The sequence below is a fragment of the Amycolatopsis sp. WAC 01416 genome (genome assembly GCF_003947485.1).
Classification (GTDB): domain Bacteria; phylum Actinomycetota; class Actinomycetes; order Mycobacteriales; family Pseudonocardiaceae; genus Amycolatopsis.
The window spans coordinates 461,374-504,600 of record NZ_QHHX01000009.1; the positions used below are offsets into that span (position 1 = coordinate 461,374).

Genomic DNA, 43,227 nt, shown 5'->3' on the forward strand with positions numbered 1-43,227 from the left:
GGCACGCAGCGCGTAGGAGATCGCCGCCGGGACGAAGATGTCGGCCTCCGTCGACACGATCTCGTCGCGGGGGAGCAGTTGGACGTCGGCAGGGAGCCGGCCACGGTCGATCTCGCCGTAGGAGTCGCGCAGCTCCAGCAGCGCGGGGATGTCGAGGCCTTCGGGCCGGTACAGCGTCCCGGCGGCGTCCGCGACCGCGACGACGGTCATGCCGGCTTCGTGCAGGTACCAGGCCGCGCCCCCGCCCATCGTGCCGATGCCCTGGACGGCGACCGTGGTCTTCGCGACCGGCCACTCCCACGCGTCGGCGACACCCAGACAGGCCTGTGCGACGCCGTAGCCGCCGATCACGTCGCCGAGCAGGAGTCCGCCGGGGACAGGGGTGTTCAACCCGGCCTGAACGCGGCGAAGGGTGTGCGCCGGATCGGCCGAACGACGGATCGCGGCGTGGTACGACTGCTCCAGTCCCAGTTTCGCGAACACCTCGTCGATCAGGTGCTGGGGGACACCGAGATCCTCGGCGGTCACCCAGTGGTTGTCGATCCACGGCCGCAGGAACGAGCAGAACCGTTCCAGCACACCGAAAGCGCGTTCGTCCTTCGGATCGAAGTCGATGCCGCCCTTGGCGCCGCCGACCGGCAGGCCGAAGGTCGCGGTCTTGTTCGCCATCCCCCTCGCCAGGTCCTCGACCTCGGACATCGTGCAGCCCGCGCGCATCCGGGTCCCGCCGGTCGCGATACCGGAGACCAGGGTGTGCACAACGAGGTAGCCGGTGGCACCGGTGACGGGGTCGGTCCAGATCAGCCTCATCAGCGGTTCGGCGTTCCTCGCGGCCATGCGGCCACCTCCTTCGGGGATTCGGGGTCGTCCTGCGCCACTTCCGAGGGTGCGCCCTGCCGGGCACGGGCGTCCATTTACCGAATCTGAACGATGACGTGCAGAGAAACTGGTGTAACGCGTCACCCGGCATTCGCGACCGCACCCGATTACGTTGGGCTCATGGAGCTTTCGTTGCACCGCCTGAGGATGCTCCGCGAGTTGAGCAGGCGCGGCACCGTCACGGCGGCCGCTGCTTCGCTGCATTACACCGCTTCGGCGGTGTCGCAGCAGTTGGCGCAGCTGGAGCGGGACGTGGGCGCGAAGCTGTTCGAACGGTTCGGCAGGCGGGTGCAGCTGACGGAACTGGGGTTGCTGCTCACCGAGCACGCCGAGGAGATCTTGAGTTCGGTCGAGCGGGCGACGCTGGCGCTGGAAGAGGCGCAGGAGACCGTTTCCGTCCGGCTCATGGCCGGGGTGTGGGCATCGGTCGCTTCGGGGCTGCTGCCGCATGCGCTGACCGCGCTCGCGGCCGAGCATCCGGGGATCCAGGTCCGGACCCGCGAGCTGGCGCCCGAGGACACCGCCGACGCGGTCCGGGACGGTGAGCTGGACCTGTCGTTCGTGATCGACTACTCCGACGCGCCGATGCCATGGGACGCGGGTCTGGAACGCGCGGTGATCGCGGTCGAGCGGCTGCACGCCGCGGTGCCCGCCGGCGCCGTCCCCACGGGCAGCGCGTCCCTGCTCGAACTGGCCGAACATCCCTGGATCCTCGCCAGCCCGAAGAGCCACTTCGGCCGTGCCGTGCGCACCGCCTGCCATCGCCACGGGTTCGATCCCAAGATCAACCACGAGGTCGAAGAACAGTCCACGGCGATGGCGATGGTCCGCGCCGGGCTCGGGGTGACCCTCGTTTCGGATCTCGGGCTCGGCCTCCGGCCGCCGGGGATCGACGTCGTCGCGTTGACCACACCGTTGCTCAGGACGGTTTCGATCGCGTACCGGACGACTTCGAAGCGGCGGCCCGCCTTGCAGCTGGTGATCGAGGCGGTTCGCAACGCGGCCGCGGCGCTGGGTCTGGGCACCGAGCCCGCTTTGCCCTGATTCGTCCCGTCCTGAGAGCTGGGCCGCCGATCCTGCCCGGCGAGAACCGGCCTGTTTTTGTCGGACCTCGCGTGTAGCGTCCGAAGTCAAGATTTCTCACTGATCGGACAACCGACTGGACGGCGGAAAGATGACTACTGTTCATGATTTCCCCGAGAAGTCCGGGAGCGCGTCGAACGCGACGGCGAAGGTCCTCTCGGACCGCGCCGAGGGCGAGGCGTATGTGGCTTCCGTGTGCTTCAAGCACGGGCCACCGAGACTTCTCGGCGTGGAGCTGGAATTCACCGTGCACTACGCCGACGAGCCCGCCCGGCCTCTCGACCCCGACGATCTCGCCACCGCGCTCGGCCCGCACACCCCGCGGACACTGAGCCCCGACAGCCCCGCACTCCCGCTTCCGGCAGGTTCACCGCTGAGCCTCGAGCCCGGATGTCAGGTGGAGATCTCCGCTCAACCACAGACCACGCTGCGCCACCTGGACGCCGTCGTCTCGGCCGATCTGGCCCACCTCGAAAATCTTCTCGCCGCCCGAGGCCTGCGCTTGGGTGACTCCGGGATAGACAGGCATCGCGCCCCTGTCCGCAAACTGGGCACACCGCGCTACGCCGCGATGGAACGCCGCTTCGCCCCCATGGGCACCGGGGGCGCGACGATGATGTGCAGCACCGCCGGCCTGCAGGTCTGCGTGGACACCGGTGAAGCAGGCGACCTCGCCGACCGCTGGGCCGCCGTCCACGCGCTGGGCCCGCCCTTGCTGGCCACTTTCGCCAACTCCAGGGTCCATGCCGGACGCGACACCGGCCACGCGTCCGCGCGCTGGCTGGCCGTGATGGAAACGGAAAACGCCCGCACTCGCTCGGCGGAACCGACCAGGGATCCGGCGGGGGAGTGGGCACGCAGGATCCTGGACACCCCGCTGATGGTCCTGCCCGGCGGCGACGGCCGCTGGGACGCGCCGGATTCCCTGACCTTCGCCGACTGGATCGACGGACGGGGCGAAGCGGTCCGGCTCGGCAGGCCGACCGAGGACGACCTCGCCTATCACCTGACGACCTTCTTCACGCCGGTCCGTCCACAGGGGTATCTGGAGATCCGCTACCTGGACGCCCAGCCCGCCGCCAAGTGGTTGCATCCGGTGGCGCTGCTGGCCGCACTTCTCGCGCGTCCATCCACAGTGGACAGGGTGCTCGAACTGTGCGAACCGGTCACGGGCCGATGGGAGTGCGCGGCCCGGTTCGGCCTGGCCGACCGGGCGATCGCCGCCGTGGCGAGCGAGGTGGTGGACCTCGGTTGTGCCGAACTCGGCATGACCGGTCTGCCGCCGGAGACCATCACAGAGATCAGCGAGGGCGTGCAGTCCCTCGTGCGCGGTTCGAGGAGCCACCAGTCATGAGCGTGGAAAGCACCGAGACCAACCCACTTCGCGCGCTGAGCCCACAAGACCTGCGGGCCCACGCGGCCGAGGCGCTCACCAGGGCCCGCGAGCGCAGTGTCGCGTTGACGGACGTCGATGACGAAGAGCTGGTCCGCCAGCATTCGAAACTGATGTCGCCGCTGGTCTGGGACCTCGCGCACATCGGCAGCCAGGAGGAACTCTGGCTGGTGCGCGACGTCGGCGGCCGCGAGGCGCTCCGGCCCGACATCGACGACATCTACGACGCGTTCCAGCACGCTCGCGCGGATCGTCCGGCGCTGCCGCTGCTGGGCCCGGAGGAAGCCCGCAAGTACGTCCGCGAGGTCAGGGAGAAGTCCTTCGACATCCTGGAAACCGTTCCACTGCAAGGCAGGCGGCTCACCGAGGACGCTTTCGCCTTCGGCATGATCACCCAGCACGAGCAGCAGCACGACGAGACGATGCTGGCCACGCATCAGCTTCGCAAGGGTGATCCGGTGCTGCACGCGCCCACCCCGCCGCCGTCGCGGTCCGGGCAGTTGCCCGCGGAGGTCTTCGTGCCCGGTGGCGCTTTCACCATGGGCACCTCCGCCGAGCCATGGGCGCTGGACAACGAGCGTCCCGCGCACGAGGTTGCGGTGGAGGCGTTCTTCATCGACACCACGCCGGTCACCTGCGGGGCGTACGCCGAGTTCCTCGACTCCGGGGGTTACCAAGACCCGAAGTGGTGGAGTGAACGAGGCTGGGCGTACCGCAGCGAGCACGGCATCGACGCGCCGCGCTTCTGGAAGCGGGAGCAGGACGGCTGGTGGCGGACGAGGTTCGGTGTCTACGAGAAAGTGCCCGCGGCGGAACCCGTCGTCCACGTCTCCTTCCACGAGGCCGAGGCGTTCGCCGCTTGGGCCGGACGGCGCCTGCCGACGGAACCGGAGTGGGAGAAGGCCGCCCGGTTCGACCCGGCGACCGGCCGTTCGCGCCGGTTCCCCTGGGGCGACGAGGAACCCGGCCCCGACCACGCCAACCTCGGGCAGCGGCACCTGCGGCCCGCGGAGGCAGGCGCGTATCCGGCGGGCGCCTCGCCGCTGGGTGTGCACCAGCTGATCGGCGACGTCTGGGAGTGGACCAGCAGCGGGTTCGAGGCGTATCCGGGATTCGCCGCGTTCCCGTACAAGGAGTATTCGGAGGTGTTCTTCGGCGGGGACTACCGGATCCTGCGCGGTGGCTCGTTCGGCACGGACGCGGCGGCCATCCGCGGCACGTTCCGCAACTGGGATCACCCGATCCGGCGGCAGATCTTCTCCGGGTTCCGCTGTGCCCGGGACGCGCGGCCGAGCGAGGTGGCCTGAGCGGCATGTGCCGTCACCTCGCGTATCTCGGCGAGCCGCGTTCACCCGCCGAGACGCTCTTCCACGCCCCGCATTCACTGCTCGTGCAGTCCTACGCGCCCGATGACATGCGGGGCGGTGGCTCCGTCAACGCGGACGGGTACGGCCTCGGCTGGTACGCCGAAGGTCCCGAGCCGGTGCGGCTGCGCCGATCCGCTGCCTTGTGGACGGACGGGGACCTGCCCGCGCTGGCCGGCTCGGTCCGATCGCACGCCTTCATGGCCGCGGTCCGGAACGGCACGACGGGGATGCCCGTAGTCGAGGCGGCGAACGCGCCGTTCACCGGCGGCGGCTACCTCTTCAGCCACAACGGGCTGGTGAGGGGCTGGCCGGATTCGATGGCCGAGCTCGCCGCGAAACTGCCGATCACCCGCCTGCTGACCCTGGAGGCGACCACGGATTCGGTACTGCTGTGGGCTTTGCTGCGTGAGCGGCTCGAGGCGGGTGAAGACCCGCTCGCGGCCGTCACGTGGCTGACCGGAGTCGTCGAGGAGGCGGGGCCGGGTTCGCGGCTCAACCTCCTGCTGACCGACGGCCGGACGCTCATCGGTACCGCGTGGACGCATTCACTGTCCTATCTGGACACCGGCGATGGCGTGCTCGTCGCGTCGGAACCGTGTGCCGACGATCCCGCTTGGACTCCCGTTCCCGACCACCACGCCGTCCGGGTGACCGGTGCGGGCGTGGAAATCATCGCTCTTCAAGAAAACGCCGCCCTCGAAGCCGATCGGAGCCCTGAGGCACGATGACCGAAGTCGACCTCGACGTACACCACAGCGAGTCGGACATCACCGAGCAGCTGCGCACGGACGTCCGCGCCGGCCTGGAAGCGGACCAGAAATGGCTGTCGCCCAAATGGTTCTACGACGCGCGCGGCAGCGAACTGTTCGAGAAGATCACCGCCCTTCCCGAGTACTACCCGACCCGCAGCGAACGCGAGGTCCTCGCGGCGCGCGGCGGTGAGATAGCCGAAAGCTCGGGCGCGCACACCCTGGTCGAACTCGGTTCCGGATCGAGTGAGAAGACCAGGCTCCTGCTCGACGCGCTGACGAACCACGGCACCTTGAAGGAGTTCGTCCCGCTCGACGTCTCCGAAACCGCGCTCGCCGAAGCCACGGAAGCCATCACGGCCGACTACCCGTCCCTCGAAGTCCGTGGCGTGGTCGGCGACTTCACCCGGCATCTCGACCTGCTGCCGGGTGACCGGCCGCGGCTGGTGGTCTTCCTCGGCGGCACGATCGGCAACTTCCTGCCCGCCGATCGCGCCATCTTCCTGCGCTCGGTCCGCGAAGTGCTCGACGAAGGGGAGTGGCTCCTGCTCGGGACGGACCTGGTGAAGGACAGGGAAACGCTGGAGCGTGCCTATGACGACGCGGCCGGGGTCACCGCCGAGTTCAACCGCAACATGCTCCACGTGATCAACAACGGCCTCGGCGCGAACTTCGATCCGGCCGCCTTCGACCACGTCTCGTATTGGGACGAGGAGAACGAATGGATCGAAATGCGTCTGCGTGCCAGTGAGCCACTGACCATCGACATCCCTGGTGCGGACCTGCGGGTGAAGTTCGCCGAGGGCGAGTACGTGCGCACGGAGATCTCCGCGAAGTTCCGGCGGGAGGGAATCGCCGCGGAACTGGCCGAAGCCGGGTTCTCGGTGGAGAAATGGTGGACGGACTCGGAATCGCGCTTCGGCGTGAGCCTGGCAAGATCTGTCCGTGGCTAACCCTCTCACGTCGCTCGCCCGCGTGCTCGGCACGAAACCGTGGCTGATGGGGCTCGCGGGCGGGATCATCTGGGTGGACAAGAGACTGCACCGCCTGTTCAAGGGGAAGGTGAGCCTGGTCGCGCTGGCCGGGCTTCCTTCCCTGCGGCTGACCACGACCGGCCGCAAGAGCGGGCTGTCTCGCGGTACCAACCTTCTGTACTTCCCGCACGGGGAGGATTTCGTGCTCGTCGGCTCCAATTGGGGGAGGCCGAACGATCCCGCGTGGACACACAATCTGCGGGCGCATCCGGACGCGGTCGTGGCGCTGGCGGGCAAGGAGATCCCGGTCAGGGCCAGGGAACTGCTCGGAGACGAGTACGAAGCGATGTGGAAACTGCTGCTGGACTTCTGGCCCGGTTACTCCATGGAAGCCCACGCCGCTCGCCGTGTGTTACCGATTTTCGAGTTGAAGACAACCACTCGATAGGTTCGTACCATCCTTTCGGCCGGTGACTGGGTTACCGGCTTGTGCGAGGCTCGCTTGGTGTTACGCGCCGTGACGTCGGCGGCGCATGGAGCGACGTGGTCCGTCACGTCGCCAGCCGAGGGAGGAGTCGTTTTGCCGAGATCCACAAGGAGGCCGGTGCGCGGTTTCGCACTGGTAGGGGCACTCGTGGCCGGCGCCGCGTTGACCGGTGCGTCCGGGACGGCGGTCGCCGCACCGGAAGCCGGGACGCCGGCCGCCCAGGTCGGCGCGACGGCGCCGGTGACCTGGGGTGCCTGCACGGCGGACCAGATCCGCGGTGTTCCCGCCGACCAGGTCAAGTTCTACAGCTGCGCGCGGTATCGCGTGCCGATCGACCACGACAACGCGGCGCTCGGCACCATCGACATCGCGATGCTGAAGCGGGCGGCGAAGACGCCCGACAAGAAGGTCGGTTCGCTGTTCCTCAATCCGGGCGGTCCCGGTGGCTCCGGATTCCGGATGCCGATCGGTGCGGCGAACTACTTCCAGCCGCAGGTGCTCGACCGGTTCGACCTGATCGGGTTCGACCCGCGCGGGGTCGGCGCAAGCAACCCGCTCAAGTGTTTCACCACGCAGGAGGACGCGAACGACGTCTTCGCCGCGCAGATCCCCGTGCCGTTGTCGCGGCAGGAGATCTCCGGCACGCTCGCGTCGTACCGCGACTACGGCCAGTTCTGCAAGAACAACGCCGGCGCGCTGCTGAACCACATGTCCACCAAGGACGTCGTGCGTGACCTCGACAAGATGCGGGCCGCCGTCGGCGACCAGAAGCTGACCTTCGTCGGCTTCTCGTACGGCACCTTGATCGGGTCGACGTACACGTCGATGTTCCCGAAGCAGAGCCGCGCGATCGTCATCGACGGCAACGTCGACCCGGCACTGCGTACCAGCGACGGCGTGCAGTACGACCGCGAGCGCGCTCGCGGGTTCGAGATCGCGCTGGACGCCTTCCTGCGCAAGTGCGCGCAGGTCGGGCCGAAGTGCTCCTTCAGCCCGGGCACCCCGCGGGAGAAGTTCGACGAGATCCGCGACCACCTGCGCCAGCAGCCGATCAAGCTGCCGGACGGGAGCAACTACGACATCAACGCGTTCACCAGCACGGTGGCCGGGGTGCTGTACTCGCCGACGTCGTTCCCGCCGCTGGCCGACGACCTGCAGGCGCTGTACAACGTCGTCCACCCGCCTGCGGCGCAGACGCAGACGGCGCAGGCAGTCGAGCTGAAGGTGCTGCGTTCGGGAGCGAACGGACGCGCGGACGCGAACCCGGACAGCCCGTACGTCGGCGACGACTCCTACTTCGCCGTGAACTGCTCGGACAAGAAGATCACGATCAAGCAGGAGAAGGTCCCGGAGATCGCCGCGAAGTGGGAGAAGGAATCGCCCACTTTCGGTCGCTACCAGGCGTTCTCGGACGTGGCGGGCTGCCCGGTGTGGCCGGCGAAGAAGCCGGACGTCTACCGCGGCCCGTGGCAGGCCAAGACCGACACCCCGGTCCTGGTCGTCGGCAACTACTACGACCCGGCGACCCAGTACCTGTTCTCGAAGCGGATGGCCGACCAGCTGGGGAACGCCCGGCTGCTCTCGGTCGACGCCTTCGGGCACTGCATCCTGGGCGACTCGCTCGGGGTGGACAAGGTGACGGCCGACTACCTGATCGATCTGAAGGTCCCGGCTAACGGCCAGGTGTTCCAGCCGAACGTCCAGCCGTTCGAAACCACTGCCTGATCCTGGGCTCGTGAACACGGAGGCCACCGTCTCGACGGTGGCCTTCGTGGCGTCCGGGGACCGGTCCCGAACATCCCGGCCTAGGGTTCCGGCGGGGAGGCCGGATCACCCGGACGGGATTCTCGTCCGGGTGACCCGGGTGGGTAACCAGGGCACCGGCTACGGCCAAGGTCGCGGCCGCCGGTGTGCCTGGCCGCCCACCGGCTTCAGACGTCGACGCTCGCGTAGGCGTCCAACCCGTAGTTCGTGGCGTACGCGTTCTCGACGCCGACCAGAAGGTCGACGACCTCGAAATACCGGTCCCAGAAGGGCGTCTCGCGCAGCGCCTCGATGAGCAGTTGGTACGAGTGGTGGTCCTCCGCCTCCCAGACCCACACGTCGGTCACTCGCGCGGAGTAGAACTCGGTGTCGAAGAACCGGGACCGGACTCCTTTGACCTTGCTCTCGATCGCCGGGAGCACCTCGGTCTTGAAGGCCTCCACCCGTTGCTCGACGGTGAGGCCGAGCCATTCCGGCGTGGTCCTCACCAGCATGAAAGCGGTCACTTCGGACATGGTGGTTCCTTTCGATCAGGCGTAGGCGCCGGCTTCGATGTCCTCGGCGAGGCTCGGTCCGTACGGCGTCCACTTGAGGAGTTCGCGGGTGCGATCGCTGGACGCGGACATGTCCAGCGCGAAGAACCGGCCGACGAAACCGAAATGCTCGCCCGCTTTCTCCGGTGCCACGGAAACCACCGGGACGTCGAGCATCCGTCCGACGGCCTTGGCGATTTCCCGTGTCGTGACGGCTTCCTCGGCGACGGCGTGCAGCAGCGAGCCGGTGGGCGCGCCTTCCAAGCCAAGCCGGACGAGCCGGGCCGCGTCGGTGTGGTGCACGGCAGCCCAGGAGGCGGTGCCGTCACCGAGGTAGCCGGACACGCCGTGCTTGCGGGCGGCCGCGACGATGGCGGAGACGAAACCGTGGTCGCCCACGCCGTGCACCGACGGTGCGAAGCGGACACTGATCACGCGCATGCCCTTCTCGGCGTACTCGAGCGCGAGGTTCTCGCTACCGCCCCGATGGGAGCCGGGGCCGATGGCGGGGGAGAGGTCGCTTTCGGTGGCGGGCCTGCCCTTGGCCAGGGTCGAGAGTCCGGCGGCGAGCACGAAAGCCCGGCCCGTCCCGGTCAAAGCGTCCGCGAAGGCCTGGACGGCGGACCGCTCGGCCCGGTTGGACTCGGCGGGGCTGCCCCAGTCGTGTTTGTTCGCCAGGTGGATGACGGCCTCGGCCTCTTCGGCGCCCGCACGGAGGCCGTCGAGATCGTCCAGGTCGCCGCGCCGAAACCTCGCGCCCTTCCGCTCCAGCGCGGCGGCGGAAACCTCCGACCGGGCGAGGCCGGTGACCTCGTGGCCGGCGTCGAGCAAGTCGTCCACGACGGCCGAGCCGATCCAGCCGGTCGCCCCGGTGACGAATACATGCATGGGAGTACTCCTTTTACTTGGTGTTACGGGAAAGACGGGACTGCAGGACGACGAGCGCTCCGAGGACGAGCACGCTCACGCCGATCACCCGGAGGGCCGTGCTCGCGCCGGTGACGAACGCGGAGACCACTTCGGGCGCGCGGCCGGCCGCGGTGACGGCCAGCGCCTGCGCGACGGTGTGCGGATCGTGCTCCGCGTGGATGTCCGGCGGAAGCGCGGCCACGAAGCGTCCGGTGAGAACGGTGCCGATGACGGCGACGCCGAGTGCGCTGCCGAATTCGCGGGTGGTGGCCTGAAGTCCGGCGCCGACACCGGCCTGTGCGGGCGGCAGCGAACCGGAGATCGCGGCGGACAGCGTCGGAAGGGCCAGCGTGACACCGATACCGGTCACTACGAGCCAGGCCGCGTACACCGGGTACGGCGTCGAACTGTCGCTTGTGGACAGTCCGATGAGGCCGCAACCGCAGAAGGCGAACGCGATGGCGACAGTGACGTCGACGCCGACGCGCCGGACGAGCCTGCCGACGTGCCGCGCGCCGAGGATGACCGGGACGGTCAGCGGGATGATCCCCAGCCCGGTCGGCAGGACACCGAAACCCTTGCCGTACTGGAGGAAGGACGCGTTGACGTAGAACAGCGCGAACATCCCGAAGAAGATCGTGGTCATGCCGAGACAGGCACTGCGCAGCGCGGGCACACGGAACAACCGGGGATCGAGCAGCGGGTGCTTGGCCTTCAGTTCGACGACCGTCCACAAGGCGAACAGCAGGACCGCGCGGGCGAATCCGGCCAGGACGAGCGGGCTTCCCCAACCCTCTTCGGGCCCTTCGACGATGCCGAGTAACAAGGAGACCGACGCGCCGACGAGCAGGATGGCGCCGAGGGGGCTGAGCGGCTGGTCGTGCCGAGGGGATACCGGCGCGATCCGGGCGACGAGCGCGGCGAGCACGAGGGTGAGCGGGACGACGGCCGCGAACAGCCAGCGCCACGATCCGCCCGCCAGCAGTGCGCCGCCGCCGACGTTTCCCACGACACCGCCGATCCCGGTCATCGATGCCCAGGTCGCGATCGTCACGCCCTTGCGCTCGGCGGGTACGGCGTGCAGCAGCACGGCGAGCGTGTTGGGCAGCACCGCGGCGGCGCCGATCCCGGTGACAGCCCGGCCCGCCAGCAGGATCGGCACGTTCGGCGCGATCGCCGACAGCAGCGCGCCGATCGCGAACAGCGCCAGGCCGGCGAGCAGGACGCCCTTGCGGCCGAAGCGGTCGCCCGCCGCGCCGCCGGGGATCACGAGGCAGGCGAAGAAGACGACGTAGGTGTCGACGATCCAGATCAGCGCCGACGCGGACGGGTGGAGGTCGCTCGCGGCCAGCATCGGGACGGCGAGGTTGATGGCGGCGACCATCCCGACCACGAGTACGACACAGGCGCACATGGCGGTCAGCAGGCCGCGTCGGTCCGCTGCGGCTTCGGGGGCGTCGCGGAGTTGGAGTCGGAGTGGCATGTCCGCGACGCTATGGGCCAGCGCGTTCTTCGTGCCACGCAACTTTGACAAGTAATAGTTGCGTACCATGCAACTATGGATCAGCTGGACCTCAACCTTTTGCGGGTGTTCGACGCCCTGCTGCGGGAGGGCAGCGTGACGGCGGCGGCCGAACGGCTGCACCTGTCGATCCCGGCGGCGAGCCGTGCGCTGGGCCGGTTGCGGCGGGCGATGGGGGATCCGATCCTGGTGCGAGCCGGACGCGGGATGGTGCCGACGCCGTTCGCGCTCCGGACCGCCCCGCGGGTGCGGTCGCTGCTCGACGAGGCGTCGGCCCTGATCAGCGCCGACCGTGACCTCGCGATCGCCGACCTCGAACGCACCTTCACCATCCGCATCAACGACGGCGTCGCCGCGACACTGGTGACGGCGGCCGTCGAGGCGACCGCCGCCGTCGCGCCGGGTGTGGTCCTGCGTTTCGTCGCCGAGGGCACCGAGAGCACCGAGGCGTTGAGAGACGGATCGGTGGACCTGGACATCGGCGCGGGCGACATCGCGGCGCCCGACATCCATTCGACCCTGCTGTACCACGAACGCGTGGTCGCGATCGTCCGGGCGGACGGCCCGCTCGGCGGCGTAAGTCGTCCGACGCTGGCGCAGCTGTGCCGATATCCGCACGTTTCCGCTTCACGGCGCGGCAAGGGCAGGGGCCCGCTCGACGAAGTGCTCGAGGCGGCCGGTCTCCAGCGGCGGGTCGCGGCGGTCGTCCCCACTTCCGCCGTCGCCGCGTTCCTGGTCGCTTCGAGCGACTACATCGGTCTCGCGCCCCAGCGGCTCGCCGAGCAGTACGGCCGGTCACTCGGCATCCGCTGGTTCCCGGTCCCCGCGGACCTCCCGGCGATCGAGGTCTGCCAGCTCTGGCACGCGCGGCTCGACGCCGATCCGGCCCAGCGGTGGCTGCGTGACACGATCCACGCCGCGCTCGGGCCCTCCGGTGGTAGAGTCTCGAAGGTTGATCAACACCGATCGAGTACGAAAGCGAGGTGAGCGGCACATGCCGGAAGACAGTTCTGGATCGACCGGAAGTGGTCGCCGTTCACCCGTGCGCGCGGTGCGCTGACCTTCTCCGGTCTCCTTTCCCTGTCTGGCTTTGTGTACGCACGCCAGAAAAGAGCCGGAATCATGAACACCTTCGAAATGCTGCTCAGGGTCGGCACCGGCGTCGGCCTCGGCGCCGTCATCGGCATCGAGCGCCAGTACCGCGCCCGGATGGCCGGACTCCGCACCAACGCCCTCGTCGCCGTCGGAGCGACCCTCTTCGTCCTGTTGTCCGCCCACGGTTTCGGCGGGCTGAACACCAGTGGTGACGCGGACCCGACGCGCGTCGCTGCCCAGATCGTCTCCGGTATCGGTTTCCTCGGCGCCGGGGTGATCCTGCGGGACGGGCTGAACGTGCGCGGACTCAACACCGCGGCCACCCTGTGGTGCTCGGCGGCCGTCGGATCCCTTGCAGGAGCAGGACTTTACGTCGTCGCACTCGCCGGGACGGCGGTGATCGTCGGGGTCAACGTGCTGTTGCGCCCACTCGGCCGCGTCGTCGACCGCCGGCCGGAGCACCGGGAAGACGACCTCGTGAGTGGTAAGGACGGTTAGAACGAACCCTCTCCTATTGAGGGGTAGGGCAAAGGTGGCGACCCGGGGACGGCTGTCGATGGTCCGCGACCGGAGGCCAGGCGTCACAGCCGTCCCCGTGTCACCAGGGGCACGCCGGCGGGTAGTGAAGGAGGCCTTTACGGACCGGAGAGCGCCGCGACCCATACGCAACGTTTGCCTTACCGCTCTTGGATACCTGCGCGTGGCCTGCGGCTTTGCTCGCGTGAAGTACATGAAGGCCCCCATCCTTGCGCCTTGCGCAAGGATGGGGGCCTTCATGTACTAGGGAACTCCTTGAGGGACTCATGGGTCCCTCAAGGAGTCCTTCACGGACCGGCCGCTACCCGGCTCACCCTCAGCAGGTACCTGAAACACCCTTGGCCAGAACCGTACTTACCACTCACGAGCAGGCCAGGAAATCCAGCAATATCCCCGAAAACTCGGCGGGTTTCTCCAGATTGATCATATGCGCGACCCCGGGAACGACGAGTTTCCGGGCGTCGCGTGCTTCGCATTCGATCTGGTCGGAGATGGCGAGGATGTCCGAGGAATCCAGATCGCCCGCCAACGTCAACGTGCGCGGGGTCAGCTCGCCGGTGCGCTCGATGGCGCGCAGTTCGTCCATCAGCGTGAAGCCGGAGAGCCCGTGCCGCACGACCGTCTGCGTGTACATCTCCTGACACAGCCGCCGGACGTCCTGATCGACGTCCGCGGGTGCGCGCCGGGGCCCGTCCACCCACATGCGCAGGATGCACTCGATGGCGGCGGGGAGATCACCTCGCGCGCCCGCCTCCTCGAGTTTCTTGTTCTGCTCCAGCACGAAAGGATCCTTCGTCACCATCGAACTGAGGCCGGTGGCCACGAGGACGAGGTTCTCGACGAGGTCCGGGTAGGTCAGCGCGAAGTCGACCGCGATCCGGCCGCCGCCGGACAAACCGACCAGCGACGCGCGAGGAAGTTCCAGCGCGGTCATCAGCTCGCGGAGATCCTCGTAGTGCTTGAACCGCTCAGTCGGCGTGGACGATTCGCCATGTCCGCGCGCGTCGTACCGGATGGCGGTGTGGTGCGGTGCGAGCGCCGCCATTTCGGCGTCCCACATCCGGGAGTCGAGGATCCCGCCATGGAGCAGGATCACCGGATCGCCTTCGCCGCGGACCTCGTACGCCAATTCGCCGTTCTCGACCTGAATTCTCCCCGTGGTCATACCGCACGGTACCGAAGAACGACGAAGGCCCCTTTCCCCAAAGTGCGGGGAAAGGGGCCTTCGCGTGCCGTGCTTACGCCTGGGTCATCTTCCGCAGGACGTACTGCAGGATGCCGCCGTTGCGGTAGTAGTCCGCCTCACCAGGGGTGTCGATGCGGACGTCCGCGTCGAACTCCACCTTGGTGCCGTCGGTCTTCGTCGCGGTGACATGGACCGTGCGCGGGGTTTCGCCGTCGTTCAGCTTCGTGATGCCCGAGATGTCGAACGTCTCGGTGCCGTCGAGGCCGAGCGACGAGGCCGACTCGCCCGCCGGGAACTGCAGCGGGATGACGCCCATGCCGATCAGGTTCGACCGGTGGATGCGCTCGAACGACTCGGTGATCACCGCGCGCACACCCAGCAGCGAGGTGCCCTTGGCCGCCCAGTCACGCGACGAACCGGAGCCGTACTCCTTGCCGCCAAGGACGACCAGCGGGATGTTCCGCTCCGCGTAGTTCTGCGCCGCGTCGTAGATGAACGCCTGCGGGGCGTCGTCCTGGGTGAAGTCGCGGGTGTAGCCGCCCTGCACGTCGTCCAGCAGCTGGTTGCGCAGCCGGATGTTCGCGAAGGTGCCGCGGATCATGACCTCGTGGTTACCGCGACGCGAGCCGTAGGAGTTGAAGTCCTTCTTCTCGACGCCGTGCTCGGTCAGGTACTGCGCGGCCGGGGTTCCCGGCTTGATCGCGCCGGCGGGGGAGATGTGGTCGGTGGTGACCGAGTCGCCCAGCTTCGCCAGCACGCGCGCGCCGGCGATGTCGGTGACCGGGGCCGGCTTCGCCTGCATGCCGTCGAAGTACGGGGGCTTCCGGACGTAGGTCGACTCCGCGTCCCACTCGAAGGTCTTGCCCTCGGGGGTCGGCAGCGACTTCCACCGCTCGCCACCGTCGAAGACGTCGGCGTAGTCCTTGGTGAACATCTCCTGCGTGATCGCGTAGTCGATGGTCTCCTGGATCTCCTTGGCCGAGGGCCAGATGTCCTTCAGGAAGACGTCGTTGCCGTCGGTGTCCTGGCCGAGCGGCTGGTTCTCGAAGTCGAAGTCCATCGTGCCGGCGAGCGCGTAGGCGATGACCAGCGGCGGCGACGCGAGGTAGTTCATCTTCACGTCGGGGTTGATCCGGCCTTCGAAGTTCCGGTTGCCCGAGAGCACCGAGACCGCGGTGAGGTCGTTCTCCTGGATCGCCGCGGAGATCTCGTCCGAGAGCGGGCCCGAGTTGCCGATACACGTGGTGCAGCCGTAGCCGACCAGGTGGTAGCCCAGCTTCTCCAGATACGGCCAGAGGCCGGCCTTGTTGTAGTAGTCGGTGACGACCTGTGAACCCGGCGCCATCGAGGTCTTGACCCACGGCTTGACCGCGAGGCCCTTGTCGACCGCGTTCCTGGCGAGCAGCGCCGCGCCGAGCATGACCGACGGGTTCGAGGTGTTGGTGCAGGAGGTGATCGAGGCGATCACCACGGCGCCGTGGTCGAGGACGAACTCGCCGCGGTCCGAAGTGCTGACCTTGACCGGCTTGCTCGGGCGTCCGCTGTGGCCGTTCGCCGCGGACTGGATGTCGACCGCGCCCTCGTCCTTGAACGAGAGGGCTGCCGGGTCGCTGGCCGGGAAGGACTCCTCGACGGCTTCGTCGACGTTGGTGTGCGGGGTTTCCTGCTCGCCGCCGACGTAGTCGTGGATCGACTTGCGGAACGAGTTCTTCGCGTCGGTGAGCTCGATGCGGTCCTGCGGGCGCTTCGGGCCGGCGATCGACGGGACGACCGTCGACAGGTCCAGCTCGATGTACTCGGAGTACTCCGGCTCGTGCGACGGGTCGTGCCAGAGGCCCTGCTCCTTGGCGTAGGCCTCGACGAGCGCGACCTGCTCCTCGGAGCGGCCGGTGAGCTTGAGGTAGCGGACGGTCTCCTCGTCGATCGGGAAGATCGCCGCGGTGGAGCCGAACTCCGGGCTCATGTTGCCGATGGTGGCGCGGTTGGCCAGCGGCACCGCGCCGACGCTCTCGCCGTAGAACTCGACGAACTTGCTGACCACACCGTGCTTGCGCAGCATCTCGGTGATGGTGAGCACGACGTCGGTGGCGGTCACGCCGGTCGGGATCTCGCCGGTGAGCTTGAAGCCCACGACGCGCGGGATGAGCATGGACACCGGCTGGCCCAGCATGGCGGCCTCGGCCTCGATGCCGCCGACGCCCCAGCCCAGCACGCCGAGGCCGTTGACCATGGTGGTGTGCGAGTCGGTGCCGACGCAGGAGTCGGGGTACGCCTGGCCGTTGCGGGCCATCACCGTGCGCGCGAGGTGCTCGATGTTGACCTGGTGCACGATGCCGGTGCCCGGCGGGACGACCTTGAACTCGTCGAAGGCGCCCTGGCCCCAGCGCAGGAACTGGTAGCGCTCGCGGTTGCGCTCGTACTCGATCTCGACGTTGCGCTCGAAGGCGTCCGGGCGGCCGAAGACGTCGATGATCACGGAGTGGTCGATGACCAGCTCGGCGGGGGCGAGCGGGTTGACCTTGTCCGGGTCGCCGCCGAGGTCGGTGACGGCCTCGCGCATGGTGGCGAGGTCGACGACGCAGGGCACGCCGGTGAAGTCCTGCATGATCACGCGGGCGGGCGTGAACTGGATCTCGATCGACGGGTCGGCCTTGGCGTCCCAGTTGCCGAGCGCGCGGATGTGGTCGGCGGTGATGTTCGCGCCGTCCTCGGTCCGCAGCAGGTTCTCGAGCAGGATCTTCAGGCTGTAGGGAAGGCGCTGGGAGCCCTCGACCTTGTTCAGGCGGAACACCTCGTACGAGGCGTCGCCCACCTTCAGCGTGTCTTTGGCGCCGAAGCTGTCCTTGCTGGCGGGTGCGGTCACTTCTAACTCCAGTGGCGGGTCAGTTCGGTGAGTTCTCCAGGCCGTTCGGGTCGGCCGGGAGCGAGTCTTGCGCACCCCCACCGTAGGTCCGGACGCGGGATGGCACACCTCGTTCGTCTCTTCAAACAGTACGCCCGTCCTTTTTGGCAGGCAAGCCGACACGCGGGTCATGAAGGTCTCACCGACCTGCGGCCATTCGAGTGACGAAACGTTCGTCTGTTCGTCCCCCGTTGAGGGGAAATGGTGCCTACGGTGTGTAAGTTCCTGGTGGTGCTTCTGGTAATGCTGTGACGGCAGTGGCACAGTGAGTCCATTGTTCAAGATCAGGAGGTGGGCGGATCGTGCGTGGTGAAGCCGGGTCTGGGACGAGTGCCCGCCGTGGCATGACCATCGGCGCGCTCGCCGCCGCCCTGTTGCTCGGGGTGACGGGCACGGGGCTCGCGGTCCCGCCGCCCCCGCCGAACCCCAGCGACTCCGAGATCAACTCCAGCAAGGCCGAGGCCAACGCCAAGGCGGGCGACGTCGGCAGGCTCACGAACCAGCTGGCCCAGGCCGAGTCCAAGCTCGCCCAGCTCAACGACGACGTCGAGCTGAAGATGGAAGAGGCGAACAAGGCCAGGGTCGACGCGGAGACCGCGCAGGACGAAGCCGCGCAGGCCGATCGTGAGGCGCAGTCCGCGCGCACCGAATCCGACGCCGCGCAGGCGACCATCGACAAGGCCCGGGCCGACCTCGACAAGTTCGCCGCCGCCAGCTTCCAGCAGGGCAGCACCATCGGCTCGGTGTCGGCGTACCTCACGGCCAACAGCCCGAAGGAACTCCTCGGCCGCGCCCAGATGCTCGACGCGGTCGGCGGCAGCAGGCTCAACGCGCTCGACACGATGAAGCGCGCGCAGACGGACAAGTCCAACAAGGACGCGACCGCGCGCAAGAAGCTGGAGATCGCGCAGGAGCGCAAGCGCGCGGCCGAAGCGGCCAAACACGAGGCCGACAACGCGCAGAGCGCCGCCCAGCACGCGCAGGACAACCAGGCCACGCAGAACCAGAAGCTCGAAGCCGACAAGGCGGGTGTCGAGAAGCAGCTCTTCGAAGCGCAGCAGAAGGTCAGCGGCCTGCAGGGGCAGCGGCAGCGCTACGAGGACTGGAAGGCGCAGAAGGCCCGCGAGGACGAGGAACGCGCTCGTCAGGCCGCTCTCGCCGCGTCGAGGCCCAGCCCCAGTCAGGGTGGAGGCGGCCGTCCGACGGGCAGGCCCGTCCAGTCGGCCCCAGCCGGGGCGAGCGTCGAAGCCGTCGTCCGGCGGGCGCTGGCGCAACTCGGCGTGGTCTACGCCTGGGGCGGTGGCAACACGGCCGGTCCGACACGCGGCATCCGCGACGGGGGTACGGCCGATCGTTACGGCGACTACAACAAGATCGGCTTCGACTGCTCGGGCCTGATGATCTACGCGTTCGCCGGGGTGAAGTCGCTCCCGCACTACAGCGGCTACCAGTACAACGCCGGGCGGAAAGTGCCGCTCTCGCAGATGCGCCGCGGTGACATGCTCTTCTGGGGCGGCAGCGCGCGGGGCATCCACCACGTCGCGATGTACCTCGGGAACGGGCAGATGGTCGAGGCGCCGCAGTCGGGTCTGCGGGTCCGCATCGCGCCGGTGCGCTACGGCGGCATCATGCCGTACGCGACCCGCTTGATCGGCTGAGCGTGACTCACGCGGGGATCGTGCTGGCGGGCGGCGCCGCGCGTCGCCTGTCCGGTGTGGACAAACCCGTACTCCCCGTCGGAGGGAAACCGTTGCTGGCCAGGGCGCTGGCCGCGCTCGAGGACGCGGATCCGGTGATCGTCGTCGGCCCGGAACGGCCGGGTTTCGGCGACGTCGTCTGGACCCGGGAAGTTTCGCCCGGCACGGGTCCGGTGGCCGCGCTGGCAGCCGGGCTCGCGTTGGTGCGCACGGAGATCGTCGTGGTGCTGGCCGGTGACCTCGCCGGCGTCCGGAAGTCCACAGTGGATCGCCTGGTGGCCGCACTCGGTGCCGCGTCGGGCGCGGTTCTGGTCGACGCCTCGGGGGAGCGGCAATGGCTGCTCGGCGCCTGGCGCGCGGAGGCGCTGCGCGCGGCCTTGCCGGAGACGGTGGAGAACGCCTCGCTGCGGCGGACGCTGGGTGGGCTGGACATCGTCGAGGTGCCCGAGGAGCCGGGCGAGAGTGACGACATCGACACGCCCGAGGATCTGGACCGGCTCTCCTAGAGCTTCACAGCCGTCATACCGCTGATCGGGTTGGCTACCTTCACGAACGGCTGTGTCACCGACCACTACGGTCACATTCGGACGCAAGAACGCAAGCGGGGAACACAGGAGGCACGAGTGACCGAGCCCGGCTACGCCGATGGCGCGCAGCAGCAGCCCGGAACGCCGGCGCGGGACGCCCAGTTGCTGGAGCGGACCGTGTTCGAGGTCAAGCGGATCATCGTCGGCCAGGACAGGCTGGTCGAACGGATGCTGGTCGGCCTGCTGGCCAGGGGACACCTCCTGCTCGAAGGCGTTCCCGGCGTCGCGAAGACCCTCGCCGTCGAGACCTTCGCGCGCGTGGTCGGCGGCTCGTTCTCGCGCGTGCAGTTCACCCCGGACCTGGTCCCCGCCGACATCCTCGGCACCCGGATCTACCGTCAGGGCGCAGAGCGGTTCGACGTCGAACTCGGCCCGGTGGTGGCGAACTTCGTACTCGCCGACGAGATCAACCGCGCGCCGGCCAAGGTGCAGTCGGCGATGCTCGAGGTGATGGCCGAGCGGCACGTGTCGATCGGCGGCCAGACCTTCGAGATGCCCGACCCGTTCCTCGTGCTCGCCACGCAGAACCCGATCGAGAACGAGGGCGTGTACCCGCTGCCCGAGGCGCAGCGCGACCGGTTCCTGTTCAAGATCGTCGTCGAGTACCCGACCGCCGAGGAAGAGCGGGAGATCATCTACCGGATGGGCGTCACCGCGCCCACCCCGCAAGAGGTGCTGTCCCCGGGTGAACTGGTCCGCCTGCAGGGCGTGGCCTCGCAGGTGTTCGTGCACCACGCGCTGGTCGACTACGTCGTCCGTCTCGTGCTCACCACCCGCACCCCGAACGACCACGGCCTCGCCGACGTCGCGGGCTGGGTGTCCTACGGCGCGTCGCCGCGTGCCAGCCTCGGCATCATCGCCGCCTCGCGGGCGCTGGCCCTGGTCCGCGGCCGGGACTACGTGCTGCCGCAGGACGTCGTCGACGTCGTTCCCGACGTGCTGCGCCACCGGCTCGTGCTGTCCTACGACGCGCTGGCCGACGGCGTCCCCATCGACCACATCATCACGCGGGTGCTGCAGACCGTGCCGTTGCCGCAGGTCTCGGCCCGCCCGCAGGGCGGCGCCGGGCAGAGCGGCCCGGTCCCGGCCGGCGCACCCGTCAGGTAAGGAACTCGCGTGAAGAACGAGAAGGGCGAACGTCCTTCCTGGGCTCCGCCGGTACTCCGCGGGGAGCGGATGGAGGCGGGCCTGCGCACGCTCGAACTCGACGTGCGCCGCCGTCTCGACGGTCTGCTGCAGGGAAACCATCTCGGCCTGGTGCCGGGGCCCGGTTCCGAACCGGGGGAGGCCCGGCCGTACCAGCCCGGTGACGACGTCCGCCGGATGGACTGGGCGGTCACCGCGCGCACGACGAGCCCGCACATCCGGGAGACCGTCGCCGACCGCGAACTGGAGACGTGGCTGGTGGCAGACGTGTCCGCGAGCCTCGATTTCGGCACGGCGCTGTGCGAGAAGCGAGACCTGGTCGTCTGCGCGACGGCCGCGGTCGCCCACCTGACCGGCGGTGGCGGCAACCGGATCGGCGCGCTCGTCTCCAACGGGGCGGGCAGCATCACGCGCATCCCGGCTCGCGGCGGGCTCCCGCACGCGCGGGGACTGGTCCGCAAGATCGCCGAAACCCCGCGTGCCGAGGAAGGTGTCCGCGGGGATCTCGCCGCGGCGCTGGAGAAACTGCGTCGCCCGCCCCGCCGTCGCGGGCTCGCCGTCGTGATCTCCGACTTCCTCGGCGACATGGAATGGCAGCGTCCGTTGCGCGCGCTCGGCGGGCACCACGACCTCATCGCCATCGAAGTCCTCGACCCGCGCGACATCGACCTGCCCGACGTGGGCACCGTCGTGCTGGCCGACCCGGAGACAGGGAAACAGCGCGAAGTGCACGCTTCGGCCTTGCTGCGCAAGGAATTCGGCGCCGCGGCGCACGCTCACCGGCAGGAGGTCGCGGCCGCGCTGCGCCGGGCCGGTGCCGCGCATCTGGTGCTGCGCACCGATTCGGACTGGATCGCGGATATGGTCCGGTTCGTGGTGGCCCGCAAGCGCCGCTGGTCCGGTGGTGTCGCGTGAGCCTGACCGGATTCGCGTCGCCGTGGTGGTTCCTGCTGCTGTTGGCGGTCGCCGCGGTGGCCGTCGGGTATGTGCTCTCGCAGCGCGCGCGGCGCAAGCGCACCATGCGGTTCGCCAACCTGGAACTGCTGGAGAAGGTCGCGCCGAAGAGCCAGGGATGGGTGCGGCACGTTCCCGCCATCCTGATCGTGCTTTCGCTGCTGGTGCTGACCGTCGCGCTCGCCGGGCCGACGGCCGAGCAGAAGGTGCCGCGCAACCGGGCGACCGTGATGCTGGTGATCGACACCTCGCTGTCGATGGAAGCGACCGACGTCGCCCCGACCCGGTTGAAGGCGGCCCAGGAGTCGGCGCGGTCGTTCGCGCAGAACATGACCCCCGGGGTGAACCTCGGGCTGATCTCCTTCGCGGGGACGGCGACCGTGCTGGTCGCGCCGACCACCGATCGCGGCGGCGTGGTGAAGGCGATCGACAACCTCAAGCTGGCGCAGTCGACGGCCACCGGTGAGGGGATTTTCGCCGCGTTGCAGTCGATCGAGAGCTTCTCGGCGATCGTCGGCGGCGCGGAAGGCCCGCCTCCCGCCCGGATCGTCCTGATGAGTGACGGCAAGCAGACCGTTCCGGACGATCTGTACGCCCCGCGAGGCGGCTACACGGCGGCGCAGGCGGCGAAGCAGGCTCAGGTGCCGATCTCGTCGATCGCGTTCGGGACCACGCACGGTTCGGTCGACATCGACGGCAAACCGCAGGATGTGAAGGTCGACGTCGAGTCGCTGGAGGAGATCGCCCGGCTTTCGGGCGGCGACTTCTACAAGGCGGCGAGCGCTGAAGAGCTGAAACGCGTGTACGACGACCTCGGCGAGCAGATCGGGTACGAGCTGAAGGACGCCGACGCGAGCCGGCCTTGGGTGATTCTGGGGACCCTGGTCTTGATGATCGGGGCGGCCGCTTCGCTCTTCTTGGGGCAGCGACTGCCCTAGACGCTCAGGCTCTGCAATGAAGGGGCCTTTCATAGCAAATTTTGCTATGAAAGGCCCCTTCATTGCAGTGGGGCAGGAGTCTCAGGGGGTCCCGAAGTCGTTCTGCCGCCAAGCCTCGTAGACGGCGATCGCCGCGGTGTTGGACAGGTTCAGCGACCGGCTCGTCGGCAGCATCGGCAGCCGCACCCGGTCGGTCACCTGGGCGGACTCCTGGACCTCCGCGGGCAGCCCCGCCGACTCCGGTCCGAACATCAGCACGTCTCCGGGCACGTACGCGACGTCGGTGTGCAGCCGTGTCGCCGAAGCGCTGAACGCGTAGACGCGAGAGGGGAGCAGCGCCGTCCACGCGGCGTCGAGGTCCGCGTGCACGTGGACGCGCGCGAGGTCGTGGTAGTCGAGCCCGGCACGCCGTAACTGCTTGTCCTCCAGCGTGAAACCGAGCGGCTCCACCAGGTGGAGTTCGCAGCCGGTGTTCGCGGTCAAGCGGATCGCGTTACCCGTGTTGGGCGGGATTTCCGGGCGGTAGAACAGGATGCGGAACACGAGGGTTGATCGTCTTTCGTTCACGGGCGCTTCGCCTGAGCGCGGCCGGGTGGCCATCAAGCCGGACGAGCATGAGGCCCGCCCGTGACCATCCCACCACAGGAGGGCTTCATGCCTTCGCTCCCTCACCCCCTGTCGCGGCGTCGCTTCCTCGGTTATGGCTCCGCCGGCGCGGCCGCCGTCCTGCTGGGGACCGGTGCCTGGAACGCCGCCGGTGCGATGCCGCTCGCTCGCGGTGCCGGAAACCCGTTCACCCTCGGTGTCGCGTCGGGTGATCCGTTGCCCGGCGGTGTCGTGCTCTGGACCCGGCTCGCGCCGAAGCCCTACGAGGCCGACGGCTTCGGCGGTATGCCGCGGACGCCTGTCCGCGTCGAGTACGAGGTGTCGCTCGACGAGCGCTTCCGCGCCGTGATCCGCCGCGGATCCGTGGTCGCCACGCCAGAACTCGGCCACTCCGTGCACCCCGAGATCCACGGCCTCGCACCGGATCACGAGTACTTCTACCGCTTCCGCACCGGTGACGAGGTCTCGCCGGTCGGCCGCACCAGGACGGCGCCCGTCGCTTGGTCGTCGCCGCGCGAGCTGAACTTCGCGTTCGCGTCGTGCCAGAGCTGGGAGGCCGGGCACTTCACCGCGTACGAGCACATGGCGGCCGAGGACCTCGACCTGGTCGTGCACCTGGGCGACTACCTCTACGAAAGCGGCGTCACGGGTGTCGGCCGCGGCACGCCGGTGGGGCCGCAGTTCAAGGGCGAGACCTTCGACCTGGCCCGCTACCGGCTCCAGTACGCGCTCTACAAGTCCGAAGCGCCGCTGATGGCCGCGCACGCCGCCTTCCCGTGGATCCACGTCAACGACGACCACGAGGTGGAGAACAACTGGGCGGGCGACATCTCGCAGATCGACAAGGAACCGGACCAGGACCGCGCGGTGTTCCGCCGTCGGCGCGCCGAGGCGTTCCAGGCGATGTACGAGCACCTGCCGTACCGCATCGCGCAGCTGCCGAAGGGGCCGGACGCGCGGCTTCACCGGCGGCTGAGCTACGGCACGCTGGCCGACTTCACCATGCTCGACACCCGCCAGTACCGCGACGACCAGCCGTGCGGTGACGGCCAGTCGGCGAACTGCACCGAGCGGTTCGACCAGGACCGCACGCTGCTCGGCTCGGAACAGCGGGGCTGGCTGCTCGACGGCTTCTCCCGGTCCCGCGCGCGGTGGCAGATCCTCGGCAACCAGGCCCCGATGGGCCAGACCGACACCGACGCCGGCGAGGCCACGAACGTCTACCTCGACCCGTGGGACGGCTACGTCGCCGACCGCGACCGCGTGCTCGCGGCCGCGCAGGACCGCGGTGTGCGAAACCTGGTGGTCATCACCGGCGACAGGCACCAGAACTACGCGTGGGACCTCAAACGCGACTTCGGCGACCCGGATTCGCCCACCGTCGCGAGCGAGTTCGTCGGGACGTCGATCACCAGCGGTGGCAACGGCGCCGACATGACGCCGGGCGGTGAGAACCTGCTGAAGGCCAACCCGCACATGAAGTTCTTCAACAGCCAGCGGGGATACGTCAGGGTCAACGTCAACCGGCAGCGCTGGCGGAGCGACTTCCGGGTGGTGCCGTTCGTCAACACCCCCGGCGCGCCGATCAGCACGCGGGCCAGCTACGTCGTCGAGGACCGGCGCCCCGGCGTTCAGTCCTCCTGAGCGGGCAGGAGGGCGGCGTACACCTTGCGGACCGACGCGGGTGGCGCCGCCTTCTTGAGCGTCGTCGGGTCGACGAAGACGTAGCGGGTCTTCACTTCCGTGCACAGGTCGCCGCCGCGGCTGATCTCGAAGTCGATGATCAGCGATGTCGTGCCGAGGTGGTTCAGGTACACGGCCACGACCAGTTCGTCGTCGTAGCGGCAGGGCGCGCGGTAGCGGAGGTTCGACTCGGCGACCACGACGTCGACGCCGCTGTCCAGTGCCGCTTCGTGGGAGCCGAAGAGGGCTTTCTCCACTTCGAACATGGCCATGTCGACGTAGGCGAGGTAGTTCGCGTTGAACACGATGCCCTGTCCGTCGCATTCGTGGTAGCGCACGCGCAGCGGCATTTCGACGATCGGTTTCCGTGGCTCTGTCACGGTTTCCAACTTACGTTAAGGGCTTCTTCCCTTTGTGCGAGGAAGGGCCACGACTCGCGAGGATGAGCGGGCGGTGCCGGTGGGGCGACTGAAGATCACCGAAGTCCGTGAAGGCCTCCTTGAGGGACCCAGAGTCCCTCAAGGAGGCCTTCACGGACCGACCTTTCGCAAAACGCCCGAATCGTCCCGGCTCAGTCGATGAAATCGATATTCGGGTGGCGCGGCGACTCGCCGTCGAACAGGTGCCGGTCGCGGCCCTTCAGATGCAGATCGAAGAACGCGCCGATGTACTCCCGTTGTGCCGCCAGCGATCGGCGGGGATCGATGGTGCCGATGACCGCCTCACGCTTCTCCGGCGCCACTCGCGAACCGAGCTGCGGCACGACGACCTGAAGATCGCTGTAGGCCATGTGCGTGCTGCCGCCGCGCAGCAGCAGGTCCCGCTTCCAGCCCCGCTGGTTGGCCCAGAAGTCCGCCCAGCTGCGGTCGAAATCGGGCTGCTTGTGCGTGTGCTCCAGCGGCTTCCCGTTCTCGTCGACGCCCTCGGCGCCCATCAGCATGAACGGCCGGTCCAGGCCGCGTTTCGTGACCTCGCCGGGCACATACGGACTGCCCGGCGGGTAGCCGAACGCGGTCGCCATCGCGCCGTCCAGGTTGATCCCGGCGTCGATCCGGCGGTCGTGCACCATCGCCTCGCCGGAGGTGAACCCGCCGTAGGAATGCCCGTAGGCACCGACCCGGGACAGGTCGAGTGACCAGCCGAGGCCGCGGGGGAGCTGTCGCTTCTCCGCGTCGGGATTCTCGCCGCGGGCGATCTTCGCGAGCTGGTCTAGGACGAATCGGGTGTCGCCGACCCGTGCGTCGAGCGCCTTCTTCATGAATTCTGGGCCCTCGCCCGGCGGCAGGGCCGTTTCGAGGCGCCCGCCGGGGAATTCGACCGCCGCGCTCTCGTAGGTGTGCGAGAGCGAGACGACGACGTAGCCGCGGCTGGCCAGATCGTCGACGATCGCCGAGTACGTCTCCCGAGGCCCGCCGAAACCGGGTGAGAAGAGCGCGACCGGCTTGGGCGCGCCGTGCGCCGCGGGAACGCCGAGCTCGGCCCGCCGCTTCGCCGACGCCCAGTCGATGGAGCCCGCCGGGAGATCGAGGTAGTCCTTGCTCGCCAGCGTCTGGTCGATGACGCCGCTGATGCCGGGCGTGAGCCACGGCGCGCGCGGTCCGTCGGCGAAGCGGTCCGCCGGATAGGTGACGGTGACCATGAGTTCCCGGCGCCGTTCCGGTTTCCACGGATCGGGGCGGGAGCTGTCGACGAGGTGGAGGTCGGTGGTGCCGACGTCGTAGTGCCCGGTGAGGGCCGGTGCGGTGAGTTCGGCCTGGTCGGCCGCGACGGCGGGGGCCGCCGCCGCGAGCACGTCCGCGTGGTCGAGGCCCGCGATCAGCGCCGAACCCCGCACCACCCTGGTGTGTCTCGATGACACTGTCCCAACTGGCCCATGTTGCGACGACCGCATGAATTCGCCCACTGCTGGAGTCCTTCCGGATCGGGGCGGCCCGGCGGCCGCCTGCCTCCGACCCTGGCAGCGCTCCAGGTCTGCGCGCATCCCTCTGAAGATGGAGCGCGGGTCACCCGTGCAGGGCACGGTAGGCCGACGCGGCACCAGGGTGCAGCGGGACCTTGCCGGTGCCGATCAGCGTCCGGACGTCGAGGAACTGGGTTCCGACGGCGGATGCCGGGACGAGGTCGGCGGCGTGTCCGGCCAGCACGCGCGCGACGGCGGCCGCGACCTCGTCGGGCAGCGAAGGCGCGGCCAGCAACAGGTTCGCGACGCCGATCGTCCGCAGTTCGCCGACGCCCTGGTAGGCCTGCGCCGGGACGTGGACCTGGTCGTACACCGGGCCGTAGCCCGCCCGCAGGGCCGGCAGATGGGCGTCGAGGGGGAGCAGGGTGATCGCGGTGGTCCGGTTGAGCTCGGTGAGCGCGGGAGTCGGGATCCCACCGGACCAGAGCAGCGCGTCGACCTCGTGCGCCGCCAACGCGTTGATCGCTTCACCCAGGAGCAGGTTCTTCGCCTTCACCGGCACTTGGGCGCGGGCGAACAGCCGCGAGCTGAACACCGCCACGCCGGAGCCGCTCGCGCCCATCGCCACCGGTCGTCCGGCCAGATCGGCGAGCGTCCGCACGCGACCGTCCGCGCGGACCACGAGCTGGTGGTAGTTCTCGTAGACGCGGCCGATGGCCGAGAAGGCGATCGGGACGGAGAACGGCTCCGCGCCGGTGAAGGCCGCCTCGGCGACGTCGCCGAGGACGAGCCCGAGATCGGCCCGGCCGTCCCGCAGCCGCCGCAGGTTCTCGACGCTGGCTTCGGTGGCGACGGCCGTCGCGTGCAGCCGGGGCTCCGCGCGGTTCAGCTGCTGGGCCAGCAGTTCCGCGAAGGCGAGATAGAAACCGCCGCTCTCACCCGCCGAGATGACGACCTCCCGCTCCGGTCCGCGGTAGCCCGCCGTGGAGCAGCCCGCGAGAGTGGCGAGCCCAGCGAGGATCGCCGTACGCCTGGTGACGGTCATGGTGTCCCTCCCGTCGCGAGAGGGAGTTCGACGCGGACTTCGAGCCCGCGCGGTTCGGCTTGGCGCAGTTCGAGTTTCCCGCCCCGGGCGAGCACGTGCTGGTTCGCGATCGAAAGGCCGAGTCCCGTCCCGCGCGGCGCGCCGTCGCCGCCCGCCCGCCAGAACCGTTCGGTCGCCCGTTCACGATCCTCTGTGGACAGTCCAGGACCGTTGTCGGACACGAAGACCGTGGCGGTCGTGTCACCGGTCTCGTAGCCGGTGGTGATCGTGGCGCCGCGGCCCGCGTAGTGCACCGCGTTGTCCAGCAGGACATCCAGCACTTGGGCGAGATCGCTTTCCGGACACCGCACGGGCACCGGCTCGTCGTGGCCTTCCGACGCCGCGAGGCGGACTCCCGCGTCGTCCGCCGAGGGCCGCCACGCGTCGACCCGTTCGGCCAGGACGGCCGGGAGATCGCAGGGTTCGTCGCCGGACTCACCCGCGGCGAGCCGGGTCGCGGCGCTTTCGGCGAGCGCCAGCGCGAGCAACCCGTCGAGCAGGGACTCCAGGCGCTCGACCTCGGCGACGGTCGCCAGGTAGGCCCGCTGGCCGTCCCCATCGACCTGCGCGGCCAGCGAATCCACCCGCAACCGCAAGGCGGCCATGGGATTCCGCAGCTGATGCGACGCGTCCGCGACGAGCCGCCGCTGCTGCTCGGACGCCTCGACGACGGCGTCGGACATCCGGTTGAACGACGTCGCGAGCGAACGCAGTTCGTGGGGCCCCGCCCGGTCGGGAACCTGTGCGCGATGTCCCTCGGTCACCGCCTGCACGCCGGTCTCCAATTCGTGTAGCGGCCGCACCATCCAGCGGGCCAGCAGGACCGCGAGCAGCACGAACAGCGCCGCGACCAGTGCCGCACCAGCGACGATCGTGGCCCAGCGGGTGGCGACGTCGGCCGCCGCCGCGGTCACCGACGCGCGGAGGACGACCACTCCGGCCACCCGCGTCCCGGTGCCCACCGGGCGGGCGAAATAGACCGGATCCGCAGACCACGGACTCAGCTGCTCCGGTCCCTTCGCGGGCTGGTTGCGCAGCGCGGCCTCGACGAGTGAGCGGACCACTGGTTCCGCGGCGGTCATGCCGCCGGTTTCGACCAGCGGCCCTCCGCGCGCGTCGACCACCACGACGGCCTCGCCGTATAACGACGAATACCGTGCGGCGTCGACCGTCAGCGTGGTCGCGTCGCCGGCGTCGACGGCCTGCTGGGCGAGGACGACGAACCGGTCGACGTCGGCGTTGCGGGCGATCACCAGCTGCTGGGTCCGCTGCGCGGCGGTCGACCCGAACAGCGGGATCGCGAACGCGGCGACCACGGTCAGCGCGAGCGCGACGAGGACGACCAGCAGCCGGGTGCGCACCGGTCAGTCCCGGCCGAGGCGGTAGCCGAAACCCCGGATCGTGGTGAGCAGTCCCGGCCGGTCGAGCTTCGCGCGCAGCTGGGTCAGGTGCACGTCGAGCGAACGGGAGACGGCGAGGTACGCGTCGCCCCAGACTTCGTCCATCAACTGCTGGCGGCTCACCGCGGTGCCCGGTCGGGCGGCGAGCACGGCCAGGACGGCGAATTCCTTGGCGGTGAGCCCGATGTCGGTCCCGTCGACGAGCACGCGCCGCGCGCCGAGGTCAATCTCGACGTCCTCGACGCGGACGATGCCGTCCTGCGGTGTGGCCGAGACCGCGGCGCGCCGGACGACCGCATCCATCCTCGCCAGCAGTTCCGCCAGGCGGATCGGTTTGGTCAGGTAGTCGTCGGCGCCGAGCCGCAGCCCGCGCACCACGGACCGCTCGTCCCCGCTCGCGGTGAGCACGAGCACCGGCACCGGCGAGACCTGCCGGACCTTCCTGAGCACGTCGAGCCCGTGCATGTCCGGCAGGTTGAGGTCCAGCAGGATCACGTCGGCCGCGCGATGCCGGTGCAGGGCGTCGCTGCCGCGGATCGCGTGGGAGACGGTATGGCCGCGCGATTGCAGGGCTTCGGCGAGCGCGTCGCCGTCGCCGACGTCGTCTTCGACGAGGAGCACCCGCACGGCCATACCTTCCCGCCTAGCCTTCCCGGCCGGACACGAGCTCGGGCTCGGGCTGGTTCTTCTTGTCCAGCTCCGAGGTCTTCGAGGTTTCCCGCATTGTGCCGTACACGATCAGCGACACCAGGACGCAGCCCGCGACGTAGAAGAAGAACACCGATTCGTGACCGGCCCCCTTCAACGCCTGCGCGATGAGCTCGGCCGTGCCGCCGAAGATCGCCACGGTGAGCGCGTAGGGGAGACCGACGCCGATGGCGCGGATCTTCGTCGGGAACAGCTCGGCCTTCACGATCGCGTTGATCGAGGTGTAGCCGGTGACGATCACCAGCCCGGCCAGCATCAGCAGGAACGCGAGCACCGGCTCCTTCGTCCCGCCCATCAGCGTCATGATCGGGACGGTCAGCAGCGTGCCGGCGATGCCGAAGAACATCAGCAGCGGACGGCGGCCGATGCGGTCGGAGAGTTTGCCCGCGAACGGCTGCAGGATCGCGGCCACGAGGATCGCGCAGAACAGGATCAGCGTGACCGTCCGGCGCGGGATGCCCGCGGTGTTCTCCATGAACTTCTGGCTGTAGGTGGCGAAGGTGTAGAACGACACCGTGCCGCCGAGGGTGAGACCGACGACGAGCGCGATCTCCTTGGGGTACTTGATGAGCGCGCGCAGCGTGCCCTTGTCGCCCGCCTCCTTGCCGGTGCCGGACGCCTTGGCCGCTTCGAAGCTGGCCGACTCGTCCATCCCGCGGCGCAGGAACATCACCACGACCGCGGCGAGCGCGCCGACGACGAACGCGATCCGCCAGCCCCACGACGTCAGCTGCTGTTCGGTCAGGACGGCCTGCAGCAGCAACTGGAGACCGAGCGCCAGCAACTGGCCGCCGTACAGCGTCACGTACTGGAAGCTGGAGTAGAAGCCGCGTTTGCCCGGAGTGGCCACTTCGGACAGATAGGTCGCGGAGGTCGAATACTCCCCACCGACCGAGAGCCCCTGGATGAGCCGGGCCACCAGCAGCAGGATCGGCGCGGCGATCCCGATCGAGGCGTAGGTCGGGGTGACCGCGATCATCAGCGACCCCGCCGCCATCAACGTGACGGAAAGCACGAGTGCGCTTCGTCGCCCGAAGCGGTCGGCGAACCGGCCCAGCATCCAGCCGCCGAGCGGTCGCATGAGGAAACCGACGGCGAAGACCGCCGCGGTGCCGAGGAAGGCCGCCGTCGTGTCCTTGGTGGGGAAGAAGGACTTGGCGAAGTACGTGGTGAAGGCGGCGTAGGCGTACCAGTCGTACCACTCGACCAGGTTGCCGATCGAGCCGCGCAGCACGTTGCCGACGACTCGCCTCTCGCTTACGGGCGGCGACGCTTCGCCGATCCGGGTTGTCATCTTTGACCTCCTGTGTTCCGGCTCACGGTGAACAATCCGTGACGGCCGGGCAAGGTTTCGGCGCGGTTCCTAACATCCGCTTAGGACGGTCGCGGTTACCCGGAGGTAGGGGTGGCGCGGCTCCGGCGGGCGCCGGGCGAGCCGATAACCTCAGTGCCGTCAGCGCGACACGACGAGGCGAGGAGAGCTCTGTGGGACGGTCGGTACTGGTCACCGGCGGCAACCGCGGCATCGGTTTGGCGATCGCGAAGGACCTCGCGGCGCAGGGGCACAAGGTCGCGATCACGCACCGCGGTTCCGGAGCGCCCGAAGGTCTCTTCGGCGTGCAGGCCGACGTCACCGACGCCGAACAGGTCGACGCCGCCTTCAAGCTCGTCGAGGAGCACCAGGGCCCGGTCGAGGTCCTCGTCGCGAACGCGGGCATGACCGACGACACCCTCCTCATGCGGATGAGCGAGGAGCAGTTCACCCGCGTGGTGGACGCCAACCTCACCGGCGCCTACCGGGTCGCCAAACGCGCCTCGCGCGGCATGCTGCGCGGCAAGTGGGGCCGCTACATCTTCATCTCGTCCGTCGTCGGCCTCACCGGCTCGGCGGGCCAGGTCAACTACGCGGCGAGCAAGGCGGGTCTCGTCGGTCTCGCCCGTTCGCTCGCGCGTGAGCTGGGCTCGCGCAACATCACCTCGAACGTCATCGCGCCGGGCTTCGTCGCCACGGACATGACCGACGAGCTCGGCGAGGACCGCAAGAAGGAGATCCTCGCCCAGGTTCCCTCCGGCCGGTACGCCGAGCCGTCGGAGATCGCCGCCGCCGTCCGCTACCTCGCTTCCGAAGAGGCCGGGTACGTCAACGGCGCGGTACTGCCGGTCGACGGCGGCCTCGGCATGGGCCACTGACGTCCCCGTTTTCCCGTACCGATCGAAACCACCCGGACTGGAGGTCCCGTGCCAGGACTGCTCGAAGGCAAGCGCCTGCTGATCACCGGCGTCATCACCGACGCCTCGCTCGCGTTCCACGCGGCCAAGATCGCGCAGCAGGAGGGCGCGAAGGTCGTGCTCACCGGCTTCGGCAGGCTGTCGCTCGTCGAGCGCATCGCCAAGCGTCTCCCCGAGGAGGCGCCGGTGCTGGAGCTGGACGTCACCAATCAGGAGCACCTCGACTCGCTCGCCGACCGCGTCCGTGAGCACGTCGACGGCCTCGACGGGGTGCTGCACTCGATCGGGTTCGCCCCGCAGTCCTGCCTGGGCGCGCCGTTCCTGGACGCCCCCAGCGAGGACGTGAAGGTGGCCGTCGACGTCTCGGCGTACTCCTTCAAGGCCCTCGCGGTCGCGACCCTGCCGCTGCTGTCACGCGGTTCGTCGATCGTCGGCATGGACTTCGACGCGCGCGTCGCGTGGCCGGTCTACAACTGGATGGGCGTCGCGAAGGCCGCTCTGGAATCGGTGAACCGGTATCTGGCGCGCGACCTCGGCCCGAAGGGCATCCGGGTCAACCTGGTCAGCGCCGGTCCGATGAAGACCATGGCGGCGAAGTCGATCCCCGGTTTCTCCGAGCTGGAGGAGGGCTGGGGCGACCGCGCGCCGCTCGGCTGGGACAGCTCCGACCCGGACCCGACGGCGAAGTCCGTCTGCGCCGTGCTGTCGGACTGGCTGCCCGCCACGACCGGCTCGATGATCATGGTCGACGGCGGAGTGCACGCCCTCGGCATCTAGGTCTCTTAGCGCGTGAAGGCCCCCTTCCCTCGGCTGAGCCGAGGGAAGGGGGCCTTCACGCGCATCAGGGCAGGACGGCGTTGGCGACGTGCCACGAGTCCTCGAGCAGCAGGTACTTGGTGATCAGGCCGTTGTCGTTCACCTCGAACTCGATGGTGAAGGCCGTCTCGATCACCTTGCCGGTGCCGCGGATCGTCGAGCGGAGGCGGCCGATCGCGACCGCGTGCGGTCCGTCGACGAGGACCCGTTCGACGTCGAACCGGTCCTTGATGAGCCCTTTGTCGAGCAGTTCGTAGAACTCGCGGATCTCCGCCCGGTTTCGCCGCGGGCCGATCCACGGGACGAGCTCGGTCGCACCGGGGATGTCCCACCCGACGCTGTCGGCGAACAGTTCCGTGGCTCCGTCGGTGTCCCCTGTGGACATTCGGCGGAAGAACTCGTCGAGGGTGGCTCTGGTTCGTTCGGACATGATTCTCCTTACTGGGTAACGGGTTCGCGGAGCAGGCGGGTGTCGTCGGTGCGCTGGACACCGGCGGCGAAGGTGAGCGCGACGACGGTGGCGACGCCGAGGCCGACGCTCACCCAGGCGACGCTGGGATAGCCGAGACCGGCGTCGATCGACTCGCCGCCGAGCCACGGGCCGACGGTGTTGCCGACGTTGAACGCGGCGGTCGTGCTCGCGCCGACGAGCGTGGGCGCGTTGCCCGCCACGGCGAAGGCGCGGACGTTCAAAGCGGGATTGACCCCGAATCCGGCGACGCCGAACAGGAATACGGCGAAGATCGCGACCGGGGTCGCCGGGCCGGACAGCGCGAGCAGCACGAGGGTGAGCAGGGCGACGGCGAGGCCGCCGTAGAGGGTCGCGAAGGGCCTCGCGTCGGCGAGCCGTCCGCCGACGGTGATACCGATCAGCGCGCCGAGCCCGAACAAGGAAAGCACGCCAGGAACCCAGCTTTCCGGCAGTCCGGCGACTTCGGTGAGCATGGGCGCGAGGTAGCTGAAGGTCGCGAAGATCATCGCCTGCGCGAACGCGATGACGCCGAGTGCCAGCCAGAACCGGCCGCCGCGGTAGAGCCGCAGTTCGGTCGCCACGTCGGTCTTGGTCTCACCGTTCTGCGTCTCCGGGACCAAGGCGAAGACCCCGATCAGCGCGACGACGGTCAAGGCCGTGACCGCCCAGAACGCGGCCCGCCAGCCCGCGTGCTGGCCGAGGAAGGTCCCCGCGGGCACGCCGGCGATGTTCGCGACGGTGAGCCCGCCGACCAGGATGGCCAGCGCGCGGCCACGGCGCTCGACCGGGACCAGCGCGACGGCGGTGGCAGCCGCGACCGCCCAGAACCCGGCGCAGGCGACGGCGCTGACCACACGGGTCGCGAAGAGCAGGGCGTATCCCGAGCCCACCGCGCCGACCACGTGCGAGATGCCGAAGACGACGAGCAAGGCCATGAGGGTGGCACGCCTCGGCACCCGCAGCGTCGCGATCGCGAGCAGGGGAGCGCCGACGACCATGCCGATCGCGAAAGCCGAGATGAGCAGCCCGGCCTCCGGGATGCCGACGTTCAGATCGGCCGCCATACCGGGCAGCAGGCCGGTGATCATGAACTCGGACGTGCCGAGCGCGAACACGCTCAGTCCGAGTACGCAGACTGCCAAAGGCACGGGGATTCCCTCCGGTTTTGTATTGATCAGTCCAAAATGTGGGCAGCGTCGCGCACAAGGGTTTCGTTCCAGGTGTTACTCGGCGGCGATCGCGTCCAATGCGATGGCGGCGACGGCCTCCATGGCCGCCCGTCCGGCGCCGCGGCGGGACATCAGCCGGAGTCCGGCGACGGTGCTGTGCGCGAACTCGGCGATGGCGCCGGGTTCGCGGTCGCCGTCGATCGTCCCGTCGAGCTGTCCTTCCCTGGCGCAGGCCGAGAGAAGGGTGAGATGCCGTCCGGTGTCGGCGTCGATCCGGGCCTTGATCTCGGGATCGCGATCGCCGAATTCGGCCACCGTGTTGACCACGAGGCAGCCTCGGCCGTGGTTCGCGACTTCCTCGTCGATCGTGTACGAGAACAGGGTGCGAAACCGCTCGAGGCCGGTCCCGGACTCCTCCAGCAAGGCCGTCCTGGCCACGATCCCGCGTTCGGCGTAGTGGTCGAGCGCGCGCATGAACAGTTCGTGCTTGCTGGTGAAGGTGTTGTAGATGCTGCTGCGGCCCAAGCCGGTGGCTTCGCAGAGGGCCTGCGTCGACGTGCCCTCGTAGCCGCGAAGCCAGAACGCGTCCATGGCGCGCCCGATCGCGGCGCGCTCGTCGAATTCCTTCGGCCTGGCCATGGGAGCGACCGTACCATGTTTTGGATCGATCGGTTCAAAACGGGCCGGGTCGGCGTGCGGGGCGCCACAACGGCAAGATGACAGAGTGGGTTACGACGCGCTGCTTTGGCTTTCGTTCGGTGGTCCCGAGGGGCCCGACGAGGTGATGCCGTTCCTGGAGAACGTCACGCGGGGCCGTGGGGTCCCCCGGGAACGACTGCTCGAGGTCTCCGAGCACTACCAGCACTTCGGCGGGGTCTCGCCGATCAACCGGCTGAACCGGGACGCGATCTCCGCGGTGGAGAAGCAGCTCGCGGCCGCCGGGATCGACCTGCCCGTCCACTTCGGCAACCGCAACTGGCGGCCGATGGTCGAGGACGCCCTCGCCGAGATCGCCAAGGCGGGCGCCCAGCGCGTCCTGGTCTTCCCCACGAGCGCGTACGGCGGCTACTCCGCCTGCCGTCAGTACGACGAGGACATCGAGCGCGCCCGTGCGTCGGTCGGCGACGGCGCGCCGGAACTGGTGAAACTGCGGCAGTTCTTCGATCACCCGCTGTTCATCGCCGCCTTCGCCGACGCCGTTCGCGCCGCGCACGCGAAGCTGGGGAGCCAGTCTGGAACCAGGACCGTCTTCTGCGCCCACTCGGTGCCCGAATCCGCAGACACCGCGTCCGGGCCGCCCGCGGAAGGCGGCAGGCGCTACTCGCGTCAGATCGCCGAGGCCGCGCGCCTCGTCGCGGCCGAAGCGGGAATCGAGACCTACGACGTCGTGTGGCAGTCGCGCTCCGGTCCGCCGCAGGTGCCGTGGCTGGAGCCGGACATCGTCGACCACATCGACTCGCTGCACGCGGAAGGCGTCACCTCGGTGGTGGTCTGCCCCGTGGGTTTCGTGTCCGACCACCTCGAGGTGATCTGGGACCTCGACAACGAGGCCGCGGAACGGGCCGCCGAGCACGGCATGGGCTTCGCGCGGGCCGCGACGCCGGACACCGACCCGCGTTTCGCCGAGCTCGTCGTGGAACTGATCCGGGAGCACATCGACGGGGCACCCGCGCGGAAGCTGTCGCCGTTCCCGGCGGCGGGGTGCACGGTCAACGGTGCGCCTTGCGCGATCGGGTGCTGCGAACCCGCGAAGCGGCCCGCACGTCCTTGAAGTACATGAAGGCCCCCTTCTTTGCGTCTAGCGCGAGGAAGGGGGCCTTCGTGTACTCGGAAGGTGCCGCTCACGGGGTGGCGGTGATCCTCGACAGGTGGCGGTCGATCAGGGCGATGGCCTCTTCGCCGGACTGATAGCCGAGCAGCACCGCGTCGCCGAGGCCGGAGACCAGCGCCAGCAGGAGCGCGGCTTCGGCGACCGGGTCGACGGTGGACGCGAACTCGCCGTCGTCCCTGGCGGCGGTGAGCATGGCCGCCACCGCGTCGCGGAGCTGGCCGTGGCCGGTCCGGAAGTGGCCGGCGATCTCCGGATCCTTGAGCGCGCGCATCAGGAAGGCGTTGGCGACCAGCGCGTCGTCCCTGGCGGCCTCGTCCAGGGGGAGCAGGGCGATGAGCAGATCCCGGACGCCGAGTTCTGAGGGGGTGGCGATGCGTTCCTCGAGCCCGCTTCTCAAAGTGGTCGTCGCGAAGCGCAGCATGTCGTCTCTCGACGCGAAGTAGTGCTGGACGAACCCTTTCGAGATACCGGCTTCGGCCGCGACCTCGCTCAAGCTGACCCCTTCGAGCCCCCGGTCGGCCGCGATACGCCGGACGGCCGCGGCGATCTGCTGCCGCCGGTGCTCGTGATCGACTCGTTTGGGCACCCGCTCCTCCTTTTGGCAGTCCGATCGGATTGCCAACTTCTCACCAACTGTTTACAATCCGATCGTATCGTAAAGGAGGGGTGCATATGAAGGTGGGCGGTTTCGCCTCGTCGGAGGCACGGGCCGAATACGAGGTCGTCTACGAACGAGGCCTGGCGGCTTTGCCCGCGCCGGCCGGGATCCACGACGTCGAGACGGCGTTCGGGGTGGCGCGCGTGTACCGGTTCGGGCAACCGGGCAGAACGCCGATCGTGCTGTTGCCCGGTCGTGCCGGGACCGCGGTGATGTGGGAACCCAACCTCACCGCGTTGCTCGCGCACGGCGAGGTCTACGCGGTGGACCTGATCGGCGAACCCGGCCGCAGTGAACAGACCGCCCCGATCAGGGACGGTGTGGACCAAGCCGCTTGGCTGAATACGGTGCTCGCGGAACTCGACCTGGCGGCGGTGCACCTGATCGGGTACTCGTTCGGTGGCTGGCTCGCCGCCAACCTCGCCGCGCGGGCGCCGGAGCGGCTGAGGTCGCTCACCCTGATCGACCCGGTGCTGACGTTCGGCGGGCTGACCGCGGGACTGGTCGTCCGCGCCACGCTCACCGCGATCCCCGGCATTAACCGATGGGCCCGGCCGTCGTTCCTGCACTGGATCTCCGGTGGCGCGGAGGTCGACACCACCGATCCGGTCGCGCGGGTGATCGACGAAGGAATGCGGACCTATCGCATCGCCCTGCCGCCACCCAGGTTGATCACCGACGCGCAGTTGCGCTCACTGCGGATGCCCGTGCTGGCCCTGATCGCCGGGCGCAGCGTCATCCACCACCCGGACCGCGCGGCCGCGCGGGCTCGTGAGCTTCTGCCGCGGGGGCAGGTCGAACTGTGGCCGTCGGCGACCCACTCCATCGCGGGCGAAGCGGCGGACGAGGTCAACGCGCGGATCCTGGCCTTCCTGGCGGCAGAGGAAACACCGTCGTGACCGGGCACGGCAGGAATCCGACGCTCTCCTTGCTGCTCTGGGATGTCGCGCTCCCGTTGGCCGCGTACTACGGGCTCCGGCTCGCCGGGCAGAGCGAGCAGGTCTCCTTGCTGGCCGGGGCGGTGGTGGCCGCGGCCCGGATCGCGTGGGTCGCCGTCCGAGACCGGTCCTTCGACGGCTTCGCCGTGTTGCTGGCAGGCGTGCTCGGGGTCGGGCTCGTGCTTTCGCTGGTCAGCGGTGACGCGAAATTCCTGTTGCTCAAGGAATCCTTCGCCACCGCGACCGCCGCGATCGTGCTGCTGGTGAGCTGCTTCAGCCGCACGCCCATGGTGCTCGTCGCCGTGCGGGCCGGTTCCAGCGCGGCGAAACGCGCCGAGATCGACCGCCTCACCGGCGAGGTGCCCGCTTTCCGCCGGGCGTTCACCCGGATGTCGGCGGTGTGGGGAGTGGCGCTGCTGCTGGAGGCCGTGGTCCGCGTGCCGCTGGTCTACACCCTGTCGGCCGACGTGATGAACGCGCTCAGCGTGGTCCTGCTGATCGCGGTCATCGGCGGGCTTTCGCTGTGGTCCGTCCGGTATGCCGAGAAGATCCAGAAAAAGCACTCCGTGACCACGTGAACGGCTACGGGTGCCTGTCCGCCTGCTCGGCGAACTCCCGCACCGCTTCGTTGATCGCCGCGCACCGCGCGTTGCGGACGGCTTCGGTCAGCGGCCGCAAGGCCTCCGCCCGCCGAAGCGCCGCCGACGCGGAGAGCGCGCCGCCCGGATCGTCGGATTCGGCGATGGCGAGGATCGCCGCGATCTCCTGGGATCGCTGGAGCACTCGCAGTGCCCGGCCGGGCATCCCCGCTGGCCAGGGCGCGTCGGTGGCCGCCCGCAGCCGGGCCGAGAGTTCCGCCCGCACCCCCGGCCGTTCGCTGGCGACGTCCAGGGTCTGGAGCGCGCCCGCGCTCGCCCGGATCGCGTCGGTCAGGCCGTGCTCGGCCTCGCCGAGCGGGCGGTACTCGAGGACGCCCGGCGTGGGCACCGAGTACACGGTCCACCGCATGAGGCCTTCGGCGATGGCCTCGGGGACGACGCCGTAGCCGAGATCCGGCAACAGGACGGCCTCGCCGGTCCGAAGCGCGGCCTCGGTGAACTGCCCGCCGCCGCCCAGCCCCCGCACGTCGCCGGGCACCGGGAGCAGCAACTGCATGCTCTTGGCACCCTGTACGCGCAGGGCGAGCAGCAGCTGGACCGGGGTCGCCGCCCGGTTGAACGCGAGCGGCAGGTCGAACGCCTCGGCGGCCGCCGCGTCCGCGGCGACGAAGTCGTGGGCTTCGCCCCAGACCTGAAGGGCGTCAAGGATGTCGTCGGAGGCGGCGGCTCCGTTCAGCCACGCCGAAGACCAGACCGCGAGGGTCGCACTAGGACGGCACACTGGACTGATTTTAGTCGTGCTTCCGGCGAAACCCGGAAATGGGCGCGTTATCGAGGGGGAGAGCAGGTGAACGTACCGGAGCTGGAGTTGCTTCACGTCGACAGAGGCCACGGTCGCGACGTAGCGTCGAACGGGTGAACGATGTTCCCGCAAACCTGCCCCGGACCGCCGGGGACCTCCGCGCGGCGGGTCACCTGCCGCGGTCGATCAAACAAGAACTGCACGACAACCTGCTCGCCAAGCTCCGCGCCGGGGAAGACGCCTGGCCCGGGATCGTCGGGTTCTCGCGCACCGTGCTGCCGCAGCTGGAACGCGCGCTGCTGGCCGGGCACGACGTCGTCCTGCTCGGCGAACGCGGCCAAGGCAAGACCCGGCTGCTGCGCACCCTCGCGGGACTTCTCGACGAATGGACGCCCGTCATCGACGGTGCCGAGCTGGCCGAGCATCCGCTCGACCCGATCACCCCGGAATCGCGCCGTCGCGCCGCCGAACTCGGTGACGCCCTGCCGGTGACCTGGCGTCACCGCGATGAGCGGTACACGGAGAAACTGGCCACACCGGACACTTCGGTCGGTGACCTGATCGGGGACGTCGACCCGGTGAAGGTCGCCGAAGGCCGCAGCCTCGGCGATCCCGAGACCATCCACTTCGGACTCGTCCCGCGTGCCCACCGCGGCATCGTGGCGATCAACGAGCTGCCGGACCTCGCCGAGCGCATCCAGGTCGCGTTGCTGAACGTGATGGAGGAGCGCGACATCCAGGTGCGCGGCTACACGTTGCGGCTACCGCTGGACGTGCTGCTGGTGTCGACGGCCAACCCGGAGGACTACACCAACCGCGGCCGTATCATCACCCCGCTCAAGGACCGGTTCGGCGCCGAGATCCGGACGCACTACCCGCTCGACGTCGAGTCGGAGATCGCCGTCGTCCGGCAGGAGGCGCACTTGGTCGCCGAGGTCGGCGAGCCGCTCCTGGAGGTGCTGGCCCGGTTCGTGCGGAACCTGCGCGAGTCGCCGGTGATCGACCAGCGGTCGGGCGTCTCGGCCCGGTTCGCCGTCGCGGCGGCGGAAACGGTCGGCGCGGCGGCACTGCGCCGGTCCGCGCTGACCGGCGAGGAACCCGCCGTGGCGCGTCCGGTCGACCTCGACGCGGTGCCCGCGGTCCTGCGCGGCAAGCTCGAATTCGAGCCGGGCGAGGAGGGCCGCGAGACCGAGCATCTCGTGCACCTGCTGCGCCGGGCGGTCGCGGAGACGGCCCGTTCGCGGTTCGCCGGTCTGGATCTGCTGCCGCTGGCCGACGCCGTCGAGTCCGGGCATCTGGTCTCCACCGGGGAACGCGTGCCCGGAAAGGACGTCCTCGCCGCACTGCCGGAACTGCCCGTGCTCCACGATGTCGCCGCGCGCGCCGGCGTCGGTCCGGACGAACCGGCGGGGCGGATCGCGGCCGCGGTCGAACTGGCACTGGAATCCCTGTTCCTGTCGAGGAAACTCGCCAAGGACTCCGACGACGGCACGACCGTCTACGGCCGATGAGCGCCGCCCCGGAGGGCTACTCGTACGGGCCGTGGCACGACGGTCCGGATCCGCTGGCGCCGCCGGCGGATCTGCGGGACGCGCTCGACGAGATCGGCCGCGACGTCATGGCGGGCGCCTCGCCCCGGTCCGCGCTGGAAGAGCTGTTGCGGCGCGGCACCCCGCGCACAACCGGGCTCGACGAGCTGACCAGGCGGCTCTGGCAGCGCCGGTCGGAGATCCAGCGGCGGCACCGGCTGGACGGCACGCTCCAGGAGGTCCAGCGGCTGCTCGACCAGGCACTGGAGGCCGAGCGGCGTGAGTTGTTTCCCGATCCGGACGACGACGCCCGCTTCCGTGAGGCCCAGCTGGACGCGTTGCCGCCCGGGACGGCGGCGGCCGTACGCGAACTCGCCGAGTACGACTGGCGCTCGCAGGCGGGCAGGGAGAACTACGAGAAGATCCGTGACCTGCTCGGCCGTGAGCTGCTGGATTCCCGCTTCGAGGGGATGAAGGAGGCGCTGCGGAACGCCGGACCGGAAGAGGCCGAGCGGGCCAACCGGATGCTCGCCGATCTCAACGACCTGCTGGCCGCGCACGCTCAGGGCCGCGAGGACGTCCCGGAGCGGTTCGCGGAGTTCATGCGCGAGCACGGCGAATTCTTCCCGGAGAACCCGAAGAACGTCGAGGAGCTGATCGACGTCCTCGCCGCTCGTGCCGCGGCCGCGCAGCGGATGCTCAACTCGATGACCCCGGAGCAACGGGCCGAACTGGCCGAACTGTCGCAGCAGGCGTTCGGCGACCCTCGGCTCGCGCAACAGCTGTCCACTTTGGACGCCCAGCTGCGCGCGCTGCGGCCCGGCGAGGACTGGACGTCTTCGGAACGGTTCCGGGGCGACGATCCCTTGGGCCTCGGTGAGGGTGCCCGCGCGATGTCCGATCTCGCCGAACTGGACGCGCTGGCCGAACAGCTCGGCCAGTCCTATCCCGGCGCGCGGCTGGAGGACATCGACGTCGACGCTCTCGAACGCCAGCTCGGACCGGACGCGGGCGTGGACGCTCGGCGGCTGTCCGAGCTGGAACGCGAGCTCCGGCGGCAAGGTCTCTTCGAACGTGCCCCGGACGGCACGCTTCGCTTGTCTCCCAAAGCTTTGCGACGACTCGGAGAGACAGCGCTCGCCGATGTCGTGAACGCGCTGCGCGGCAAGACGGGCCAGCGGGAGACCGAGTCCGCCGGCGCAGCGGGCGAGCCGACCGGCGCGACCAGGCCGTGGCGGTTCGGGGACATGCAGCCGTGGGATGTCTCCAGGACGGTCCGCAACTCCGTCCTGCGCTCGGTTTCGGTGGGGGAGCGGCTGGTCCGGATGGACGTCTCCGACGTCGAGGTGATCGAGACCGAGCATCGGTCGCGGGCGGCGGTGGCGTTGCTCGTGGACACCTCGTGGTCGATGGTGCAGGAGGGCCGCTGGCTGCCGATGAAGCGGACGGCGCTCGCGCTGCACCAGCTGATCAGCACCCGGTTCCGCAACGACGCCCTCCAGCTGATCACCTTCGGCCGCTACGCGACATCGGTCGAACTGGCCGAACTCGTCGGGCTGGAGGGCGCTTGGGAGCAGGGCACCAACGCCCACCACGCCCTGCTGCTGGCCGGACGGCATCTGCGGCGGCATCCCGACGCGCAGCCGGTGGTCCTGATGGTCACCGACGGTGAGCCGACGGCGCATCTGGAACCCGACGGTTCGGCGGAGTTCGACTATCCGCCCCAGCCTAGGACGCTGCTCAAGACGCTGTCCGAAGTGGACCGGATGGCGAAGCTGGGCGCGTCGGTGACGGTGTTCCGGCTCGGGGACGACCCGCGCCTGACGGAGTTCGTCGACCTCATCGCCCGGCGCTCGGGCGGCCGCGTCGTCGCTCCGGATCTGGACGGGCTCGGCGCCGCCGTGGTCGGCGACTACCTGCGGACCAGGAAGCGGTAGTGAGAGGTGGGCCGCGTGGGTCGTGAGTGGCGATTCGGGTTAGGCCGTGTCCTGCGGATCTTCATCGGAGGTGGAGGACGATGCAGGCGAGGATGATCTCGGCGCGGTGGTAGGCGGCTCGTTTGGCGAATCTGGTTGCCAGGGCTCGGAATTGTTTGAGCCTG

39 protein-coding genes and 1 pseudogene (1 of these 40 only partly in view) are annotated in these 43,227 nt (G+C 69.4%); 22 read left to right on the top strand and 18 right to left on the bottom strand.

Features of this window, described 5'->3' with window-relative positions:
* Positions 1–837 carry the 5' portion of a Glu/Leu/Phe/Val dehydrogenase dimerization domain-containing protein gene (locus tag DL990_RS30890; RefSeq protein WP_125800771.1) on the bottom strand. Its footprint begins 354 nt before the window's first position, so 837 of the gene's 1,191 nt are visible here — the first part of the coding sequence; the start codon lies at positions 835–837; the stop codon falls past the left edge of the window.
* 162 nt (positions 838–999) lie between these two features.
* On the opposite strand from DL990_RS30890, the gene DL990_RS30895 reads away from it, so the two are divergent.
* The 7 genes from DL990_RS30895 (at position 1,000) to DL990_RS30925 (ending at position 8,657) form a co-directional block, all read left to right on the top strand.
* Positions 1,000–1,923 (top strand): LysR family transcriptional regulator, encoded by a 924-nt coding sequence (locus DL990_RS30895; protein ID WP_125800772.1) that lies wholly within the window; start codon positions 1,000–1,002, stop codon positions 1,921–1,923.
* 130 nt (positions 1,924–2,053) lie between these two features.
* The gene (locus DL990_RS30900; RefSeq protein ID WP_125800773.1) at positions 2,054–3,316 is read left to right on the top strand and encodes a glutamate-cysteine ligase family protein; all 1,263 of its coding nucleotides are present in this window, start codon (positions 2,054–2,056) and stop codon (positions 3,314–3,316) included.
* Positions 3,313–4,662: an ergothioneine biosynthesis protein EgtB gene (gene egtB / locus DL990_RS30905; protein WP_125784118.1), complete on the top strand. Its 1,350-nt coding sequence runs from the start codon at positions 3,313–3,315 to the stop codon at positions 4,660–4,662. The genes DL990_RS30900 and egtB overlap by 4 nt, the downstream gene beginning before the upstream one ends.
* A 5-nt stretch (positions 4,663–4,667) precedes the next feature.
* Entirely contained in the window at positions 4,668–5,450 is a 783-nt protein-coding gene (gene egtC, locus DL990_RS30910; RefSeq protein WP_125800774.1) for an ergothioneine biosynthesis protein EgtC, read from the top strand.
* On the top strand, positions 5,447–6,424 hold the full coding sequence (gene egtD, locus DL990_RS30915; RefSeq protein ID WP_125800775.1) for an L-histidine N(alpha)-methyltransferase: 978 nt from the start codon (positions 5,447–5,449) through the stop codon (positions 6,422–6,424). The genes egtC and egtD overlap by 4 nt, the downstream gene beginning before the upstream one ends.
* Before the next feature lie 46 nt (positions 6,425–6,470).
* Positions 6,471–6,893 carry a nitroreductase family deazaflavin-dependent oxidoreductase gene (locus DL990_RS30920; RefSeq protein WP_125784734.1) on the top strand — a complete coding sequence of 141 codons (423 nt, stop codon included), beginning with the start codon at positions 6,471–6,473 and terminating at the stop codon, positions 6,891–6,893.
* Between the two features lie 156 nt (positions 6,894–7,049).
* On the top strand, positions 7,050–8,657 hold the full coding sequence (locus DL990_RS30925; protein ID WP_125794165.1) for an alpha/beta hydrolase: 1,608 nt from the start codon (positions 7,050–7,052) through the stop codon (positions 8,655–8,657).
* 206 nt (positions 8,658–8,863) lie between these two features.
* Here the strand turns inward: DL990_RS30925 and DL990_RS30930 are convergent, their stop codons facing one another.
* Genes DL990_RS30930 through DL990_RS30940 form a run of 3 tightly spaced genes read right to left on the bottom strand, consistent with a single transcriptional unit; the run spans position 8,864 to position 11,552 of the window.
* A complete protein-coding gene (locus DL990_RS30930) occupies positions 8,864–9,211 on the bottom strand; it encodes a darcynin family protein (RefSeq protein ID WP_125784111.1) in 348 nt (115 codons plus the stop codon).
* A gap of 15 nt (positions 9,212–9,226) precedes the next feature.
* Entirely contained in the window at positions 9,227–10,117 is an 891-nt protein-coding gene (locus tag DL990_RS30935; protein ID WP_125800776.1) for an SDR family oxidoreductase, read from the bottom strand.
* A 13-nt stretch (positions 10,118–10,130) separates the two neighbouring features.
* Complete coding sequence (locus DL990_RS30940; protein WP_199746677.1) at positions 10,131–11,552, bottom strand: MFS transporter; 1,422 nt, start codon at positions 11,550–11,552, stop codon at positions 10,131–10,133.
* Positions 11,553–11,696: 144 nt separating this feature from the next.
* Here DL990_RS30940 and DL990_RS30945 point away from each other — a divergent pair, with 144 nt between their 5' ends.
* Together DL990_RS30945 and DL990_RS30950 are read left to right on the top strand one after the other, a co-directional pair.
* Entirely contained in the window at positions 11,697–12,647 is a 951-nt protein-coding gene (locus DL990_RS30945; RefSeq protein WP_125800778.1) for a LysR family transcriptional regulator, read from the top strand.
* Between the two features lie 135 nt (positions 12,648–12,782).
* Positions 12,783–13,226 (top strand): annotated as a pseudogene (locus tag DL990_RS30950) (MgtC/SapB family protein); the annotation flags it as partial.
* A 427-nt stretch (positions 13,227–13,653) separates the two neighbouring features.
* Here DL990_RS30950 and DL990_RS30955 read toward each other — a convergent pair.
* Both DL990_RS30955 and DL990_RS30960 read right to left on the bottom strand, forming a co-directional pair.
* Positions 13,654–14,457 (bottom strand): alpha/beta fold hydrolase, encoded by an 804-nt coding sequence (locus DL990_RS30955; RefSeq protein ID WP_125800779.1) that lies wholly within the window; start codon positions 14,455–14,457, stop codon positions 13,654–13,656.
* A 73-nt stretch (positions 14,458–14,530) separates the two neighbouring features.
* Positions 14,531–17,341, bottom strand: a complete 2,811-nt coding sequence (locus DL990_RS30960) for an aconitate hydratase (protein WP_125784101.1) — start codon at positions 17,339–17,341, stop codon at positions 14,531–14,533.
* Between the two features lie 383 nt (positions 17,342–17,724).
* On the opposite strand from DL990_RS30960, the gene DL990_RS30965 reads away from it, so the two are divergent.
* From DL990_RS30965 to DL990_RS30985, 5 genes are all read left to right on the top strand, one after another.
* Positions 17,725–19,038, top strand: a complete 1,314-nt coding sequence (locus DL990_RS30965; RefSeq protein WP_233620626.1) for an NlpC/P60 family protein — start codon at positions 17,725–17,727, stop codon at positions 19,036–19,038.
* Between the two features lie 2 nt (positions 19,039–19,040).
* On the top strand, positions 19,041–19,583 hold the full coding sequence (locus DL990_RS30970; protein WP_125800781.1) for a molybdenum cofactor guanylyltransferase: 543 nt from the start codon (positions 19,041–19,043) through the stop codon (positions 19,581–19,583).
* Positions 19,584–19,700: 117 nt separating this feature from the next.
* Positions 19,701–20,771, top strand: coding sequence for a MoxR family ATPase (locus DL990_RS30975; RefSeq protein ID WP_125784095.1), 1,071 nt, complete (start codon positions 19,701–19,703; stop codon positions 20,769–20,771).
* A gap of 69 nt (positions 20,772–20,840) precedes the next feature.
* Positions 20,841–21,725, top strand: coding sequence for a DUF58 domain-containing protein (locus DL990_RS30980; protein WP_233598847.1), 885 nt, complete (start codon positions 20,841–20,843; stop codon positions 21,723–21,725).
* Positions 21,722–22,702 carry a VWA domain-containing protein gene (locus tag DL990_RS30985; RefSeq protein WP_125678229.1) on the top strand — a complete coding sequence of 327 codons (981 nt, stop codon included), beginning with the start codon at positions 21,722–21,724 and terminating at the stop codon, positions 22,700–22,702. The genes DL990_RS30980 and DL990_RS30985 overlap by 4 nt, the downstream gene beginning before the upstream one ends.
* An 81-nt stretch (positions 22,703–22,783) precedes the next feature.
* Here the strand turns inward: DL990_RS30985 and DL990_RS30990 are convergent, their stop codons facing one another.
* Positions 22,784–23,245: a tRNA (cytidine(34)-2'-O)-methyltransferase gene (locus tag DL990_RS30990; RefSeq protein WP_125800782.1), complete on the bottom strand. Its 462-nt coding sequence runs from the start codon at positions 23,243–23,245 to the stop codon at positions 22,784–22,786.
* A gap of 111 nt (positions 23,246–23,356) precedes the next feature.
* Between DL990_RS30990 and DL990_RS30995 the strand changes: the two genes are divergently transcribed.
* On the top strand, positions 23,357–24,952 hold the full coding sequence (locus DL990_RS30995; protein WP_125800783.1) for an alkaline phosphatase: 1,596 nt from the start codon (positions 23,357–23,359) through the stop codon (positions 24,950–24,952).
* Here the strand turns inward: DL990_RS30995 and DL990_RS31000 are convergent.
* The 6 genes from DL990_RS31000 to DL990_RS31025 form a co-directional block, all read right to left on the bottom strand.
* A complete protein-coding gene (locus tag DL990_RS31000; protein ID WP_125784087.1) occupies positions 24,940–25,371 on the bottom strand; it encodes a thioesterase family protein in 432 nt (143 codons plus the stop codon). The genes DL990_RS30995 and DL990_RS31000 overlap by 13 nt on opposite strands.
* A 191-nt stretch (positions 25,372–25,562) precedes the next feature.
* Positions 25,563–26,849 (bottom strand): lipase, encoded by a 1,287-nt coding sequence (locus tag DL990_RS31005; RefSeq protein ID WP_125800784.1) that lies wholly within the window; start codon positions 26,847–26,849, stop codon positions 25,563–25,565.
* Positions 26,850–26,994: 145 nt separating this feature from the next.
* Entirely contained in the window at positions 26,995–27,936 is a 942-nt protein-coding gene (locus DL990_RS31010; RefSeq protein ID WP_125800785.1) for a TAXI family TRAP transporter solute-binding subunit, read from the bottom strand.
* Complete coding sequence (locus DL990_RS31015) at positions 27,933–29,336, bottom strand: HAMP domain-containing sensor histidine kinase (protein WP_125800786.1); 1,404 nt, start codon at positions 29,334–29,336, stop codon at positions 27,933–27,935. The genes DL990_RS31010 and DL990_RS31015 overlap by 4 nt, the downstream gene beginning before the upstream one ends.
* A 3-nt stretch (positions 29,337–29,339) precedes the next feature.
* Positions 29,340–30,008, bottom strand: a complete 669-nt coding sequence (locus tag DL990_RS31020) for a response regulator transcription factor (RefSeq protein WP_125800787.1) — start codon at positions 30,006–30,008, stop codon at positions 29,340–29,342.
* Between the two features lie 10 nt (positions 30,009–30,018).
* Positions 30,019–31,377, bottom strand: a complete 1,359-nt coding sequence (locus DL990_RS31025; protein ID WP_125800788.1) for an MFS transporter — start codon at positions 31,375–31,377, stop codon at positions 30,019–30,021.
* Positions 31,378–31,568: 191 nt separating this feature from the next.
* On the opposite strand from DL990_RS31025, the gene fabG reads away from it, so the two are divergent.
* Both fabG and fabI read left to right on the top strand, forming a co-directional pair.
* A complete protein-coding gene (gene fabG / locus DL990_RS31030) occupies positions 31,569–32,273 on the top strand; it encodes a beta-ketoacyl-ACP reductase (protein ID WP_125800789.1) in 705 nt (234 codons plus the stop codon).
* 48 nt (positions 32,274–32,321) lie between these two features.
* The gene (gene fabI / locus DL990_RS31035) at positions 32,322–33,089 is read left to right on the top strand and encodes an enoyl-ACP reductase FabI (RefSeq protein WP_034306560.1); all 768 of its coding nucleotides are present in this window, start codon (positions 32,322–32,324) and stop codon (positions 33,087–33,089) included.
* Between the two features lie 64 nt (positions 33,090–33,153).
* Here fabI and DL990_RS31040 read toward each other — a convergent pair whose 3' ends face one another.
* From DL990_RS31040 to DL990_RS31050, 3 genes are all read right to left on the bottom strand, one after another.
* Positions 33,154–33,558, bottom strand: a complete 405-nt coding sequence (locus DL990_RS31040; RefSeq protein WP_125784074.1) for a nuclear transport factor 2 family protein — start codon at positions 33,556–33,558, stop codon at positions 33,154–33,156.
* A gap of 8 nt (positions 33,559–33,566) precedes the next feature.
* Complete coding sequence (locus DL990_RS31045; protein ID WP_125800790.1) at positions 33,567–34,748, bottom strand: Cmx/CmrA family chloramphenicol efflux MFS transporter; 1,182 nt, start codon at positions 34,746–34,748, stop codon at positions 33,567–33,569.
* 75 nt (positions 34,749–34,823) lie between these two features.
* Positions 34,824–35,408, bottom strand: coding sequence for a TetR/AcrR family transcriptional regulator (locus DL990_RS31050; RefSeq protein ID WP_125784070.1), 585 nt, complete (start codon positions 35,406–35,408; stop codon positions 34,824–34,826).
* 85 nt (positions 35,409–35,493) lie between these two features.
* Here DL990_RS31050 and DL990_RS31055 point away from each other — a divergent pair, with 85 nt between their 5' ends.
* Positions 35,494–36,540, top strand: a complete 1,047-nt coding sequence (locus DL990_RS31055; protein WP_125800791.1) for a ferrochelatase — start codon at positions 35,494–35,496, stop codon at positions 36,538–36,540.
* 70 nt (positions 36,541–36,610) lie between these two features.
* Here DL990_RS31055 and DL990_RS31060 read toward each other — a convergent pair whose 3' ends face one another.
* Positions 36,611–37,186, bottom strand: a complete 576-nt coding sequence (locus tag DL990_RS31060) for a TetR/AcrR family transcriptional regulator (protein WP_125784066.1) — start codon at positions 37,184–37,186, stop codon at positions 36,611–36,613.
* An 86-nt stretch (positions 37,187–37,272) separates the two neighbouring features.
* Here DL990_RS31060 and DL990_RS31065 point away from each other — a divergent pair, with 86 nt between their 5' ends.
* Together DL990_RS31065 and DL990_RS31070 are read left to right on the top strand one after the other, a co-directional pair.
* Complete coding sequence (locus DL990_RS31065; protein WP_125800792.1) at positions 37,273–38,157, top strand: alpha/beta fold hydrolase; 885 nt, start codon at positions 37,273–37,275, stop codon at positions 38,155–38,157.
* On the top strand, positions 38,154–38,774 hold the full coding sequence (locus DL990_RS31070) for a VC0807 family protein (RefSeq protein WP_125800793.1): 621 nt from the start codon (positions 38,154–38,156) through the stop codon (positions 38,772–38,774). The genes DL990_RS31065 and DL990_RS31070 overlap by 4 nt, the downstream gene beginning before the upstream one ends.
* A 4-nt stretch (positions 38,775–38,778) precedes the next feature.
* On the opposite strand, the gene DL990_RS31075 is transcribed toward DL990_RS31070, so the two are convergent.
* Positions 38,779–39,576, bottom strand: a complete 798-nt coding sequence (locus DL990_RS31075) for a hypothetical protein (protein WP_125784060.1) — start codon at positions 39,574–39,576, stop codon at positions 38,779–38,781.
* A 134-nt stretch (positions 39,577–39,710) separates the two neighbouring features.
* Here DL990_RS31075 and DL990_RS31080 point away from each other — a divergent pair, with 134 nt between their 5' ends.
* Both DL990_RS31080 and DL990_RS31085 read left to right on the top strand, forming a co-directional pair.
* Positions 39,711–41,108, top strand: coding sequence for a sigma 54-interacting transcriptional regulator (locus DL990_RS31080; RefSeq protein WP_125784058.1), 1,398 nt, complete (start codon positions 39,711–39,713; stop codon positions 41,106–41,108).
* Positions 41,105–43,063, top strand: a complete 1,959-nt coding sequence (locus tag DL990_RS31085) for a VWA domain-containing protein (RefSeq protein ID WP_125800794.1) — start codon at positions 41,105–41,107, stop codon at positions 43,061–43,063. The genes DL990_RS31080 and DL990_RS31085 overlap by 4 nt, the downstream gene beginning before the upstream one ends.
* The last annotated feature ends 164 nt before the right edge of the window (positions 43,064–43,227 follow it).

Coding starts and splice junctions, on each gene's coding strand:
- egtC (WP_125800774.1), top strand. CDS start 4,668: ATGTGCCGTCACCTCGCGTATCTCGGCGAGCCGCGTTCACCCGCCGAG.
- egtB (WP_125784118.1), top strand. CDS start 3,313: ATGAGCGTGGAAAGCACCGAGACCAACCCACTTCGCGCGCTGAGCCCA.
- DL990_RS30995 (WP_125800783.1), top strand. CDS start 23,357: ATGCCTTCGCTCCCTCACCCCCTGTCGCGGCGTCGCTTCCTCGGTTAT.
- DL990_RS30930 (WP_125784111.1), bottom strand. CDS start 9,211: ATGTCCGAAGTGACCGCTTTCATGCTGGTGAGGACCACGCCGGAATGG.
- DL990_RS31025 (WP_125800788.1), bottom strand. CDS start 31,377: ATGACAACCCGGATCGGCGAAGCGTCGCCGCCCGTAAGCGAGAGGCGA.
- DL990_RS30940 (WP_199746677.1), bottom strand. CDS start 11,552: ATGTGCGCCTGTGTCGTACTCGTGGTCGGGATGGTCGCCGCCATCAAC.
- DL990_RS30945 (WP_125800778.1), top strand. CDS start 11,697: ATGGATCAGCTGGACCTCAACCTTTTGCGGGTGTTCGACGCCCTGCTG.
- DL990_RS30955 (WP_125800779.1), bottom strand. CDS start 14,457: ATGACCACGGGGAGAATTCAGGTCGAGAACGGCGAATTGGCGTACGAG.
- egtD (WP_125800775.1), top strand. CDS start 5,447: ATGACCGAAGTCGACCTCGACGTACACCACAGCGAGTCGGACATCACC.
- DL990_RS31050 (WP_125784070.1), bottom strand. CDS start 35,408: ATGGCCAGGCCGAAGGAATTCGACGAGCGCGCCGCGATCGGGCGCGCC.
- DL990_RS31020 (WP_125800787.1), bottom strand. CDS start 30,008: ATGGCCGTGCGGGTGCTCCTCGTCGAAGACGACGTCGGCGACGGCGAC.
- DL990_RS31040 (WP_125784074.1), bottom strand. CDS start 33,558: ATGTCCGAACGAACCAGAGCCACCCTCGACGAGTTCTTCCGCCGAATG.
- DL990_RS30980 (WP_233598847.1), top strand. CDS start 20,841: ATGGAGGCGGGCCTGCGCACGCTCGAACTCGACGTGCGCCGCCGTCTC.
- DL990_RS31010 (WP_125800785.1), bottom strand. CDS start 27,936: ATGACCGTCACCAGGCGTACGGCGATCCTCGCTGGGCTCGCCACTCTC.
- DL990_RS30900 (WP_125800773.1), top strand. CDS start 2,054: ATGACTACTGTTCATGATTTCCCCGAGAAGTCCGGGAGCGCGTCGAAC.
- DL990_RS31085 (WP_125800794.1), top strand. CDS start 41,105: ATGAGCGCCGCCCCGGAGGGCTACTCGTACGGGCCGTGGCACGACGGT.
- DL990_RS31065 (WP_125800792.1), top strand. CDS start 37,273: ATGAAGGTGGGCGGTTTCGCCTCGTCGGAGGCACGGGCCGAATACGAG.
- DL990_RS30895 (WP_125800772.1), top strand. CDS start 1,000: ATGGAGCTTTCGTTGCACCGCCTGAGGATGCTCCGCGAGTTGAGCAGG.
- DL990_RS30920 (WP_125784734.1), top strand. CDS start 6,471: ATGGGGCTCGCGGGCGGGATCATCTGGGTGGACAAGAGACTGCACCGC.
- DL990_RS30965 (WP_233620626.1), top strand. CDS start 17,725: ATGACCATCGGCGCGCTCGCCGCCGCCCTGTTGCTCGGGGTGACGGGC.
- DL990_RS30935 (WP_125800776.1), bottom strand. CDS start 10,117: ATGCATGTATTCGTCACCGGGGCGACCGGCTGGATCGGCTCGGCCGTC.